This is a genomic window from Pseudomonas sp. C32, from assembly GCF_030417915.1.
Taxonomy (GTDB): domain Bacteria; phylum Pseudomonadota; class Gammaproteobacteria; order Pseudomonadales; family Pseudomonadaceae; genus Aquipseudomonas.
The window spans coordinates 57,672-115,342 of sequence record NZ_JAUHUK010000015.1 but is presented as its reverse complement, the minus strand read 5'-3'; the positions used below and the strand labels follow the sequence as shown (position 1 = coordinate 115,342).

The following is a 57,671-nucleotide window of genomic DNA, read 5'->3' as shown; positions in this document are numbered from 1 at the left end:
CTGGAGATTGCGCCAATGGTGACGCTGATCAAGTGGCGGATGGCTTTGGCGCGGGGAGAGGCTATCGATAAGAATCGTGTGGGACTGTTCGCACGGATCAGTCATATCGAAGCGCTATTGGTGCTGCTGATGGTGGTGGCCGCTACCGGGATGGCGCGTGGCGTGATGCTCGGTTAGGTCTGCTTGGGGTAAACAGGAAACGTCTGACAGTCAGGGCCGGCGCTTGCCGGTAGTATCAGGCGTGCAACGTGCTTGTAGGGAGGTGCAAGGCGGGTACAGCGCTTGAATCTTTAGCCAGCCGTGATTCCGGAATGAACGGGCTGGCTACTGACTGCAACAGGATTCAGGGCTGTGGCTTTTCCGGGGCGGTGAGGCCGGCCTGAATGCGTTGATAAATTTCTTCGCGGTGAACCGCAACGTCTTTCGGGGCGTTGATGCCGATTCTGACTTGCTGGCCGCTTACGCCCAGGATGGTGATCGTAATGTCATCACCGATGTTTATGCTTTCACCGACTTTGCGGGTGAGTATCAGCATGGTCTTCTCCTTGATTGCTTTATGGGGCACCTGATTCGGACAGTGCAGAGGTCGGTGGTATGTATAGATTAGTGCGAAGTCTCACAATTTGGGTGCCTCTTTCTGACGTGCAGATGCAGCATTAATTCCCAAGGCGTAACTATACAGAGGCCGCAACCATCATTCTCGCTGTTTTGTGCCCATTTTGTGGCACTCGCGAAGGAATCATGGGTGTTAAAATCACTGCTTTAAGCATTTTGAGGGAAACGCTGTGCGCAAAATGGTCGGGATGTTCGTTGTATTGGCGCTGGCGGGATGCGGAGAAGGCAAAAGTGTCGATGCGCAAAAGCCGCAGCCAGCCGTGGCGGCCACGCCGGCGCAGGTGTCGGGGCCACAGTGGGATCTTGAAGTGCGAGGGGAAACACCTCAGGCGGTCAGCGATCTCAGTGGCTGGCTGATCGAGCACAGTTTCATGTCCAGCGTGGTCAAGGAAAACGGCAAAACCCGAATTCTGCTGGGGCCGTTCACCTCGAAAGCCGAAGCCGAGGCCAAGCAGGACGAAGTCCGTGCAGCACTGACCCGGGCGAAAAAACAGAACATTGAAGTACTGCTGCTTGAGCGTCCTGCCGCTCAGTAACAATCAGTTTGTTGCGGGCATCGAAAAAAGGCCTCGGGGTGCAAACCTCGAGGCCTTTGTATATTCGGTGTCGTTTCAGATTCAGCCGCAGGCTTTCAGGTCGACTGCCCCGACAAACTCGTTGCCGCGGCCCATGACGCACGCCACGCTCTGATTGCGTTGACGCTCCCATGCCTGGACCGGGTATGTCTTGTTCCAGGCCTCATAGAGTTGTCGATCCTGCTTCGACAAGCGCAAACCATACTGCTTGCTCATGTAGAAATAAGTCCGGGCGATCATCCCGCGAATGGAAGGCCGGGGCATGACTTTCTTGGCCTTGAAGTCAACCTGGGTCAGGCATGAGCCGTATTGACCCGGCTGCTCCGGCAACCAGCCAAAACTGAAGTTGCTGCGATCTCCATTCACCTCTCCGATGCTGGGCACCAGGTTATGCAGATCGGCCTCGGCTCTCTGATAAATCGGATCGTGACTTGAGCAGTTCTTGCGCCCACCCTCTTGCCAGCATTGGCGCTGATGACCGATTTGCCAGGCTGGAACAATGTGCTCCCACTCAATGCGGGAGGCACGTTTGGCGTTTTTGCGTGGTACATACCCGCAGGCCTCAAGATTCACCCGATTGCCGGTGTACTTGCAGCCACAGTAGAACTCGGTGGATTGCGGGGCATAAAGTTTCCAGGCGACTTTCTTCGCTTCGTTGAAAGTGCGCGGGGCATCGGCTTGAGCCTCCACGGCGAAAAACAAAAACAGCAAAGCTAAACAACGGACACTCATTGACTCAATCTTCCTTCGGCACAACCCAGAAAATCTGCACGCCACCATCGTCGCGATAGGCGAGGGTGACGTTGTCGTTCTCATCGATTTCTTCGAGCAAGCGCTCCCATTCATCCACGGGCTCGTCCGGAAGGCGGAAGATCAGCGCTGCTTTGGCTTTTTGTGCAGTGGGGGAGTTGATGATTTTCTGAACGCGAACGCCCATGCGTACATAGGTGTCGGGGGAGGCAGAGGTAGTGTCCACAGGATTATCCTTATTAAGCTGTACGTGCATACAGTATTTAACTGTAGGGCTTTTCGCAACTGCTTAAAATTCAAGAAAATCCTCTGACAGCGGTTTGTCCCGTTTGGTGTAAGACAACTGCAGATTTTTTGTCAGACTTGAGCAAGCCACTCGCCGAAGCTGGCGAGTGGTGCTGGAGGCGCCCGATCGGAACCGATCGGGCGAAGTGAATCAGTATTCCCAGAACATCCGTTGCAGCTCTTTGCTGTCGTTGGTTTTGGTCAGTGCGACCATCGCCAGGATGCGTGCCTTCTGCGGGTTCAGGTCATGAGCCACAACCCAGTCGTACTTGTCGTCCGGCTGTTCGGCGTTGCGCAGCACGAAGCCACCGGCGTTGACGTGGGAAGAACGGATGATTTGCACGCCATCTTTACGCAGGGCTTGCAGGGACGGAACGACACGTGAAGAGACCGAACCATTGCCGGTGCCAGCGTGGATGATGGCTTTGGCGCCCGATTGAGCCAGGGCTTTGTAGGCGGTGTCGCTTACGTTGCCATAGGAGTAGGCGATTTCAACATCCGGCAGGCTCTTGATGGTTTTGATGTCGAATTCCGAGTCCATGGTGTGGCGCTTGGCTGGAAGACGGAACCAGTACGATTTGCCTTCAACCACCATGCCGAGAGGACCCCAGGCGCTTTTAAACGCTTCGGTCTTGATGTTGATCATTTTGCTCACATCACGACCCGACTGAATTTCGTCGTTCATGGTGACCAGGACGCCTTTGCCGCGAGCTTCTTTGCTGCTGGCGACGGCCACGGCGTTGTACAGGTTCAGCATGCCGTCGGCGGACATTGCAGTGCCCGGGCGCATGGAGCCGACTACGATGATCGGTTTGTCGGTTTTTTCCACCAGGTTCAGGAAGTACGCGGTTTCTTCCAGGGTGTCGGTGCCATGGGTAATGACGATGCCATCGACGTCGTCGCTGTCGGCCAGCTCCGCCACGCGGCGACCCAACTGCAGAAGGTTTTCGTTGGTGATGCTCTCAGAGGCGATTTGCATGACCTGTTCGCCGCGAACGTTGGCCACTTGGCTCAGTTCCGGTACGCCGGCGATCAATTTATCGATGCCGACTTTCGCCGCTTGATACGTAGCGCTGTTGGCGGCGCTGGCGCCAGCGCCGGCAATGGTGCCGCCGGTAGCGAGGATCACCACGTTCGCCAGTTTCTGTTGGGTTTCGGCTTCTTTTGCCTGAAGGGCGGTAGGCAGGAGCAGCAGAAGGGCTAAAGCGCCCGGAACAAAGGTCTTGAGTGCAAGTGTCATTATTCTTCTCTTCTAGTTGTGAGACGGTGCTGATGCAAGATCATCTAGATTCGACCCAAGCGCATCTGAGCGCTCGGGGTGCAGGAGAAGAGCAGGATATGTACCAGTTACACGGAGCGTTTAAATAAAACACGTAACATTATGATTTTAAACATTATTGTGTGTTTTTTGTTGGGTCGATGTTGTCTGCCTCTGTCCGGGTTTCCGAATGTTTTTGGCTTCTCCGTTCGGCTCACCGAAACAGAAACAGCGCTTGGGCGCTAAAGAAATTCCCGCACTGGCCGATGTTGTTTCATAGGACTTTTTCAAGGTGTTCACATGTCGCCATTCAAGGGCAGATAGCCGATACCAGCGGCACCATCCTTCAGGTGAGCGTCAGTCTGATCAAGGAGCTGGCCAAGGGTTCCAGCACCGGATCGGTCGTTAACACGACGGTATGAAGTGAATGCCGTGTTCCCCATTCTGCGTTGAATACGTTTTTTCGGTCGTTGACAAGTTTCGGGAAGATTCGCATAGTTCGGTTCACGCAAACGTTTGCGCGACTCCGGCGACGGCGCTTGTCGAAGCCGTGTTGCTGACGCCAGTGCAAGCGTTGCTCACAATAATCATAAGATCGGAGTGAACCCATGAAGCTGCCATTCGCTGGACACCTTCTTGCTGTCGCTATGCTGGTTGCCGCATCCGCTTCTCTGCCTGTCTCTTCGGCTTTCGCCGAAACACCTGAAAAACCCAAAGTCGCGCTGGTCATGAAATCCCTGGCCAACGAATTCTTCCTGACCATGGAAGATGGCGCAAAGGCCTATCAGAAAGACCATTCCGGCGAATTCGACCTGATCTCCAACGGTATCAAGGACGAGACTGATACCGCGGGCCAGACACGTATCGTCGAGCAGATGATCCTGGCCAAGGTCAATGCGCTGGTCATTGCGCCGGCGGACTCCAAAGCCATGGTTCCAGTGATCAAGAAAGCCATCGATGCCGGGATCACCGTGATCAACATCGACAACCAACTGGATCCGGCCGTCGTCAAAAGCAAAAACATCAGCGTGCCATTCGTGGGCCCGGATAACCGCAAGGGCGCGCGTCTGGTGGGTGACTACCTGGCCAGGCAACTGAAGGCAGGTGATGAGGTCGGCATCATTGAAGGCGTGTCCACCACCACCAACGCCCAGCAGCGCACTGCCGGTTTCAAGGATGCGATGGAGGCGGCGCAGATCAAAGTGGTGTCCTTGCAGTCTGGTGACTGGGAGATCGATAAGGGCAATAAGGTCGCCGCGTCGATTCTCAGCGAATACCCGCAAACCAAAGCCCTGCTGGCCGGTAACGACAGCATGGCGGTGGGGGCGGTTTCTGCCGTGCGTGCGGCGGGCAAGACCGGCAAAGTACAAGTGGTGGGCTACGACAACATCAATGCCATCAAACCCATGCTCAAGGATGGTCGAGTGCTCGCCACCGCTGACCAGTTCGCGGCCAGGCAAGCAGTATTCGGCATCGAGACTGCGCTCAAGATTCTCAAGGGCGAGAAGGTCGACAGCGGCGCCAACGGCGTGATTGAAACGCCTGTAGAGCTGGTTACCCAGTAATCCTCTGACGACACAAAAGCGCTCGTCCTTCCGGGCGGGCGCGTGGAGAGTTTTATGTCAGTTTCCACTCCGGACGTTGTCCTCACGGTCAGTGGCATCGGCAAGACTTACGCGCAACCGGTCCTGACCGGGATCGACCTGACGCTCAGGCGCGGTGAAGTACTGGCGCTGACCGGTGAGAATGGTGCCGGCAAAAGCACGCTGTCGAAGATCATTGGCGGTTTGGCTACGCCGACGACCGGCCAGATGCAGTTTCTTGGGCAGGACTACCGTCCGGGCAGCAGGGCACAGGCGGAAGGCATGGGCATCCGCATGGTCATGCAGGAGCTCAATTTGTTGCCGACCTTGTCGGTGGCGGAAAACCTGTTTCTCGACAACCTGCCCGGCATTGGTGGGTGGATCAGCCGCAAGCAACTGCGCAAGGCAGCCATCGTAGCCATGGCCCAGGTAGGGCTTGACTCGATCGACCCCGACACGTTGGTCGGCGAGTTGGGTATCGGTCATCAGCAAATGGTCGAGATTGCCCGCAACCTGATCGGCGATTGCCATGTGCTGATTCTCGATGAGCCGACCGCGATGCTTACGACGCGCGAGGTCGAGATGCTGTTCGAGCAGATCACTCGGCTGCAGGTGCGCGGCGTGTCCATCATCTATATCTCCCACCGCCTCGAAGAGCTCGCCCGCGTTGCTCAACGCATCGCAGTGCTGCGCGATGGCCATCTGGTTCGCGTCGAGCCGATGGCCAACTACAACAGCGAACAACTGGTCACGTTGATGGTCGGTCGTGAGCTCGGCGAACACATCGATATGGGCGCGCGCGAAATCGGCGCTCCAGCCTTGACGGTCAAGGGACTGAGCCGTTCCGACAAGGTTCGCGACGTGTCTTTCGAAGTTCGCACCGGTGAGATTTTCGGCATTTCAGGGTTGATCGGAGCAGGGCGCACCGAGTTGCTGCGCCTGATTTTCGGGGCGGATCTGGCAGACAGCGGCACGGTGGCACTGGGCTCGCCTGCGCAGGTTGTCAGCATTCGCTCACCGGTCGATGCAGTTGGTCACGGTATCGCGTTGATCACTGAAGATCGCAAGGGCGAGGGCTTGCTCTTGACCCAATCGATCAGCGCCAACATCGCATTGGGCAACATGCCGGTTATCTCCAGTGGCGGCATCGTCGACAACAACGATGAACATGCGCTGGCTCAGCGCCAGATCGATGCCATGCGCATCCGAAGTTCCGGTCCGGGGCAATTGGTGTCCGAGTTGTCTGGCGGCAATCAGCAGAAAGTGGTGATTGGCCGTTGGCTGGAACGTGATTGTTCGGTGCTGCTGTTCGATGAGCCGACGCGGGGCATTGATGTCGGCGCCAAGTTCGACATTTACAACCTGCTGGGTGAACTGACCCGCCAGGGTAAGGCGCTGGTGGTGGTGTCCAGTGACCTGCGTGAGTTGATGCTGATTTGTGACCGGATCGGTGTGTTGTCGGCGGGGCGTCTGATCGAGACGTTCGAACGCGACAGCTGGACTCAGGATGATTTGCTTGCCGCTGCATTCGCCGGCTACCAAAAACACGATGCGCTGCTCAACGAAGCTGCGCCTAGGGATCTTCCATGAAAACCGCTTCTTCCGCCGGCAACCGCAGCGGCAACTTCTACGGCCTCGGCACCTACATGGGGCTGGCCGGGGCCTTGCTGGCGATGGTGGTGCTGTTCTCGACCCTGAGCAGTCATTTCCTCTCCTACGACACGTTCAGCACGTTGGCCAATCAGATTCCCGACTTGATGGTCCTGGCGGTCGGCATGACCTTCGTGCTGATCATCGGCGGTATCGATCTGTCGGTAGGGTCAGTGCTGGCGCTCGCGGCTTCGACGGTCAGCGTGGCCATTCTCGGCTGGGGCTGGAGCGTCCTGCCCGCAGCGTTGCTCGGCATGGCCGCGGCGGCGTTGGCCGGGACCGTCACCGGTTCGATCACTGTGGCGTGGCGCATTCCGTCGTTCATTGTGTCCCTCGGTGTGCTGGAGATGGCCCGGGGTGTGGCGTATCAAATGACCGGTTCGCGCACGGCCTACATCGGCGACGCGTTTGCCTGGTTATCCAACCCGATCGCCTTCGGCATTTCCCCGTCGTTCATCATCGCTTTGCTGATCATATTCATCGCCCAGGCGGTGTTGACCCGTACCGTGTTCGGTCGTTATCTCATTGGCATCGGTACCAACGAAGAGGCGGTGCGTCTGGCTGGGATCAATCCCAAGCCCTACAAGATTCTGGTGTTCAGCCTCATGGGGCTGTTGGCCGGTGTTGCTGCACTGTTCCAGATTTCGCGCCTGGAGGCGGCGGACCCCAATGCCGGTTCCGGTCTGGAGCTGCAAGTGATCGCAGCGGTCGTGATCGGCGGGACCAGCCTGATGGGTGGACGCGGCTCGGTCATCAGCACATTCTTTGGTGTATTGATCATTTCCGTATTGGCGGCCGGCCTGGCGCAGATTGGCGCCACTGAACCGACCAAGCGCATCATCACCGGTGCGGTAATCGTAGTGGCGGTGGTGCTCGATACTTATCGCAGTCAGCGCGCAAGCCGGCGGTCCTGAGTCATGGCAACGATCAAAGATGTGGCTGCGCTCGCGGGAATTTCCTACACCACGGTTTCCCATGTGGTGAACAACACCCGGCCAGTCAGCAAGGACGTACGGATCAAGGTCGAAGAGGCGATCAAGACCCTCGACTACGTACCCAGTGCCGTGGCCCGCTCACTCAAGGCCAAAACTACGGCGACCATTGGTTTGCTGGTGCCCAACAGTCTCAACCCGTATTTCGCCGAACTGGCGCGGGGCATCGAGGATTACTGTGAGCGCAATGGTTACTGCGTGATCCTCTGCAACTCTGACGACAACCCGCAAAAGCAGCGCAGCTACCTGCGCGTATTGCTGGAAAAACGCATCGACGGCCTGATCGTCGCCTCGGCCGGTGGAGACAGTAGCCTGGCGCAAGGTTTGGCGGGTGTGCGCACGCCGATGGTGATCGTCGACCGAGGCTTGGAAGGCGTCGATGCCGATCTGGTGCGAATCGATCATGAATATGGTGCTTATCTGGCGACCCGGCACTTGCTGGAGTTGGGGCATCGAGATATCGCAACGATCAGCGGCCCGGCAACCACCAGTGTGGCGCAAATGCGTCTGTCCGGTTTTTGCCGGGCCCTTAAAGACGCAGGCGTGGAAGTGCCCCGCGAACGCATGCTGGAAAGCGACTTCACCAGCACCGGCGGTTACAACGCCGCGGCAATCCTGTTGGCCCAGAACCCGCCCAGCGCCATTTTTGCGGGCAACGACATGATCGGTATCGGCGTGTTACGAGCCGCCGCCGAGCGCAACATCCGTGTGCCGACGCAGCTGTCAGTGATTGGCTTTGACGATATTCAGATGAGTCGCTACGTCTATCCGGCGTTGACCACTGTGGGACAGTCGATCCTGCAGCTGGGCGAGATGGCCGCAGAAGTGCTTTTGCGGCGCATTGCCACGCCGGATCTGGTCACTGAGCAACGGATCGTGACGCCGAGCATTGTTGTGCGCGAATCGACGGCTCCGTTGCCCGGCGTGTTCGACGAATACCGCTGAAACTGAATGAATGAGTACTGTATGCCAGCAAACGTAGTGGTAATAGGCAGCCTGAACATGGACCTGGTCACTCGGGCGCCACGGCTGCCGCGTGGTGGTGAAACTTTGATCGGCGAATCGTTTGCTACGGTTTCCGGTGGAAAGGGCGCAAACCAGGCCGTGGCCGCGGCAAGACTGGGGGCTCAAGTCTCGATGGTCGGTTGCGTGGGGAGCGATGCCTACGGCGAAGCGTTGCGTGGAGCCTTGCTGGCTGAACAGATCGATTGTCAGGCGGTCAGCACGGTTGATGGCTCCAGTGGCGTGGCGTTGATCGTGGTCGACGATAACAGCCAGAACGCGATCGTTATTGTCGCTGGCGCCAATGGTGCGCTGACACCCGCGTTGATCGGTTGTTTTGATGCCGTACTGCAAGCTGCCGATGTGATCATTTGTCAGCTTGAAGTGCCGGACGCCACGGTCGGCCACGCGCTCAAGCGCGGTCGTGAGTTAGGCAAAACCGTGATCCTGAACCCGGCGCCGGCCAGTCAGCCGCTGCCGGCTGATTGGTATGCCTCGATCGATTACCTGATTCCCAACGAAAGCGAAGCGTCGGCCTTGAGTGGTTTGCCGGTGGATTCTCTGCAAAGCGCTGAAGCCGCCGCGACCAGACTGATAGCAATGGGAGCTGGCAAGGTGATCATCACGCTTGGTGCCCAAGGATCATTGTTCGCGAGTGGTGATGGTTTCGAACACTTCCTGGCGCCTGTCGTGAAAGCGGTTGATACAACGGCGGCTGGGGATACGTTTGTCGGCGGCTTTGCTGCAGCGTTGGCGGCTGGCAAAGGCGAAGCCGAAGCGATTCGCTTCGGACAGGTCGCCGCAGCGCTGTCGGTCACCCGTGCTGGTGCACAACCCTCGATTCCCACCCTGTCCGAAGTCACGGTGTTCAAAACCTCATGAAAAAGACACCGCTGTTGAACGTTGCGCTGTCGCGGCTGATCGCGTCATTGGGGCATGGCGACATCGTGATAATCGCTGACGCCGGTTTGCCGGTGCCGCCGGGTGTGGAGCTGATCGACCTGGCCTTGACCCAGGGTATTCCGGATTTTGTCAGCACCTTGAAGGTTGTGCTCAGCGAAATGCAGGTCGAAAGGCATGTACTGGCGCAGGAGATTCTCGAGAAAAAACCGTCAGCGCTGGCTGTGCTTGATGAGCTGAGCGCTGAAGGGGCGCTGGGCCAGCGGGAGTGGCTCAGTCATGAGCAGTTCAAAGCCCTCAGTCGCCAGGCGAGGGCGATTGTTCGGACCGGTGAATGTCAGCCGTACTGCAATATTGCTCTGATTGCCGGAGTAACGTTCTGAATCGCTTTTGATTTTCCAATGCACAAGGAGTGCGCCATGTACCGCTATGCTAAGAAACTGCACCATTTGTTCCGGAGTCTGCTGCTTTTGTCCGTTATTGCTGCAACAAACGCCCAGTCGGCGGAAAAAATCGACCTGATCATCGACACCGATCCGGGGGCCGATGACGTGGTCGCCTTGCTGTTTGCGCTGGCTTCGCCGGATGAACTGAATGTTCGTGCGTTGACCACTGTTGCAGGCAATGTTCGTCTGGATAAAACCTCGCGCAATGCACGGCTCGCCCGGGAGTGGGCCGGGCGGGAAGAGGTGCCTGTTTATGCGGGCGCGCCGAAACCGCTGATGCGCACACCGATCTACGCCGAGGACATCCATGGCAAGGAAGGTCTGTCGGGTGTCACCGTGCATGAGCCGAAAAAGGGCTTGGCCCAGGGCAGCGCGGTGGCTTATCTGATCGAGACCCTGAAGGCGGCCAAGCCCCATAGCATCACCATTGCCATGCTGGGCCCGCAGACCAACCTGGCCCTGGCGTTGATCCAGGAACCTGAAATCGTCCAGGGCATCAAGGAAGTGGTGATCATGGGTGGTGCACACTTCAATGGTGGCAATATCACGCCCGTGGCGGAGTTCAACCTGTTCGCCGACCCGCAGGCTGCCGAAGTGGTACTCAAAAGTGGCGTGAAACTGACCTACCTGCCGCTGGACGTGACCCACAAGATTCTCACCAGCGAATCGCGACTGCAGCAAATAGCCGTCCTGAACAATAAGGCCAGCAAGCTCGTGAGCGACATTCTCAATGAATACGTCAAGGGTGATATGGAGCATTACGGCATTCCGGGTGGTCCGGTGCACGATGCCACGGTCGTCGCCTACCTGCTCAAGCCCGAGTTGTTCAGCGGTCGCTCGGTCAATGTGGTGATCGATAGTCGCGAGGGGCCGACGTTCGGTCAAACCATCGTTGACTGGTATGACGGACTCAAGGCGCCGAAGAACGCTTTCTGGGTTGAAAGCGGAGACGCTCAAGGCTTCTTCGATCTGTTGAGCGAGCGCCTGGCGCGATTGAAATAGGTTTTAGCGCCCGCAGGTGCTGGCCCTGCGGGGTTTACCCCCGCCCGATATCCGTTGCGGCCCGTTGGTCTGCCAGATGCTTTTCGAAAACCTGTTCGATAAACGATTGGGCGGCGTCGGCTCCCAGGTCCCTGACCAACAGATCGATACCGATAATGGCCAGCTCTTCGGTGCTGCCGGGGCTGTATGAGCTGTGGCCGTCCTGCCACTTGGCCTTGATGTCGGCGTCGATGCTTACAGTGGTCATGATGGCGCTCGTGAAGTCTGGGGGATTGAGCGTCGAGTTAAGCATTTTGCGGGGCGTTTGGCACTCCGACTTAGGCATGATTGGAGCGCTATGCGACACTTGGTCTTTGACGAAAATTCAAGGAACGTGCCGTGCAGATCGATTTGAACTCCCCAGATGGCCTGACCCTTGACGCTGTGCGTCAGATGCTGGCAGGTGCCAGTGACGATGAACATACCCAATTGCGGGTCACCAAGGGAGGGGTTGCCTATATTTCCTCGGGTGTCGTGGGCGGCACCGATATCGACGGGTTGTTGTTTCGTCTCGAAACGTGGGCCAAGGGTTCAGGCTACGTCGGGCTGGTTGCAGCTAGCGATGAAGTCTGGGTCATGCAAATCTTCAATGCGTTGAAAGATAACTGGCCAAATCCTGCGTACGACTACATTGACGTTTATTGACCGTCGTTCATATTCAGTCACGATTGAATGGTTAAGGGGAGGGCGGCACTCAGGCAGAATCGCGGCTCGTCCGGATCAGGGGCGCGGTGTCAGTGCTCCTTGTGAAACCAAACGCCAGCCTGGTTGTCGCACGATCTCAGCTTAATCATTGAATAAGGAGGCTTCATGCCTTGGAAGCTCGCGTCATTGGGTGCTTTGTTGGCCGCTGCCACACTGGCCGGTTGCAACACTACCTCCACGGAGTCGACAGCAGGCACTGCTACGACAACTGACACGGGTCACAGCCGTTGTGAGGCAAAGGCTGCCGAATTCACCATTGGCAAAAAGGCATCGCCAGAACTTTTGGAGCAGGCGCGTACTCGCGCCGGGGCACAAAATGCACGGTTCCTCTTGCCAACCGATATGGTGACGCTGGAATACCGTTCCGATCGACTGAATCTGAACACCGATGCCAATCGGGTCGTCACCCGCGTCAACTGCGGCTGACCACTCACGCTTTTGTTTCATCCATAAAAAACCCCGTCACATGGACGGGGTTTTTTTAGTGCGCCTGGAAATTACTCTGGGCGAACTTGAGCAGCTTGCATACCCTTTTGGCCTTTCTCAGCCACGAAGGAAACAGTCTGGCCTTCTTTCAGGCTTTTGAAACCGTCGCTTTCGATAGCTTTGAAGTGTACGAACAGGTCGTCACCGCCACCTTGAGGAGTGATGAAGCCGAAGCCTTTTTCATCGTTGAACCATTTAACGGTGCCGGTTTGGCGATTAGACATGGTGTATCTCCAAGAAACATATATTTTCAGTAGTACTGTGCTGCTCAGGCCAACTGGGCACACCCGAGTATCATAGTCGAAATGTTCGCTTTGGGAGCCCCCCGGACGCACTGTTTGCCAACCAGTCGTGTTTTCTTTGTGTCCTTTGGCGGCTGAAAGCCCCGATCTATAAGGCTTTCAGTCGAAAGTTAAGGCGATAAAAAAAGCTGAAAAACCTGAATAAATTGTACGAAAGGGCCTGTTTCAGCAGCTTTTTAACAGTATTTCAGGGGTTGAAAGCGCGAGGGCGAGCTTATTTTTGCTCTTTGTTGGTGGCCTTGCAGGCTGCAATTTTGCTCAGTGCCTGCTGCTTCAAAGTGTCGCTGGCCGTGTTGTTCATCAGGGACTGAATATCGGCGGCAGGGTACGACTTGATCGCATCGGCACCGCAGGCGCAGTGGGATTTCGCTGCGGGTGTACCAATCTTCTCGGCAGCGGCAGGAACACACTGAGCCATGTATTTCTCCCGTTCGCCTTTCGGCCATTCTGCATGGGCGGCCAGTGGCAGCAGGAGAATGACGGGGGCGACGACTGCGAATAAACGATTCAGACGCATGCTGAGATACTCCTTGTGGGTCAAATGTCTTGTTATCTGAGAGCGATAGTGCACTTCAAGTTCAGCACTCTGGCATAAAAACAGCCATTTTACCCAGCTACAAAACCTGCACGCCGTGGCAACCGTTCATCTGTGCTAGCATGCGTCGCTCGGGCGTTTGCAGGCTCCGGTTGACCTTCAGTCCCGGCAGCGGCTAAAGCACGATTAACCCTGATTTGAACCCCAGTCACTCTGGTTCGGTTTCCGGTTGGCCGCAAGGCTCCTGCCGCTGTAAGGCAGGCGTTCGTCATTGAATGGCCTGGATCGGATCTTGTACTGGCTCATCCCAACCCACGTGACCTTTGGTAGGGGTCACCACTAGGAGAGGAGGCGCCATGCCAACTATTACTCTTCCCGACGGCAGTCAACGTTCATTCGATCATCCGGTTTCCGTAGCCGAGGTCGCCGCATCCATTGGTGCCGGCCTGGCCAAGGCCACTGTAGCAGGCAAGGTCGATGGCAAACTGGTCGATGCCAGCGACATCATCAACAGCGACGCCACGCTGCAAATCATCACGCCCAAGGATGAAGAGGGGTTGGAGATCATCCGCCACTCTTGCGCCCACCTGGTCGGTCACGCAGTCAAACAACTGTATCCGACGGCCAAGATGGTTATTGGTCCGGTCATTGATGAAGGCTTCTATTACGACATCGCCTTTGAGCGTCCTTTCACTCCGGACGACCTGGCCGCTATCGAACAGCGCATGCAGCAGCTGATCGAGAAAGATTACGACGTGATCAAAAAAGTCACTCCGCGTGCCGAAGTGATTGAAGTGTTCAAGGCCCGAGGCGAAGACTACAAGTTGCGCCTGGTCGAAGACATGCCGAACGAGCAGGCTATGGGCCTGTATTATCACGAAGAATACGTCGACATGTGCCGCGGTCCGCACGTGCCGAACACCCGCTTCCTGAAATCCTTCAAGTTGACCAAGTTGTCCGGCGCCTACTGGCGTGGCGATGCCAAGAACGAGCAATTGCAGCGCGTTTACGGCACCGCATGGGCCGACAAGAAACAACTGGCTGCGTACATTCAGCGTATCGAAGAAGCTGAAAAGCGCGATCACCGCAAGATCGGCAAGCGCCTGGGCCTGTTCCACACCCAGGAAGAGTCGCCGGGCATGGTGTTCTGGCACCCGAATGGCTGGACTCTGTACCAAGTACTTGAGCAGTACATGCGCAAGGTTCAGCGCGACAACGGTTACCTTGAGATCAAGACACCTCAGGTCGTTGACCGCAGCCTGTGGGAGAAATCCGGGCACTGGGCCAACTACGCCGACAACATGTTCACCACCCAGTCGGAAAACCGCGACTACGCCATCAAGCCAATGAACTGCCCTTGCCACGTGCAGGTGTTCAATCAAGGTCTGAAAAGCTACCGCGAGTTGCCGATGCGTCTGGCCGAATTCGGCGCATGCCACCGTAACGAGCCGTCGGGTGCATTGCACGGCATCATGCGCGTCCGTGCATTCACTCAGGATGACGCTCACATCTTCTGCACTGAAGAGCAGATGCAGGCTGAATCCGCTGCGTTTATCAAGCTGACCATGGACGTCTACGCCGATTTCGGCTTTAAAGATGTCGAGATGAAGCTGTCCACTCGTCCGGAAAAACGCGTCGGTTCCGACGAGCTGTGGGATCGCGCCGAAGCTGCATTGGCCGCAGCCCTTGATAGTGCGGGCCTGCCGTACGATCTGCAGCCAGGTGAAGGTGCATTCTACGGTCCGAAAATCGAGTTCTCGCTGAAAGATTGCCTTGGCCGTGTCTGGCAGTGTGGTACTCTGCAGCTCGATTTTAACCTGCCTGTCCGTTTGGGAGCCGAATACGTCTCCGAAGACAACAGTCGCAAGCACCCGGTAATGTTGCACCGGGCGATCCTGGGCTCCTTCGAACGTTTCGTCGGAATCCTGATCGAGCACTACGAAGGGGCATTCCCCGCGTGGCTGGCTCCGACCCAGGCAGTGATCATGAACATCACTGATAAACAGGCAGATTTTGCCGCCGAAGTTGAAAAAACTCTCAACGAAAGCGGATTTCGTGCCAAGTCTGACTTGAGAAATGAAAAGATCGGCTTTAAAATCCGCGAGCATACTTTGCTCAAGGTTCCTTATCTCTTGGTTATCGGAGATCGGGAAGTCGAGATGCAGACTGTCGCTGTGCGTACTCGTGAAGGTGCTGACCTGGGCTCGATGCCCGTCGCCCAGTTCGCTGAGTTTCTCGCGCAAGCGGTTTCCCGGCGTGGTCGCCCAGATTCGGAGTAATTATTATTAAGCGTGAAATGAGACAAGATAAACGAGCTGCACCGAAAGCCCCGATCAACGAGAATATCTCGGCACGCGAGGTTCGGTTAATTGGGGCTGAAGGTGAACAGCTTGGGATTGTGTCAATTGAAGACGCGCTTCTTAAGGCTGAAGAGGCCAAGCTGGATCTGGTGGAAATTTCCGCCGATGCAGTACCCCCTGTTTGCAAACTGATGGACTACGGCAAATCGATCTTCGAAAAGAAGAAGCAGATTGCTGCGGCCAAGAAAAACCAGAAGCAGATTCAGGTTAAAGAAATCAAGTTTCGTCCAGGGACGGAGGAAGGGGATTACCAGGTAAAACTGCGCAACCTGGTACGTTTCCTGAGTGATGGGGACAGGGCCAAGGTATCCTTGCGATTCCGCGGCCGTGAGATGGCCCACCAGGAGCTGGGGATGGAACTCCTCAAGCGAGTTGAAGGTGACTTGCTCGAGTACGGTTCGGTCGAACAGCATCCTAAGATGGAAGGACGCCAACTGATTATGGTCATCGCCCCGAAAAAGAAGAAGTAATCAACAGGGCACGGCAGGCCTTCTGATTATGTTTATCAACTGAATGCGGAGTATCCGAACATGCCAAAAATGAAGACCAAAAGTGGTGCTGCTAAGCGGTTTCTGAAAACTGCTAACGGTATCAAGCACAAGCACGCTTTCAAGAGCCACATCCTGACCAAAATGTCGACCAAGCGTAAGCGTCAACTGCGCGGTAGCAGCTTGCTGCATCCGTCTGACGTGGCAAAAGTCGAGCGCATGCTGCGCCTTCGTTAATTTTAGTCAAGAATAGAGGAAGTAACTCATGGCTCGTGTAAAGCGTGGCGTCATTGCCCGTAAGCGTCACAAAAAAATTCTGAAACTTGCTAAAGGCTACTACGGCGCACGCTCCCGCGTATTCCGTGTTGCCAAGCAAGCGGTAATCAAGGCAGGCCAATACGCCTACCGTGACCGTCGTCAGAAAAAACGTCAGTTCCGCGCTCTGTGGATCGCTCGTATCAACGCTGGTGCTCGTATCAACGGTCTGTCCTACAGCCGTTTCATCGCCGGCCTGAAAAAAGCGTCCATCGAGATCGACCGTAAGGTTCTGGCTGATCTGGCAGTGAACGAAAAAGCGGCGTTTGCTGCGATTGTCGAGAAAGCTAAAGCCACCTTGGCTTAAGTACCCCCGACAGTCACCCGGCCTCGCATCTGTGGGGTCAGGTGTTAAACGTCATAAATAGGGGAAGAGCCTTCAAGCTCTTCCCCTATTTTGTATCTGGAGTCTGTACATGGAAAACCTGGATGCGCTCGTCTCTCAAGCACTAGAGGCTGTGCAAAGCGCTGAAGATATCAATGCCCTGGAGCAAATCCGGGTTCACTACCTTGGCAAGAAGGGTGAGTTGACTCAGGTGATGAAGACCCTGGGGAATTTGCCGGCAGAAGAGCGTCCGCAAGTCGGCGCGCTGATCAACGTTGCCAAGGAGCGTGTCACAGAGGTTCTCAATGCACGCAAGGCACTGTTTGAGGAAGCCGACCTGGCTGCCAAACTGTCTGCGGAGTCCATTGACGTAACCCTGCCTGGCCGTGGTCAGACCTCCGGTGGTCTGCACCCGGTTACTCGTACTCTGGAACGTATTGAACAATTCTTCACCCATATCGGCTACGGCATCGCCGAAGGCCCTGAGGTCGAAGACGATTACCACAACTTCGAAGCGCTCAACATCCCAGGCCACCACCCGGCCCGGTCGATGCACGATACCTTCTATTTCAATGCCAACATGTTGCTGCGCACCCATACCTCGCCGGTACAGGTCCGCACCATGGAGTCAAAACAGCCGCCGATCCGCATCGTCTGCCCAGGCCGTGTGTACCGTAGCGACTCGGATATCACCCACTCGCCGATGTTCCACCAGGTCGAAGGTCTGTTGGTCGATCGCGACATCAATTTCGCCGACCTCAAAGGCACCATCGAAGAATTTCTGCGGGTGTTCTTCGAAAAAGAGTTGGCCGTGCGTTTCCGCCCTTCGTACTTCCCGTTCACTGAGCCATCCGCTGAAGTCGACATGGAATGCGTGATGTGCAGCGGTAAAGGCTGTCGTGTCTGCAAACAGACCGGTTGGCTGGAAGTCATGGGCTGCGGCATGGTTCACCCGAACGTGCTGCGTATGTCCGGGATTGACCCGGAAGAGTTTTCGGGCTTTGCCTTCGGCATGGGTGTTGAGCGTCTGGCCATGCTGCGTTACGGCGTGAACGACTTGCGTCTGTTCTTCGACAACGACTTGCGGTTCCTCGCGCAATTTCGCTAGTCGTAACGAATTCTTAGGAGAGCAGGATGAAATTCAGTGAACAATGGCTGCGTGGCTGGGTTAGCCCGCAGGTAAGTCGCGACGAGCTGGTTGCTCGTCTGTCGATGGCCGGTCTTGAGGTCGATAGCGTAACGCCGGCCGCCGGTGTTTTCAGTGGCGTGATCGTGGGCGAGGTGCTTAGTACCGAACAGCACCCGGACGCCGACAAGCTGCGCGTTTGCCAGGTCAGCAACGGTTCGGAGACCTTCCAGGTTGTATGCGGTGCACCCAACGTGCGCCCGGGCCTGAAGATCCCGTTCGCCACCATCGGCGCCGAATTGCCGGGCGACTTCAAGATCAAGAAAGCCAAGCTGCGGGGCGTTGAGTCCAACGGCATGCTGTGCTCGCAAGCCGAGCTGCAAGTGGGCGAAGGTAACGATGGTCTGATGGAGCTGCCGGCAGATGCGCCGGTGGGTCAGGACATTCGTGAATACCTGAACCTGGAAGACGCCAGCATCGAGGTCGACCTGACCCCGAACCGCGGTGACTGCCTGTCTCTGGCGGGTCTGGCCCGTGAAGTTGGCGCGCTGTATGCCGCTCAAGTCACTCGTCCGGTGGTTGCAAGCGTTCCAGCGGTCCATGACGAAGTGCGATCGGTTGAGGTGCTGGCGCCGGCGGCCTGCCCGCGTTACCTGGGTCGTGTGATCCGTAACGTCGACCTGTCAAAGCCTACACCGCTGTGGATGGTCGAGCGTCTGCGCCGTGCTGACGTGCGCAGCATCGACGCCGCCGTCGATATCACCAACTACGTGATGCTGGAGTTGGGTCAACCGCTGCACGCTTTCGATCTGGCCGAAATCAATGGCGGCATTCGTGTGCGCATGGCTGAAGAAGGCGAGAAGCTGGTACTGCTTGACGGTCAGGAAGTTAGCCTGCGTAGCGATACGCTGGTGATCGCCGACCACACCCGCGCACTGGCAATTGCCGGCGTCATGGGGGGCGAGCATAGCGGCGTCAACACCGCGACCACTCGCGATATCTTCCTGGAAAGCGCGTTCTTCGATCAGATCGCCGTCGCTGGCAAGGCCCGTTCCTATGGCCTGCACACCGATGCATCGCACCGCTACGAGCGTGGCGTGGACTGGCAGCTCGCCCGTGAAGCCATGGAGCGCGCCACTGGCCTGCTGCTGGAAATCACCGGTGGCGAAGCCGGCCCGATCATCGAAACCGTGAGTGAGCAGCACCTGCCGTCGATCGCCCCGATTACCCTGCGGGCTCAACGCATCACCCAGATGCTGGGCATGGAAATGGACTCGGCTGAAGTTGAGCGTCTGCTCAGCGCTTTGGGCCTGACCATTACCGCTGACGGGGCAGGGCAGTGGCGCGTAGAAGTGCCAAGCCATCGCTTCGATATCAGCCTGGAAGTCGACCTGATCGAAGAGTTGGCGCGTCTTTATGGTTATAACCGCTTGCCGGTTCGTTATCCGCAAGCGCGTCTGGCGCCGCAAGCCAAGGCGGAAGCCCGTAGCGACTTGCCGGAACTGCGTCGTCTGCTGGTTGCTCGTGGTTATCAGGAAGCGATCACCTACAGCTTCATCGATCCGAAACAGTTCGAATTGTTTAACCCGGGTGTTGAACCGCTGTTGTTGGCTAACCCGATTTCCAACGACATGGCTGCCATGCGTTCGTCGCTGTGGCCTGGTCTGGTCAAGGCGCTTCAGCACAACCTGAACCGTCAGCAGGATCGCGTTCGTCTGTTCGAGAGCGGTCTGCGCTTCGTCGGTCAGCTCGAGGGCTTGAAGCAAGAGCCGATGCTGGCCGGTGTCGTTTGCGGCAGCCGCCTGCCGGAAGGCTGGGCGCAAGGTCGCGATGTCGTCGACTTCTTCGACGTCAAGGCTGACGTGGAAGCGGTGCTGGGCTTCGCCGGTGCGCTGGGTGCATTCACTTTCGTGCCTGGTAAACACCCAGCGTTGCATCCGGGTCAAACCGCGCGCATCGAACGTGACGGGCGTCTGGTTGGCTTCATCGGCGCAATTCACCCTGAGTTGTCGAAAACCCTGGGTCTGGATCGTCCAGTGTTTGTTTTCGAGATGGTTCTGGCGGAAGTGGCCTCGGGCAAAATGCCTAAATTCCACGAGTTATCGCGCTTTCCTGAAGTTCGTCGTGACTTGGCACTGATCGCGCACAAAGACGTCGCAGCCTCGGCTGTATTGGACGTAATCCGTGAAAATGCAGGCGAATGGCTGACAGACCTAAGGCTATTTGACGTGTATCAGGGTAAAGGCATTGATCCTGATAGAAAAAGCCTTGCAGTTGGCTTGACCTGGCAGCATCCATCGCGCACTCTTAATGACGATGAGGTGAATACCACGACGCAAAACATCCTCACCTCGCTCGAAAAAAGGTTGGACGCCACGTTAAGGAAGTGACGTATGGGGGCTTTGACGAAAGCTGAGATGGCGGAACGTCTGTATGAAGAGTTGGGCCTGAACAAACGGGAAGCCAAGGAATTGGTTGAGCTGTTTTTCGAGGAAATCAGGCACGCTCTTGAAGACAACGAACAAGTCAAATTGTCCGGTTTCGGCAATTTCGACCTTCGGGACAAACGCCAGCGGCCTGGCCGCAATCCGAAAACGGGAGAAGAAATCCCGATCACGGCTCGCCGTGTGGTCACCTTTCGTCCAGGGCAGAAGTTGAAGGCCCGAGTTGAGGCTTATGCTGGAACCAAGTCATAACGACGAGCTACCCGTCATCCCAGGCAAACGCTACTTCACCATTGGTGAAGTCAGCGAGCTTTGTGCGGTCAAACCGCATGTGCTGCGCTATTGGGAGCAGGAGTTTCCTCAACTCAACCCCGTCAAACGCCGCGGCAATCGCCGGTATTATCAGCGCCAGGATGTGCTGATGATCCGGCAGATCCGCGCGCTTCTTTACGATCAAGGGTTCACCATCGGCGGCGCACGCTTGCGTTTGTCCGGCGATGAAGCCAAAGACGACACCACGCAATACAAGCAAATGATTCGCCAGATGATCGCTGAGTTGGAAGATGTTCTGGTGGTTCTCAAGAAATAATTTCCTGCTTTTAAATACTTCCAGTTTTCAAAAGCTTGCGATATATTCTTGAGCGTCCTTCGAGGTGAAGGACGGTTTCACGCCTAGTCGGGGCGTAGCGCAGTCCGGTAGCGCACTAGCATGGGGTGCTAGGGGTCGAGTGTTCGAATCACTCCGTCCCGACCATATTTTTCAATGAGTTAGGTCGGTAGCGAAAGCACCGGCCTTTTTCATTTGTGAATTTACCCCACCTTTTACCCCACTGAAAAATTGCCCCTCCAGCAGAATGTACAGCGGGTGGGTGTCTAATTAATTCCTTGCTAGTAATGAGCGGTCTCGTTCGCGTGCACGATAGCGTTTCCGGGTTGGCGATTAAACAACGCTTTTCCTATCGTTCGAGGGTTGTCGGTTCTGAGCTTTTTACCTACTCCTTCAGTCTTGGAGTAATCATTGGAGTGGGGCCGCCTCGTCCGCACGCGATGGATTCCCAATGCATCAGATCGGTGGCACTGAAGATGGGCACGGCTGGTGGCTTGATTTGGTTTGCGGCAGAACGCTGTAACTATGCGGCTAGCGGTTAGAATTTTAAGAAAGGATTGGGAGCGGCCTTTGGCGAAAAGCCTCAGACTTTTACTCCTCTCTCAGGGTGGCGCGACAGCCATTGAGGCCGTCAACTTTTTGCATAGACCAAAAATCTTGCATGGACAAAAATTCTACGAATTAATGCGAGATAGTTTTCCGGAGCGGTCTTTGAGGCGAAAGCTCCAGACTTTTCCCCTCCCCCCAAGTGATGCTGTCGAGCAACACTAGCGCCTAGGCTGCGCAGCCTAGTGAGTGGCTGCGGGTGTTCGCGCTGCCCAGCGGTCTGGCTGAGACGCGCGACAACAAGTAGATTCTCAAGGCGAACAGGGACTCTTGACCATGGGGTAGCCCGAATGAATATTGACTCGTTAGCTACGAGTGGCTATGCCATTGTGGTGAATGGCTTGCCAAGTGAGACCAACCAGCGTCTATTGGCTGCGCTTACAGAGAACATTGCTTGGATAAGTCAGGGTATCAACCTGAGAGGCGTTGAGGAGGTCGGTGCGCACATTCACTACGAGCAAGCCTTGCGAGGGCTGGATCGAGGTTTTGGGCGAGCGTCAAATCAGGACTCGTCAAGTAACACGTCCATCGAGAGTAATCAGGGATTCGGCGGTGGTCGGGCTATCCCCGTGCTACGTGATGGGCGGGTTAAGAGCCATATCATCCTGAATGTGCTGGACATGCTCCCGCTGCGGGATCAGTTGGCACGTGGCCATAATCAATCAGTGCACCTTCTGGCTCATGAGTGCGCGCACGCCGAGGTTATCGAGACGCTGGCGCAGAAGTTCACCAGCGAGTTATTTGTGCAAGATCCCGGGGGGCTCTATGCGTCGCTGCGTCGGTTGGTAATCAATCGCTGCTGGAATGAATACGGGGCCTGTTGGATTGCCGCGAATTATGGTGAAGACCCAACGCCCCGCTATGAGCTGAACTTCTTGCGGTACCTGGCGAGCGTCACGCAGCGCTCGCGGGATTTGGTGGCCGACTATCGTAACCACGCCGATCTTGAGCGTGTTTTGTTTGATGTGCACTTGGCCTACGCAAGGCTGATGGTGCTTGGTAGTTACCTGCTGGGTGCGCTGAATGGCACTGCGCGGACTTGGCGCGATCTCCCTGAAACCGCAAAGATGCTGAGCGGCAGTTGGTACGCGCCATATTTCGAGCGGCTGGACGTGGCGCTCGCTGATTTGGCCGCCGCCAACGGCACTTGGGCCAACCTCGCTGGTTTTCAGGTGATCGCCGATATTGCCGATGATCTGATGAGCCAGGGTGGCGTTTGTGTCGAGGACCAAGGCGCGGCGGGGTTATCGATTCGAGTGACCTGAGCGCGTTTCGTTGACTGATTCGCCGAACCGATGTACAGCGGCTCTGCGTGGCAAGGCTTTGCCCGTCTGACCTCTTACGCCGCTCTAGGAACTTTTAGTATTAGCCTTAATGTTAGAGATACCAGTTGTAGGCAAGTGAATCGCCCCTGTATTCATAGACGCTTCCTTGTGACCGCCCTTGGCACCGGCTACCAGTCACGCCGGCAAGTACGGGTCGTTTGCTGCTTGGGACAACAGGCAGCTAAGGGGCCAGAGTGTGTAAAAACGCCTTCGCGAACCCTTGCTATGATTTCTGAGGATTGCATCGCAGGGATCGCCTATTAAGCGCTTTATCCAAGGTGAACATCGAGGCCAAGGCACCTTACTTCCCGAGAGTCTCGACGACTACGTCAGCGATACCAATCCGGTGCGCGTAGTCGACGTCTTTGTCGACGAACTCGACCTGGTCAATCTGGGTTTTGAAGGTGCCATTCCAGCCGATACTGGCCGGCCTGCTTACCACCCCGCGATCTTGCTAAAGATCTACATCTACGGCTATCTCAACCGCATCCAGTCGAGCCGACGTTTGGAGCGAGAAGCCCAGCGCAACGTCGAGCTGATGTGGTTGACCGGGCGTTTGATGCCGGACTTCAAGACCATCGCCAACTTCCGAAAAGACAACAGCAAGGCCATCCGAGGCGTCTGTCGCCAGTTCGTTGTGCTGTGTCAGCAGTTGGGACTGTTTGGAGAAAATCTGGTCGCCATCGATGGCAGTAAATTCAAAGCAGTCAACAACCGCGACCGCAATTTCACCAGCGCCAAACTGAAGCGGCGCATGGAAGAAATTGAATCGAGTATCAACCGTTACCTGGCGGCACTCGATGCTGCCGATCGGCAAGAACCCACAGCTTCCGAGCCCAGTGCCGTGTGGCTGGAAGAGAAAATCGCCAAGCTCAAAACTCAAATGAAGGAGCTTCAAGCGATCGAAATCCAGCTCAATGAATCGCCGGATAAACAGGTCTCACTGACCGATCCAGACGCCCGTTCCATGATGACGCGCGGCACAGGAATCGTCGGCTACAACGTGCAGACAGCGGTCGATACTCAGCACCATTTGATCGTTGCCCATGAGGTGACCAACGTCGGTTCCGACCGCGATCAACTCAGTTCAATGGCCAAGCAGGCCCGCGAGGCGATAGCGTCAGAAACGTTGTCGGTGGTGGCGGACCGAGGTTATTTCAAAAGCGAACAAATCCTGGCTTGTCACGATGCAGGCATCACCGCCTATGTGCCCAAGCCGATGACCTCTGGAGCCAAGGCTGACGGGCGTTTCAATAACGATGCCTTCGTCTATGACGCGGCAAAAAACGAATACATTTGCCCGGCTGGAGAGGCGCTGATCTGGCACTATTCCTACGTTGAAAAAGGTCTGAAGCTGCATCGTTACTGGAGTTCGAAATGCCAGGGCTGCGCGTTGAAATTGCAGTGCACACCGAGCACGGAACGACGAGTTCGACGCTGGGAGCATGAAGATGTATTGGAGGAGATGCAGCTTCGGCTGAGCAAAGCACCGGAGATGATGCGAGTCCGAAAACGGACGGTTGAGCATCCCTTCGGGACGCTCAACCAATGGATGGGCGCGACGCACTTCCTGACGCGAAAGCTGGCCGGGGTGAGTGCGGAGATGAGTTTGAATGTGCTCGCCTACAACATGAAGCGGGTCATGAAAGTCATCGGTGCCAACGGTTTGATGAAAGCGCTAACGGCCTGAAAAAGGCTGATTTTGGCCCATCCCAAGAGCTGTAAAAACAGCGTTGGCGTGTTCCAGGTCGCGACTAATGCGATCCGCGGCATCGACTGCGCAATCGCTCAGTCAACGAGCGTCGATGATCGAAAGCGATGAGGTCATGAGCGTTTTTACACACTCTGGGCCGATTGCTGCCTGCCACCAAGAGCCGCTATCGCCAAGAATCGTCCACACGACGAATAAATAAGGGCAAGACTGAAGCCCTATAGCGCTTAACATCGTGATCACACACGTGGTCCGCAACGCTCCGGAAACAGTTCTACTTTTTCCCAGTACTCATTTGTTTTTAGACAGAACGTAGAGTCTTTACTAACGTGAAGGAAGTTAGCAATCACCTTGCTAGTACTATCCATTTGGTGTTCGCATCACTCTGATGCTCAGCATTTTTCAAGGAGGGATGATGGGAAGATTACTGGCAATCATAGTGTTAGCGTTCTCAGCAAACATTTATGCTGAGGACTGGGGGAAATTCTCTGGACCACTAAGAGTTGAGTTTCTGCACGCCAAACACGATATAAAACTGTTAAGCGACTTTGGGTACACAGGTCCTGGGCCTCAGAAACTGTTCTGGCTAGCGCCTAAAGGCACTGTTACAGATGGTGCTTCGATACCTCAGATAGCCTGGTCTGTCGTGGGTGGACCACTTGACGGACAATACCGCGACGCAGCAGTTATTCACGACGTAGCGTGTGTAAACAAAAAAAGAAGTTGGCAGCAGACTCATTTAGCTTTTTACACTGCCATGCGAGCGGCAGGTGTTGATGTCACAACCGCAAAAACAATGTACGCGGCGGTTTACCACTATGGGCCGCGGTGGGCGGAGCCGACCCACATCTTGCTACCACGGACAAAATCAGTGCTAGTTACCTCTGATATCGAGAAGATCAACGCAGATCTTCAACTAGGGAAAAAGGCAGTATTGATAAACGAGGGGCGGACTATTAGAAGAACCGTATCCACTGGTCTCTTGAAAAATGAACAATTAGAGGAAGTAGTTGGTGCAGTACTTGAGGTTCGTGAACAACAGCCCGAATCGTCAAAGGAGGCTTTCGAAAAAATGGCAAAGGAGATCAGAGACAAAAATCTTAGCCTCACCGAAATCGAGAATTTACCAGTTGTTGATAATTGATTGAATTGCCCTTGATATCGCAGACACAACAAGTACTGGCTTCTGGAAGTTATCTGCCTTTGGTGAAAGACAGGTAACGACCAAAAGCGGGATTTCACATCTTGGTCCCTGCCGCAGGACTGCGTAGTCTCCCTCGATTGTGTTTCCTGTGCGCCAAGCGCTAGACTATCAGCGACCGTCACCGCAAATACTGTGCAATGAAAAAATGCAGCTTAATACGGGACGAAATTTGGCAGGTTAAGGGTACCTATGGCGTATGAGTTCTTTCAAGACAAAGAAACAGAATACCAAAATTGGATAGCATCCAATCCGAATGGATTTGTCTTGACGACTACAAAAAACATTTCAATTAGCTATATGGTATTGCATCGTGCAACGTGCCGAACTATCAGCCAGTACATGAGCAACATGGCAAAAGGTGCCTTTACGGGAAAACGCTACATAAAAATATGCTCAAACAACCCCGGAGATCTGTCTGACTGGGTTGAAACGCAGGGCGGTGCTGGATTTACAACGCTATGTTCAAAATGTAGCCCTAATATATTTTTATCGGTAGCTTCCGAGCCAGTTCTGTGCATGAGTCCAGATGATCTCGAACGGGAAAGCGATCGTCTTTTTCATGAGAACTTTCATAGAGTTCCAGCTGGCCAAGACTCGCCAGCAAGACTGGCGCGCGCGACTGAGCAGTTTGTGCGCGACGCTCAGGTTGTTGCTTTCGTCCTCCGAAAAGCAAGTGGTAAGTGTGAATGTTGCCGCCAGCCAGCCCCGTTTGAAAAGCCAAATGGGTTGCCGTATCTCGAAGTTCATCACGTCAAACGGTTGGCATCAGGAGGCTCCGACAAAACTACCAATGCAGTGGCATTGTGCCCCAATTGCCACCGAGAGCTGCACCACGGGGCAAACGCAACGGAACTGGCCGAAAGGCTGTATTCACGTGTTGAACGGCTCGTGCGGGAATGAAGCACGAGTCACCCCTAGTTCTGTAGACGACTCTAGAGGTTTTCGAACCGTCGGCATACGGCCGAGGCTGTGTAAAAACGTTTTTGAGCGCGACAAGTACTCAAAATCGGACTGGAAATCGCGTTTCTACGCGAAATCCACATCTGCTGACGTGCCGATAAATTTCAGATTTAACGTAGATGCGCATACTTCAATTTTGGTGAAGCGTTTTTACACACTCTGGGCCAGAAGCAGTCAGTCGGCTACATCTAGGAATCCAAGGATGATTCAGATAGCTAGTCTTGTAGACTTTTATAAGCTTTTCCTATTCGTAGCAGGAGGGCCTGGACGTCATCACCAAACAGAACCGTAATGCCGTGTTGGTTTTCGGCGAGGTGACAATTCTGCTCCGCATGAGCCTTGGTCACTATCAATATCTTGTCAATCAAGCGAACCTTTGGATCGTTATTCCAGTAAGCATCTGCTTTGTTGAGTTGATTCAGCGGAGCTTCTGATACTTTTCCGATGTAGTCCTTTACTTGAATGGCGATCAAGTAGCTGTAATTAGTCAAACCAGGGATCGTGATGGAAATATCGGTGCCATGATGGAATTCTTCAGGGCCACCGCGACGCGCTACCTTGCAAGGGGCAGGGAACAGGCGTTTGAGCCCTTCAATCAGGGCAAACTCCCATTCCGCGTTGGAGAAACCGTTCTCTACTTTTTCGTATAGCGAAGCAGCGAATTTTTGTTCATCAAATGATTCTGAAAAGCTGTCTTGAACCGCCTCGGCAAAGCGATCACTGAAACTTTGACTCGAGCGCATGGCTTCGTCATCCAGAGTGATCAGAGCTTCAATTTCTTCGGCGCATGCATCCAGGGTCCAGAACCTTGAGAGAGAACCCAGCGCAGCACGAATCTTGCCCGACACATTGGTATTCTTGCGGGTAAACTGCTTGAGCCGCTTGACCGGAAAACTGTGCCCATAGTCCTTGAACACAGGATCGGGCGCATAGGTATAGCCAAGGTTGAAGTCGTCTGTTGCCTCCACGATGGCCACCTCATGGTAGTTAGGTAGCCTTGGGACCAATAGGATGTCGCCTTTTTTCACCTTGTTATAGATTGGCAGATTGCGTTTAGCACCACCGCTTAGGTCCGGATTAGTCAGTTCCTGTTCTGGGTATTTTCCCCATCCCTGGTGCAGGCGACCTTGCTCTAGTTTTTGCCGAAAAAACATAATATTGCGTTTGTCGATACGGTAACCCCAGTAGTTCCTCGACACAATTTTGCTCCAGATTAGTGAGTAGTGGGCTCTAGTTTGGCCATGATGCCAGAATGATTGCTCAGAACTAGTCCCCTCCCTTCACTTGCGCACTGAAACCCCTTAATTAGGTGGATGCGTTCGAATGTCCGTATATGGCCGATTCTGTTGAAAAAGTCGGTTCGCCCAAATGGCCGGAATATTGACTGGTGAAAATGCTTTTTTACACGCTGCTACGTGAAATCCGAGCTCGGAAGCCTCTGCCCAAAGTAAAGATTTCAATCTCAGGCGCGTATTTTTCTGCCGTGGAGACCATGGCCGACTGTTTTCAACAGAATCGGCCGAATTCTGCCTCTCGCCGAGGGCTACAACCGCGACTCGACGACCCTGAAGAGCACGTCTGAAGCTACAGGCTCACCATGACCCATGATGAGGAGAGCCGGCATGTTCATTCATCCCCACATGATTTCCAGCGACCTGGTACGCAACCTCGACGCACAATTGAACCGCCTCGACGCGGTGGCCCATGTCGCGGTGGGGCACACGGATACCTCCGCCCTGGTCGCAATTGGTCAGGGTTTCCCTGCCCCCTTTCCGCTTAGCCATCCAACCCTCAGTTCGTTTGTCGAGGCCGATTTGATCGCTGCCAGCCTCAATGCCTTGCAGGGGATAGGTGATCGCCAACGCATCGCGATCCTGCGGAGCATGACCGGTGCAGGAGGCCACTGATGCTGCTCACTTGGAAGGGAATGCTGAGTTAGTGGGGGGGCACGACTTTCGCCAAAGCCAGCCTTACAAGGGGGGAAGGCTCTCTGGAGCTAGAAAACCATTCGCTCGGCTACACTGCCCCTAACAAAAGGAGCCCGTCCCATGAACATTAAGCAGCCTGAACCCGCGCCCGTGCTAGCCGCTTGGCGCGCCCTCTATTTCGATCACGCTGAGAGGCGCCCGACCTTGCGTAGCCATGTGCTGCGCGCCAATGGCGAGCCCGCGTGCGGTCTGGGTGGGGGGGCGGGACGATCTTGGTAGCAGGCCACACCCCAGAGCCGGCCGGGGAGGTGGCCGAGTCGGCGCGCTGCCAGCGGCCAGGCTGATGGCCGGCGCCCGTGTACAAGTAATCTGCCCAAGGACTGCGCAGTGAGAATAACGATAGCGTTATAGTGAATCCAGCCTAGATAAGATTCAGTTCATTACGATAGAGTAATCGGTTTACTCATGTGCATAACACTCCGCTCCAGGTGCGGCCCGGCCAGAGCGGAGAGGCTGCGGAGTGCGATGGTTAGGTATTATCGCGCGCACAATTTTGCAAAAAAGAATTAGTAGCAGAAACGGCAAAGACGGCTAAAAATTGCGTCGATACTCCGAGCGAGCGGACGCGCAACGCCGAGCGACAAACGGGATCTGAGGCTCTATTCACTTCTTAGGCTTGCATGTGATGTTGCCGGTGGAGCCTGAGCACTCCAGCTGCACGCTATCTCCTTTTTCTTTGTAGTTGCGAAGAGTAATCCCCACAGTTGGCGCCTCCTCGCGTGGAGCGACTGTGGAGTATGGAGCGCTAGAGGCAGTGCTAGCGTTCTGCGTGGCCTTCTCATTCGCACTCGGCAGGAGAAAGACGATGAGCACAAAGGCTGCGGCGCCGCCGAGACCGGTCAGGACTTTATTTCGAACTCCCTCCACGACCGAGAAAACAATATACGTGACGAAGGGCACTAGACAGATCAATAAAAGGTTTACGATCACAATCATCAAAACTTCCTTTTAGCGCAATTGCGTGAGTGTAGGACGGTATCCCTGCAGATGGGATAGAACCCATTCAGTATATCTGTCTCAGAAGTCCTGGGTTATGTGACGACTCATTCGGGCCTAACGGTAACGGCTTTACGATTTCGCGTGAGTCTGTCGCAGGTACTCAATTATCTGCGACATGACATGCGACAGATGTGGCATTGAGAAGGAATGGGGCGCTCGGTACCCACTCAAGGCAAAGATCTGGAGTCGCAGCGAGGCACGCTGGCGGGTGTAGTCTGTCATAACTGACCGAAAATGGCCGCTTCTGGCCGATTTCTGTCTTCCACGACTGGCTAAAATCGACCCAAAGCAGACTATTGTTCGAAATAGTGTTCGCCTCTTGGATACAGCCTTGCTGCCTAACGGCTAGACGCTTTACATTTAGTATTGCCTGAGCAGATCCAGACCTATTATTGACAGATCTCTCCGATAATTTTCGAGTGAGCGCTTAGCAGATGTCGCCAATAGCACGCAATCTTTCTTAGGACTGCTTCGAAGAAAATGGCCGATGCAATTTCCTATCACTTAAGTGTGGTGCTTTATAGGAGTGGGCAGCGTGCAGAGCATACGAAACGAGTGATTGTTGAAGGTGTGGAATTACATCTAGGGAGAGGTATGTATGGGGAGCAACGTTGATGAGATCAAGGTTTTCGTTAGGCGACTTGATTGGAAAGGGCTAAAAAAGGTTTTGGATACTCAATCTGCAAGTTCTGAATTTTTTTCAGAAATCTTGCTGCTTGTATGGCAGGCGGACTCCATTGTTCGTCGCAGGCCTGGTGATGACGGAGTAAAGAGAGACCGTTTCCTTGAACAGTTGGGTGCCTACTACCTGTCTCGAGGTATCGCGACAGCGATTGATCAGGTCCAGCAGATGCGCCTCGAACTCGTAAAGATTGATCGAGGCTATGAAGAGATTCACTCAGTTGTCTCTAAAATTGATTCTGCGAGATTCTCTTCGGAACAGCGGGTTTCTGGAGCGCTTGCTGCGGTCGATGCTGCTATGCGTAATGTTTTGAAGGATCTAGAACGAAAAATCAACTCAAGTAATGGGGTCTTGGGTGTCGATCGCAATGTACAGGGGGCGGATCAGAAAAAATATGATCCTAATTCGAACATACATGGCCTTACAGTTGCTGTAGGCGATGTTGTCATGCTCGAGGCTTACAGCCAGGGGTGGTTCGATACTGAAGGTCGAGTATTGCTTCCATATCTTGCCCCCGCTGAAAAAGGGGTGGCAGAGGCGGTAGTTGCAAATCTCATGAATGCCAATATGTGGCGGCTGTGGAAGGGGATCGATGAAAGGGTTAGGTTTCTTGGTGGGAGTTTAACGCAGATCTCATATGAATTATCCATCTGGAAGGAACGCGTAGAGGCTGATGGCGGACCAAAATTAGAAAATGATTATGATGTTGCTTTTGAATTTGAGCCTGAGAAACGTTCGGAAGTATTAGATATACTGGCAACTGAGCGTTTCGACACGATTCTGGAACAGAACTTTAGGAAACTTTTACTAACAACGAATGTAGTTGAAAAGGTTAGTCAGTCAAGCGGATTTGTGGAACTATCGCCTAAAGGTTACGTGTCGGTAGATGAGGTGCATACCGTATTGATGTTTGGTCACCTTACAAAAATGGATGCTTGGAAAGCTAAATCAGACGTGCTTTCTATTGCGGAAATAATACGAGGGTATGCTGTTCTGAAAAAATTTGTTGAAACGTTGGATGAGGAGGAAAACACCTATACACCTCGAATCTCTTATGCTCGCTTGCATGCGGAACTGACACGCTGTGGGTTGACTCCGCTTGCAGCTGACTCATTCATTGAGCGCGCAACGTTCCAACGATCCAGTCGCGACCTGTATGATCAGCCTTTAGTGAAGACCACCGATGATAACTTTTTCATTTTCGGTCCTTCGCTGTTATTAGCTGATTTTATAAAAATTATTTTTTCAAGCTTGGCGAACGAAGGTGCAAATTTCGAAGAGAAAGGCGGGATGTATGAAGCGGCCACTATCGAAATGCTACTACGTTATGGCTTTGAGCCTCGTAAGTTAAAGGTGAGGCGAGGAGAAAATAAGGAGCATGAATTCGACTTCGATGTTGCCTTCACTTGGGGGGACCATGTTTTCTTTCTTGAGTGTAAGAATCGGGGCTTGCCTATGGGGAATCCTATCGCGATATATCGATTCAATAATGAACTACAGGGGCATATAAAACAGGTTGAACGGTTGAAACAGGGATTGGTTGACTACCCAGATATCCTAGAGAAAGATTTTCCTGAGGCTGTGGGCAAAAAGGCGATTTTTTGCTTAGTAAATGCTCTGCCCTTCGCGATAGGGGAGCTCGATGGTGTTTACATAGTGGATGATTCGATTGTGGCGAGATTTTTCGAGTCACCAACTTTTGGGGTGACTGCCGGTCGACTTGATGGGAAAGGAACTAAAAAACGGACTGAACTGAGAAGGATTTGGAAGGGATCAGAACCCACCGTGGAAGAGTTCATTTCTTATCTCGCTAACCCGCCGCAGTTGGTTATGGCCAAAGAGAACTATGAAATGACACCTAGTATTGAATGTTTGTCGGATAGAGCATGCGCAAAGGTTGTTGATTTTAAGCGCAAGGACTTAAATGCCGAGGATGTCGCTAGGTTTCTGAGGGCGGGAGGGCCTCAGTTATTACGAAAAATTGATCGATTTAAAGTAAAATCCGGGAAAAATGCGGCTAAATCCAAAAAGGCTACGATTAAAGCAGCCAGAAAAGCTAGAGCTGAAAATAGAAGTCGCTAGGTGCAATAAAGGAAACATGAGGGTGACCTTTGCTCAGCCGAGTTCTCGCCTTGTAATGCCCCGGTCCTAGAGTCTCATACGTAACCGCCACCCTTCGCCTGCATTGAAGGTGTGGCGCTCCGGCTCAGCATACCGAGTGAGCAATCTCGCCATCATGGACGATAGATCTGGGGGCACGTGTTAGTTCCGTGTCTTCCTAATGGCAAGCTGGTAGTAGCGATCCAAATCAAGCATTCCTGCGGGTCGGGGCACTCAGCCCCCGACCAAATACTGAATCAATGTCGAGATCATTCGTTCTGATTGAATGTAGACGAACTTGAAGCCGTCCTCATACCCATAAGGTCCACTAGCAACGCAATACCGTCCCGACTACGCTCAATACATCATGCATGCGTCCCAACGTCCACTTAGGGCTGTGGATTCAACCGGTCGACGGGCAGAAATCGACCCGTTGCTGTCGCTCATAGGAATTAACAACCCGGGCGACTCAGGAGTTTTCAAGGTGGTTGAACAAGGGCTTTACCTGCACCGACGTTTTCAGCAGAATCGGTTCAAGGTAGAGCTTGGATGCGAAGAATGAAGACGGAATGTGGGCACCTATCCTATCTTCTTTCCGCATATTTTCTGTAGCGTTTCTGAGGCAGCACAGCCAAACACGGGGTACGTATGAATAGGGAAGGTTGTCAGGCATATTCGACCGAAAGAAACTGTATCGTATTTCTCGGATACTTGTAGTTAGCTGAGCGGTCCGAAAATGAGCATATGTAGCCGATGCGGTAATGTCATTGAATTCCGATATGTCAACGGCAGGTGCACGCCCATACATACACAGGGGGCTTGCATCAGCTCAGGTAACTCAAGGGTTACTGATTACTCAGGGTTTGCTGTTAGTTTGGAAAGCACTTGTTTTTGTACGCACTGCCCTACTTGCAAAAGTGAGGTTTATTTTATTCGACATAATGGCGGTTCGGTCTGGATCGATCCACCATTAGGCCCTCCATGGTTTAAGCACGCATGTTTCGAGCCTGACGTTAGCGTAAAAAGCACTCTGTTGCCAATTAGTTGGAATGACTATTTATTTGCGCATGATGAAATCATAGGTGTTGTCAAGGCCTCCCATGTTGACACATTGAAAGCCTACACCAAACTAACAATTGAGACAGGTAAGTCGGACACTATAAACTTAAGAGTCAAAAATAATGCAGGCTTCCTCTTGGGAAAGCTATGCGTATACGAATCTGCTTCCGGTCGTATATGGCCGACAGAAGAACCATCGTACATATTTGGCACTGATAAATGGGTTAATAGAAAAAGGAAGGGGCTCGCAAAAAAGGATTTGGCTGTTTGTCCTAAATGTAGCAAAAGGATAAAAGAGCAAGATATGAAGAGGCATATGAGAAACATCCATGGATACATCTAATAGTGCGCTTAGTTTATTCGTATCGCTCACTGGGAGCTAGTTGAAGTCGCCCCTACCCTTAATGTGGTGAGGCATTGCTGGGTTTTTAGTTTGTTTGTGGCCGATTCTTGCCGGTCGCGGCTGGGTGTTAACGATACAAAACCATATGATTAAGAAAATACTTTCCAATTAACCTCACCCGGTGAGACATTTTCTATGACAAATACGAAATTACTTAAGCAAGCGTTGGAATATATGGGGCGCACTGTTGATGTATTCGCAACACTCGTTGCTGCGCCAAGGCAGGTTCCGTACAAGGGCTCCTTTGTTTATCGCTATGTAGAGAAAACGGTACATCAAGCATTGATTCAAAAACTCGCTCGATTGGTGAGCGGACTTCATGCTGCGAGGCTGCTCTTGGAGGAGGGTTTTCTCCAAGAACAGGCAGCCCTACAAAGAATTCTTGACGAGATCACCGAGGATGTCCTGTTTCTATCGTTCTCGGTACTATCGGGAGAGTCGACTCCCTTGCGAGAGAAATACTTAGAATATTTCTTTCAAGAAGAATTTGATCCTAATGACGATATTGTTTCTTCCAAAGATCGGGCGATGATTCCAAGGAGAAAAATTCGGGCGTACCTAGATCGATGCGTAAGCGGCCCTAAAGGCTCAAGTAAGAACTTAGACGCATTGAGAACGGTGAGCAAGGCCTATTCTGGGTACGTCCATGCCGCCTCACCGCAAATCATGGATATGTACGAAGGATCTCCGCCCCGGTTCAAAATGCGCGGAATGCATGGATCTGAAAGGCAAACGGAGCACAGGGCTGATCTTTGGAACAATTTTTGTCGAGGTATCATGGCTTTTTGTTTAGCAGCAAAGGCCTTTGGAACTGAGGAGTTGTTTCTGTCGATCCGCAATTTTGAAAGCGAATTTTTGCGGGCAACAAGTAACGACTATCAGTCAAACGAGTGGCCTTTGGAGTAATTGTCCACTATAGGACCATTTCTTACCGATTTTTGACTGTAGCGACTGTCGAAACCGACTCGAAGCAGTCGATCACGAATGTCCTCTATTGGCTGATAACTCCCTGTCGAAACTAGGAGCGACTCAGTATCGTCCTTTTAGGTTTTCCGTCACGGTGAACGGTTCGAAAATCGGAGCTGAGTGAACCTGATTCATTAGTTCCCAGTAACGGATTTTCGCGTAATGATGATCAAGATCAGTTGGGTATTGAAATCCGTAGAAAGGAGATTCGTCGATACTGGGGGTGAAACTCCTGGTGTACTCCGGCTGCAAGTAGTTATGAATTCCCCATGACAGCGCATTCAAGAACTCAGCGATAGTGCTGGCGTGATACGCGCAAATGTCATCATGGAATATGTCGTAAATTTCTTCCTGGACGAGCATCGCTTGGTACAACTCAACCTTATGGCCAGCCTTTCGGAGGAGACGTTGTAAATCCTGAGCAACTCCAACAGAGCGCAAAGAATTATGCTTGGAAAGATTTCCAGCGATTTTCAGCACCAGGTATCTGGTGACACGTATCTCTGTGTCCAGAATTATCGATGGCAACCAAAGCTTGACGGCAATTTCTGCCTGAAGCCACGTTGTGAAAGAGTCCACCGCTTTTTTCAGATCAAGCACGGAGCCATTTTTTTCGAAGTTTGGCGCTTCAGTTATTGTTCTTAACGCACCTAAATAGGGAGTCGATGGAACAAGTGCTTTCTCGTCAGTCTTGGATAAGAAATCCACAAGCGCGATGAAGAAAAATTGCTGATGCGTCACCGTTTTGAACTGGATGCTTTGACGCTCGCCCTCACCACCGAGTGTGATCAATTCATAGTTAACCATTGACCGCAGCAGCTCATTTACAGCTGATAGGTAAACAACCTCTTGTTCCATTTTGTTCAACTGGCTCATCTCAATTTCCCTAATTAGCGCGGCCTCGCGTTAAGAAAGGCCCAATGACCCTTTATAAAGCCTTTTCATCGTTTACAGCCTCTTCCAGATCGGCTGAGCGCTTCAAGAGGTATTGCAAGCGGGTTGCTTTACCAGGTGACTCAGCGCTAACTCCAGGATGGCGTCCTCGGTTTTTGCATTTGAAGTGTGGTCGGAATATCACAGTTGAATTTGGCGAGCCTGTGCTCGTGAAGGCGCCATCAGCGACTCTTGACATCCCGCAGGTCACCCTGAATCGTCCCTAGTTCTTCTGCCATTTTGAAGGGCTGCTGTTGGCCGTTTGTTGCCTCTGTCAGAAGGACTACAAACGCCCCTTAGCAGTTGCTCGGAATCGGCCGATTGCTCAAGGGACCATCTACGAGGCAGCCCAGTTATATCTCCGATGCAGGCTCAAACCCCGTGAGATAGATTTTTCTCACCTCGCGCCCCGTTCCCAGCATCTCAATCCGTTCTTCACAGCGAAATATGTAGCGGTCGCGCAGAATTATCCCAGCAAGATTGACTCCTGAACCGTCTCTGACTACGCCACTGTAAGCGATATCCTCGACGTAGATCTTCCATGCCCCGGCGGTAACGTCAGCTGAATCTACAATCCCTACGAGCTCTAAGGTTTCCACCCCAATATCCTGACGGGTGCGACAGCGATGGATAATGTTGTGAGCGCTCGCAACTCGAATTTTGCTTTGGCTAGACTTGCTCATTCCTGGAGTGGACCAGCGGTTAGTAAGTTGGCAGTCATTTTCAGCGATGAAATTTAATAAACCGAGTAATGAGGATGCAGCGTGCCCCCTGACACTCAGAAGGAATTCTACAGCGTTGTCTGCATTGTCTGCTGCATCGAGGAACTCATTCAGCCTTTGAAATGCAACGATTAATGCCTTATTTTCTCCTAGCATGTCACAGGGATCTGAACTGCGCACTTGAACTGTAAATGAGCCAAAACAAAATCCGAATACGTCCGACTCATACGGCTCTTCGTTTTTAGGTATGGGCTTACCCATCGACTTCGAAGAAGCTCTCGCCAAATTCTTGATCACAGACTGATATATATTCAAGAATGCGGAAAGTTTGCGAGTTCTGATGCGTGGTTCGTATTTAGACTCTGGCACAGATAGAGATGCAAACGCCACCGTTGCATTTAGCTCTTGAGCCTTTACAAGGACCTCGTCATTGAAAAAGAACTCAAGCCCTGGCTCCGGGAGTACATCGGCAGTGACTTGAAACGAAGGCAGGAATGAGATCTCAAACTGTGCCGTTAAATCATCTGGTATCGCCTTGTAGAACTCGGACACCTCTGGGTTTTCGTAGACACTTCTAAGATCAATCTTTCCTGTTAGAAGCTGTTCGCAACGCTCAATTGAAACCGGGACGCAGAGAAAAGAATGACCTCGCTCGGTTATGTCACAAACCATACAAATATAGCGACGTCCGATTGCGTCATTTGCCACGAAAACTTGTGGGAAGTCGTATTCAAGCAGCGTGTGCAAAAGCTTGATCGTCTTCATGCGCTTTCCTTGGTACCGCTGCTCATTTGAAAGCTTCGGGAACGCCACCATGAGTAGTGGCTATTTTGTCCGGTCTTTTTTGCGACCCCATCCTCTCTGCCGAGAACAATTCTTACTTTCGCTTTCTGCCTATGAATCGCCAGCTTCATTACGGGATTGAGGTCTTCCGGTTTTGTGAAGACAGAGATGGCCCGAGCTTGGCACTCTGGTGTCGAGAATTTTTTCGATGGAAAGAGCGCTCGATGGGAAAGGAAATCTTGCTCTTGGGGCGCCTCACTTGCACACAAACGATAGCAAACGAACTCTTGGAGCCCGAAGGCATCCGAAGGAGGGCACTGCTCAGGTAGCTCCTCGTGCCACTGGTGTTCAACATCCATCTTGACAGTCCATTGTGCCATCACCTTTGAAGACCACATCCTATCGACCGCCAAATGATGTGTCACGGATTACTACCGAAGGTAAGCTCAGAACCTGAAAAAATACACATAGGAAGCCCCCGCCCATGCGTGCCGCAGTCGCCCTGGCTCAAGTGTTCACACCATAAGCATGGTCGGCGCAGTATTTGACCTTACTCGTATTCGCGCTAAATCTAGACATTCGACTGACTGCTTATGGCTGATTCTGTTGAAAAAGTCGGCTCGCCTAAATGGCCTGATCATTGACTGGTTAAAACGCTTTTTTTGCACACTGCTACGTGAAATCTGAGTCCGGAAGCCTCTCCTGAAAGTAAAGATTTCAATCTCGGACGCATACTTTCTCTGCTACGGAAACCATGGTCGACTTTTTCAACAGAATCGGCTGTTTTCTGCCAGTCAAAGGACTCAACACGATTAGAGGGGTAGGCGCCTCGCGCGATCGTAATGCTGGCCTGCCTATAAGTCAGGGCGCGCAGCTCTAAAGCGCGGTGCTCCTGCTTGACCACGGCCTGCGCTGTGAATGACAGGAACTGGCACAGCTTGCCGGTATATAGGCGTGTTCCGCGGCCGTCGTTGTGAATGCTGTCCATTGTCCGGCAGATATTGCGCAGGGTAGGACGGGCAATGGTCAGGTTGTTACGTTTGGCGGTACCTAGCGGCCAGGATGATTACGATGTTCTGGGTCATGGTCCTGGCTCCATTAACGTCTGGTTATACCGCTGGTGCAGTTCGGCACCTGCTACACAGTAACGGCCTGCCGGCGCATAGCAGGCGGGGCAGGCGAACAAGTGGCGATGGTACTGATCGCGGGTCTCGCGCCACTTAGGCGATGCCGTGGTGGCGCTGTGGCAAATCTGCTTCGGCTCCCCGGTGTCGTGCTGCTCCATTGTTGGGTCAGCCACTGGCGCTGGTGGCGACCATGCCGGATGACTACGGATCAGTCGGGCGGCAAATCGTGGGTGTGTGCTGCACAGCTCGGTCAGGTCATCAGCAGTCAGAAACCCCCCGCTCCAGTAGATATGTCGGCAAGCATCCCAGCAGGCGAGCAACATGAACAAGCCATCGACTGGTCTCTAATTTGGATGGCCCCTGCGCTGGACGGTCGTTCGCGACGGGTTGCGCTGGCTTCTCGACTTTATGTTTTTCTGGGGGGGCGAGGGAACCGGGGGAACCTCCAGTACTGGAGCGGGTTGAAGCGGTTCACTCTGAAATTTCAGAGAGGGAACCGGGGGAACTGCTGCCCCGGCCAGGCGGTTGGCTAAGTCCAAGAGCCGACCCATTTCACACCTCCAGTGGGACGAGGTGATACAGCGATGGATTGCGCCCATCCACCTTTACCCGTTTGGCACGCTTGCCGGTGTTGTGCTCGGTGATCCACCCGGCAGCGTCCACGGCGTCCAGGATGCGCATCACGTCGAAGCCAGGCACCGCTCGGCGCAGCCCTTCGGGGGTAAACAGCCAGACGCGGCGCTCTCCCTCATTTTTCCACCAGCCGGCGCGATCTCTGACTATGGCGTCCCCGCCCAGCTCAGAGAACAGCGCATCGCCGTGGCGAGAGATGAAGTCGCACAAGCTGGCTCGGATTGTCGCGTCCTCGCCCTGGCCTTGCCCCCGGCTGTTTCGCCAAGCATCAAACAGCACCAGCATGGCGTCGCGGGCAGCGCCAGCCGGGGCTGGCAGCAATCCCCACTCAATGGCCAGTTCTCCCGCCAAAGCAACAATGGCGAACCGCTCAGCCGCGCGGCTTTCCTGGCCGCTGCTGCTGGGGTATGACTCGCACAACTTGGCGAGCACTGCCGGTAGATCGTCAGCCTCGCCGCACTCCAGCAGCTTGCGGATAAAGTTCGGGCCGATGTGCCCGTAATGGGTCACGCTGGCGCGCTGAATGGCGTCGGAAAATTCCCGTCCACCCGGCAGTCCGTGCAGCTCATCCCAGGCGCCAAAAGTACGACGAGCCGGTATGTCCAGCAGGCGGATTTCCTGCCCGGCCCGACTGCGCTTTCCGCCCTCGGCCATGTGCGCGGACAGTCCCAACTCGCCGGACGACAACAGCATTACCCGCCAACGCCGTGTCGCCCGTGCGGCTCCGGTACGCCCGGCTCTGGCCTTGCCGGTGCCGTTGGCCAGGGAGTAAATCACGGCGCCAATTTCACGCGGGTCGGCCTCGCCTATCTCGTCCAGGGCCAGCAATGTGTCATTGCGCTGGGCAGCAATCCCCTCCAGGCCGTTGCCGGTGGCGCGCCAGGTACGCTTGAACTGTTCGCCATGACCCCAGACCGAGGCGGCGGCCTGAATGGCGCTGCTCTTGCCGGTGGAGCTGTCCCCGACGATATGGAAGCCGCCACCCTGGCGCTGCAAGTGATACAGCAACGTCCCGGCCAAGGCCGCGCAGACAGCCAACATCAGCAGCGGATTACCGGCGCAGCGTGTGCCGATCTCGGTTTGCCAGCCCCCTAGGGTGCCGGCCTGGCGGAAGTCGTCGAAGTTCGCCGCCTCGCTCTGATAGATGGCCTCGCCCTTGCCGATGTTCTGCCGGGGCATTATGAACAGGGCTGGCGAATGCCAGCCGGTGGCGGTGGCTGCAATGACTTGGCGCTTGGGGTGTTGGCCCTGAATGTAATGGTTCAGCAGCTTGAAAGCGTCGGGGCCGATTTCCACACCCATGTTCAGCAACTCGCCGCGCATATCCTCGCCACTGCCCTTGAGCAATTGCATGGGCATGGCCCATTCGCCCCAGTCGCCCAGGGTGTTGCGAAAACGCAGCAGGCGCCCAAAGTCGCCCCCGTCGCTTGAGGTGACAGCCTCGACATGCAGCGGCGAACAGACGCGTTTGTCATAGTTTACCGGCTTGCCCTTTTCCTCCTTGACGCCATGCCACCACACGCCTGCCGAGTAGGTGCCGCACAGGGTCTTGGCTGGACGGTCATAGACGCGAAAGGTGGGGCGCTCGATCTCCGGGTGCTTGGCCTCGGGTACCAGTGCGGTTCCCTTGGCTCCCTCTGCCTTTTCACTGAGGGAACCGCTGGAAGCCCCGTCATTTCTGGCGGTTCCTTCGGTTCCCCCGGCTCCCTCGGAAAAATCGAAAGCCAGATCACTTTCATCCGTCAGGGTCATTGGTCGGCCTCCTGCCATTGGCGCAGGTCGTTGAAGTCAGAAAGGGTCAGCGGCTCACTGCCGCACCAGGGTGGAAAGACCATGCGACAGCCAAGCGCAGCAGCTGCCTTGATGGCGTAAGTGCGTCCGGGGTTGCCTTCGGTCATGCGGTCGTCGTCGCCGGCTACGATCAACACGGCGTCTGGGTGCTGGTGCTGGAGGTGCTGGCCGACTTCCAGCAGGTTGCCAGCATTCATGGCGCAGGCCACGGTGGCGCCGGTTTCGGCGTGGAGCGTTGCGCCGGTTGCCCAGCCTTCGCAGATGTAGAGCGGCTGACCAGGCTGAATCGTGCCGATAAGTGAGCAGCAACCCTTGACCATGCCTCCACGCAAGAAGCGCTTGGTGCCGTTCGGGTAGATGCGTTGCAGGTTCACCAGCCGGTCGTCACGATTCAGCGGCACCAGCAACACGTCACGGGCCTGACGCAGGGCATAAGAACGCACCCCTTTTGCCACTAGATAGGGGTGCTCGGGATCGGCGCTGCGGGCGTTGCTCCACAGCCGGTTGGCATATTCGGCGGCAACCTGCTGGCGCTGGTGCTGATCAGCTTCCCGCTGACGTCGGGCGTGCTCGATGCGCTGGGCGACTAACTGAGCCTCCAAATGATCGGCTGGCTTGCGGCTACTCCAGGTCTGCGAGCCGCCCGCTTTCCAACTCCCGAACACGCCGCAGGCGATGTCATCCAGAAACAGCACATACCAGCCGTTCAAGGTGCCTGGCTTGTCGCCTGGCACGTGGAAGCGGTGGATGTCGCCGTCTGGTATCGGCAGCCAATCAAGTGGCCCGAGCACGGATTGCATGCTGTCACGAAACAGGATCACGAAATCCATAAAGCCACCTCCAGGCAGATCAGCAACACTAGGTCAACACCAGTCGGTGACAGGCTGAACAAGTAGAGGCTGGCAAGGTTTGGGGTCTTGATTGGGGGGGCAATAGCGCGCGTATTGGAAGTACGGGCGCTTGGGCGGTAGATACCCAACTCCTGCATGGTGGTGAAAGTGTCTGTCGGCCCCAGCTTGATCCGAGCCATCAAACGGGTGAGTGGGGTGTGGCTGCTGGGGGAGTTTATGCGCGATTCATTCCCGAGCTGGCCCTTATTGGTGGGCTTCTTTTTGTCCATTATGCGCGGCCCTCCAGGCGATCAGTGATCCACTGTTCAACCTCCAGGCTGTCCCAGCCGACAGCGCGTGGGCCAATGCGGCGGCACTTGGGGAAGGTTCCAGCATCCATAAAGTTGTAAATGGAGCTGCGCCCGTAGCCGGTCATCGTGACGACTTCCGGTAGGCGCATGATGCGGCGGGGTGGGGTGGTTGATATTGCGGCCATTGTCATAACTCCTTCGCGCCAGCGGGCGCTCAGTGGATTTATGGCGGCATTCAACAGGTTGTGACGTGGCTTGTGCCCTAATGGGGGTTGGCAAAACCCCATTGGGGTAAAAAGGGGTTAGGCTTTGCCGGCTTGTGCGGCGGCGTCTTTAAGGAACTTCTTCACTGTTTCAGGGCTGCTGGGAAATTCAAGACCATTGGACGCGGCGGATTCTCTCAGGGTTAGGTCTGCTTTATAGGGGGTAGACAGATCAAGCTTGGCCATAGCGGCAAGCGCGGCGATTATTTGGCCAACGCTTTTTCGTTCGCTGGGGTGAAGTGGCTTTTCCGGTGGGTTGTCTTGGGCAAGAAATTTTTCCTCAAGCTCCCGCAAAGCGCCAATCCTCACAACGAAAACGCTGCCGTCTGGCAGGGCTTCGGCTGGGTAGTATTCGATCTTATAAGGCCGGTGCGGAGACTCCTTTTCTTCTTGCTCCGTAATGGTTGGGACGCCATTAATGACTTTTATCCGGGATGAGGGGCTGCACTCGTATCTATCGAGAATCTGGAAGACCTTGGTTCGGTCGGCGCTTGTAACCAAGGGGCCACCAAAACATAAGAGCCTAACTTCTGGCCCGTCGATCATGGCCTGGAATAGTTGTTCAACATCCAGCTTTTCCGCCCCAATCATCGGTAAATCCCACACCCCTTTGAGCGTCTGCGGATTGTCCATTTCAGCTTCATAAATAATTACGTCCTTCTGGTTCGGGAGCACTATTTCCTCGATGGTTCCGTACCTGGGAGGACCATATTCGGAAGGTGAGGGCGCATTACTGACATGCTGCAAGCCGATAGGCTCGATTCTGGCTGGCCTACCGTTTGCGTGATTCACGAAGTACACAGAAAGGGTTAGATGGCCGTCGAGCGCCAGGCGTAGAACGTCGGCTTCATTTATCGTCTCCCCAGTGCTTATCGAAAGGCGCTTTGCTGTGTCCTTAACGGTTAGCCATTCTTTAAGCGTTAGTAGTTTGCTCATGTTCGCGCCTCCCCGGGCGTCCCATCCTGAATAGATTGTCTGGCCCCACAGGTGGGGGCACCTGCTTTTCGGGAACTACCGTAAATCAGCCGGTAAATCGTATCCATGCTTTTGGTTGATTGGCACGACGTTGTCAGCAGCCAATATTGCGTCGATGCGTTCGCCCAGCAGTCGCCATGCTTCGGTTTTTTCCTTGGCGTAGTCATGGTGAAGATAGTGTCGGCGAACCTTGGAGCCACCCAGCAGGTGATTCTGGCAGCGGTCGATAATTTCCAAGGTGACGCCCAGCTCCTGCATCGTCGTTGCGCCAGTGCGGCGCAGGTCGTGCGGTGTCCAGTCGCCATTGGTGCCCTTGCTCAGTACCAGCGTATTGTCATTGCGCCGGCCGGATAAAGGTTTACTGCGTTTCTTGAACTGTTCTTGCCGGTCGCCTACGCGCTTGGAAATGCTCTTTAGGTCTACGTGGCCGATATGGTTGGTGGCGGGGAACAGGTATGGCGTGTTGCCCGTCAGGGTGTGCAGTTCTTTGAACTGGCGCAGGGCGAAGGTAGACAGAAAAACATGGTGATCCTGGCGCGCTCCTCGGCGACCTTTGGTGTTCATGGCAGGCAAAAACCATGTTCCCTTGCTTAGATCGATGTGGCGCCATTCGGCCTTGAGTAGTTCGCCGATGCGGCAGAGGGTGCCCAAGCATATCCACAGTGCAAGCTGTGCTTTCCTTTCCAGCGGACGGACGCCGGAATATTTCTGGCCGGGGGGGAGGGCGGCATAATCACGCTCCATGCTCTCAAATATATCGCGCAGCTCCCTGATTTCATCGACAGTCAGAATGCGGTCGCGTTCTTCTTGATAGTCGTGGTCTAGAAGTTTTTTGACTTCCACCAGGTTGGCAGGGTTGCCGTCGATCATCAGGCCGCGCCAAGGTTTGCGCTTTTCGCCCCATGCGAGCATCTGATTCAGATCGGCAAACAGACTGACTACATACCGATTGACGCCACGTTCGCGTACGGTTCGCAGCATGGCGAGAATATCTTTCTCGGTAAGAGCGCGCAGAGACTTTTTGCCGATGCTGGGTAGCACGTCCTTGGTGAAGCTGCGGATTAGTTCTGCATTGTCATCTTGGCGGGCTACGCCGTCTTTTAGCCACTCGACGAACAGGTCGGCCACTGTCAGGTTCTCGGCAGCCAGGCGCTTGGCCCCGGCAATGGTCGCCTCGATAGCGGCCTGTTTTTCGATCTTGGCGGCTTTCTTCGCGGCGGTGGGGTTGATTCCTTCGCCTACCGTAACGCGCAGGCGGTCGCGCTCGGCACGGATGTTGGCAAGGCTTTTCTTGGGCCAAGAACCGAGTGCATGGTCGCGCTTGGCGCCATTCAACTTGAATTCATAACGAAACAGAACAGTGATGCCCCGTTGCCCGACGCGAACGCGCCCGACAATTCCGCCATCTTCTCGCAGTGTCAGGCCGCCATCATCAGCGGTAAGCGCTTCCAGTTGCTTGACTTGGATTTTTGCCATGCCCCTTCTGCCTTTTTATTTTTACCCCACTGTTACCCCACCGAAAGCGCTGGCTTGTATTGCTGCGTTTTGGGCGGTGTTGGACGGTAGATTAGCCTGAAGGTGTTGTATTTACTAGGCTAATCTGGATTTATTTGATTTTATTAACGTCCAGTGGAATCCGATCTATAATGGCATTTGGTACTAGGGGTCGAGTGTTTGAATCACTCCGTCTCGACCATATTTTTCAATGACTTAGCCGGGTTCGGAAACGATCTGGCTTTGTTGTTTCTGGCGTTTGATCATTTTGATCATCGTTGGGTCGCTGTTAGCAAAAAGCTCGTAGAGTTCGCCACGCAGGGCTTCGTCGCGTTGAAATCTGTCAAAGCTCCAGTCCTAGCTGTATTGTCTGCGGTCTCTTCCTTGTCGCGATCTTTCTCTTGACGGGCACTGGCTGATATCGGCACAGCGAGTTGCACTCTGATCTTTTTTCTGATCGCCATCTGAAGGGTATGGCAAATCAGGGTGTAGTGGTCGAGATTCCCCAAAACCCGTCCTATTTCCTGAATGTTGGTCGGATGGATCAACAGTGCTTTCTTTCACGGAGCGAGTTATCTCTGTAAGGCAGCTACAAAGATCTTCGGGGGTGGCAGTCATGCGTATGGGGCCCGCAGGCTCTGAAGGCAGGCCAAAGAATTCTGCCCAAAATGATGGCATCCGCCGTATCATTTGACCTTTTATCATTGTGCAATGAGATATTTCACGATTGGGAGTGGCGCAACCATTGCCAAGTGGAATTTCTCATCGGTTAGCTTGGTGAGCAGCAGTCGGCTAAGTGGCAGAGCTTGTGTTTGGCCTTTTAGCTTCTTTCATAGGCTGGTGTTCGCTCGCTCAGTCAAACGATAGGATGCGAAATAATGCTTGGACTGACGCTACGAGAAGAATTTCGGGGTAAACGCCTCAAAGGGACAGCTATTGAGCTCTCCAACGACACGAACACCGGTGCAACCCAGGTCGCAGCCAAGGAGTTCCTGGAAATTACCTATCCTACGCACGACCTGCTGAAGGGAGTCGAGGCTGTTGGCCCGAACCAAGGTAGGCCAGTGGTAGTTATCGGCGAACGCGGCCTCGGTAAGTCGCACTTAATGGCCGCGCTCTACCATGCGGTGAATGACCCTGCGTCTACAGACGCGTGGCTAAAATCCTGGGCGACGACCTTGGGTGATCCGCAGATCGGTAAGATCGCCCTGCGTAGCGAGATGCTCGTGCTCGGCGAAAGCCTGCACCGCCAGCGCTACAAGTTCCTGTGGGATTTGCTATTCGAGCGCCATCCCCACGGCACCTACATCAAGGGTAAGTGGGAAGGCATGGGCGCGGCCAAGACCGACATTCCGTCCGACAAACTAATCCTTGAACTGTTGCAGCACACTCCCACGATGTTGCTGCTGGACGAGTTCCAGACGTGGTACGACGGTCTGACCAACACCAAGCAGTATCCTTGGAAGAACTGGGCGTTCAACTTCATCCAGATTTTGTCGGAAATCGCCAAGGAGCACCCCGAGCTGCTGGTGTTGGTCATCTCTGTACGCAATGGCGGCAGCGACGCCTACCAACAGGTACACCGTGTTAACCCGGTTGCCATTGATTTCAAGGCGGGCGGCAACGCTGAGCGCATCCAGCAGGATCGTCGGCGGATGCTGCTGCACCGCCTGTTCGATAACCGCTTGCAGATTCCAACGGCCAATATCGAAACCTTGGTGGTCAAGCACATCGCTGAGTATTTCCGCTTACTGGACGTGCCGTCATCTGAGCAGGATCGCAAACGCAAAGAGTTCAACGAATCCTGGCCCTACGCCCCCCACCTGCTGCGCCTGCTCGAAGAGCAAGTGTTGATTGCGACTGACGCACAGGAAACGCGCGACATGATTCGCATTCTAGCCAACCTTTACAAGAGCCGCGGCGAGGCTAAGCCTGTTCTTACTGCTGCCGATTTCCGACTGGATGACGATACGTCAGGCATCGGTGCGCTGCTGGATTCGGTATCAAACGAACACCACCGCACGCTGCGCGCCAAGGCGCAGCAGAACATCATCTCGGTCACAGAAGCCGTACCGACGCACGCTAGTATCGCCCCTCACCTGCAGGAAATTGTGGGGGCGCTGTGGCTGCGCTCGATTGCTGTAGGCAATCTAGCCGGTGCCGAGCCTGTGACACTACAGGCTGACATCACCCGCGATAAGCCCATCGACGACAACGCCTTCCAAGTGGAACTGGCCACTGTCGTAGAGAACAGCTTCAACATCCATCAGGATGGCCTTCGCCTTGTCTTCCGCGAAGAAGAAAACCCGCAGGCCAAGTTAATGGCTTGTGCACGCAACGACAAACTGTTCTCTGATGGCTCCGATCTTGCCCAGCTTGCCAAGGAAGTTCGCTACGTCATCGGCGGCACCGAAGAAGTCGCCAAAACCTTCCGCGTGATCGCACTGCCGAAGTCCTGGCAGTCCGACCCTTGGTCGTCGCTCGATGAGTCGGAACAGCCTGAGCGCTGGGACGACCGTCTGCCAATCCTCGTGTTGCCTGAAGAGCCGGACAACATTGATCAGCGCCTTGGCCGCTGGATCAAAGATCATCTGCAAAAACGCCGAAACACCATTCGCTTCCTGCTGCCACGCTCCGGCTCATCGAGTGCATTTCAGGATCGTGATCTGCTGATTCTCGCTCGCGCTGTAATGAAAGCGTTGGAGTGGAGTGGTCAGAACCCTGAGTACAAGAAGCTGCACACTAAGTACCAAGGCGAGCTGCGCGACATTCTGAAAAAACGTTTTGATCGCTTTGCCGTGCTCCATCGCTGGAATTTCGCCGATCCAAGCCAGTGCATGTTCTGCATCGAGAGTTTGAAGAAACAGGGTGCGCAGATTCCCGAGGGCATCGAGGAGGCTCTGATCAATGATCTCTTCGTGCCTGAAGACTTCGAAGGCCTTGTGCAAGAAGCCGCTGGTGACAACTCAGCGGTTGGCAAGCTACTGCGCGAATTGCAGGAGCCGCGCCCTGCGGGCCAAGACTGCATTCCTTGGCTGGGCGAAACCTCAATGAAGGAGCGCCTTCTTCGTCTTTGTGCGCGGGGCAAGATCGCCATCAATGTGCGCGGCATGGAATTCCTGCAGGCGCAGCCGGGAGAAGATGAGGAAACGGCTTGGCGGCGGCTACGCCCCAAACTGTCCTATACCGGGCGACAACTCGACGAAGTATTCGTGATGGAGCCTTCGGCCGTGCCCACAACGGGCGGCGCAACCCCTACCGTGTTTCCGAATGCGGGCGACCCCGTTGGTGGCGGTCTCTTTGGTGGCACTAGCAACACGTCATCGCCTATGCCTCCCGGCGGCAATACCCCATCCGGTGGCTTCACGACGTCCCCGCCCAGTGGCGGCGGGATTTTCGGCGGCGAACCAGGCACCCCTGACTGTAAGCCTCGCATCGCATTGAACAACCCGGCGACCTCGGCCTTGAACCTTATCGGCAAGCTCGAAGGCTGGGGCATTGGCCCTGCCACGCCGGTCGCCGAAGTCTCGATCAAGATATCGGCCGCGACCGGTGCCCAGCTCAAGGAATTACTCAAAAAGCTGCCCGACGGCATGACCTTCGAGCTCAGTCTTGAGAAGGAAGATAACTGATGGCTCTCGACGCTGGGGTACTGCACAGTTTGACCAAGGGCACCACCGAGGATGCTTGGCGCGTCATCATCAACAAGGCGGTTGAGATCGCATCCAAGCCGCTGGCCGCTGGCAATGCGCCAAGCGAGGTCACCAAGCGCGATCGTGAAATCGGCGCGCTGGATCACTTCTTGTCTTCTGGCGGATGGGATCTGTGGCAAGCGTTCGGCAGTACGGTGGAGCGCACCTCGGACAGGCTTGCGCGCTGGTGGGTCGAGCCCGGCTATGGTGGCAGCAGCGCCAAAGCGGTGCTGATCCTCGATGGCTTGTCGCTGCGCGAGCTGCCCTGGCTGTTGCAGGGCGCGAAGGAGCGCGGCTTTATCTTGCACGAGGTCACGGCCAATGCATCCGAGCTGCCCAGCGAAACCAATGAATTTGCTCGCGCCCTGGGCTTTGGCAGCCGCAGTCAATTGCAGAACAACGGTGGCGGCATCGCTCACCGCCTGCAACCGGCCTACACCGAGAGTGTCGATATGCCGTGGCAAGACTGTGCCGGGCTGGTCGATACTTCGCCCAATTGGGTGTTCTGGCATCACTGGCCGGACAGCAAGCTGCACGATGGTGCGGGCGCAGGTCAGGGGCTCGATACGCTCACGCGCGATGCTGTCGAGCAGTTGAGCAGCGACGATTTCTGGGCCTTTGTTGAGCGCTTGGCGACCGGGCGGCGATTGGTTATCACCTCCGACCATGGTTACGCCGCGACGGGCTACTTCCCGGATGCGGATGGCGAAGTAGGTCAGTTCCTCAAAAAGACTTTTTCCAGTGGGCGCAACAAAGCGGGCGCCGGTCTTTCGCAAGAAGACTGCGGCCCCTTCGTGCCACCCGTGGCGATGCAAATTAACAGCCCCCATGGCGCTCACCTTCTGGCCCTTGGCCGCTGGAAGTGGAAGAGCCAAGGTGGTTACCCGACGTTGACGCACGGCGGCCTTTCGCTACTTGAGGTGCTGTCACCCTTCGTTGAACTCTCTCGAAATAACCCAGTTAGTTAAAGGCGGCACGGCATGGCAAGCAAAAAAGAACTCCTGGCGCTAGAAGTCGCTAAAGCCATTGGTGCAGGCAAAGCCGCTGCGATGGAGACGGTCGATTTCAACGACCCGAATCGCCCCCTGACTTGTTTAGAAGTCGACTTCCCAATCTTGCCTGTCAATCAGGTCGCGATCATCGAGGGCAACGCGGGCAAGCCGATCTACCAGATGTCGAAGTGGTGGGCGCGGCGGCGCTCCAGTGTGTTCCGCTCGATGCTTATCGCGGCCGCCACGAAAGCGCCAGAAGACAAATCGCATGCGGCGAAATTGGTGTGGGACAACTACTACTCCAACCACCAGAAGAAAGGTGCATTCAAGAACCTTAAGGTGGCCGACATCTTTATGGGCGGCGGCACCACACTGGTGGAAGGTTCGCGCCTTGGGATGCAGATGGTCGGCAACGATTTGAACCCGGTGGCGTGGTTCGTGGTCAAGCAAGAATTCGCCAATGTTGACCTGGACGAGGTGAAGCGCCTGCTTGCCGACATCGAGGCCGAGGTCAAGCCTCAGATTATGCCGTACTACTACTGCGACGGCCCGAATGGTGAAAAAGGCAATTGGACTCACCTGCCGACCAAGCGCGTGATGACAGCCGATTTCGACCCGCTCATTCTCACCCAAGAACAGCGGCGTGAGTACAACTACGAAGGCCCGGAAATTATCTACACCTTCTGGGCCAAACACGGTCCTTGTCAGGTGACGGGCTGTGGCCATCGCACACCGATCATGACCAGCCCGGTGATGGCGGTGAAAACCATCAGCGTCAAACATTGGGAGCATTCCTGCAGCAAGTGCGATGGTGATTTCCACGTTGAAGAAAATGCGGCACGCATGGCCTCCGATGTACCGCTGTATGTCGCGCCGGGCGAATATCCGTATTCAACGCTCGACCCTAAGCGCGGTGTGCTTTGCCCGCACTGTGGCCACATTGAGATGGTCAAACTCGGCAAGGGTAAGAACAAGAAGGTTGAACTCAGCTTGATTGTGCATCCGCAATGGCTTGCAGGGAGCGCACAGCAGGATGCCAACGGTCAATCCTTCGGTGGTTCTGCACAGGACGACGTGGCATCCTCTGCCCGTTGGACTCAAGAGCGTGCCGCCAAGATTCGCCTATTGGAGGTACGCGGCGAGTTGCCTGAAGAGGTGACATGCCCGGAAACCAAAATCACGTTTAAGACTGATGTCGGGACAGTGCCCAAGAAATCAAACTACGCATGCAGTGCCTGCGGCACCGTGCAGGATGTGCTGACCACGATTAAGGCAAGTGGGAAAATGGGGCCGATGGCTGCTTATGCCGTCCAAGGCTATGCTCCTAAAAGGCATGCCGCAGGCATGCCTTACAACGGCCGTTTCTTTGCACCGTTCGATACGGTGCACGCTCAGCAGCACGACGCAGCAGCTAAAGAATGGGACGCCCGTAAAGATTCTGACTTAGCTGAATACTGGCCTCGTAGTGAAGTCCCGTTTGGGTTCATGACGCACATGAACAATGGCGGAATACCGAACCACGGGTTTACTCACTGGTGGACTATGTTCAATCCCCGCCAGATGCTGGTGCATACGCAGTTGCTCAAATCAATCATAACCACAGGGTCTTATGATTGGCCTGTTCGCGAGTATGTCCTCGGTGCATTTCAGCAATATCTGAGAAATCAAAACTCGTTTTGCTTCTGGGACATTGGGTACGACAAGCTTGTCCCTCACATGAGTAACAACAACTATCATCCGAAGAACAATGTTGTTGAGAACTGCGTATTTGCTTCGCTAGGCCGTGGGAATTGGGCATCCTGTATTGAGGGGATTTTGGAGGGCCGGGAGTGGGCGATGCGCCCGTGGGAAGTCGTTAGCAATGAGAGCCTTCAAAGACGCGCTCCTCACTTGTCTGGTCAAGTTACCGGTAAGAGTGAAAAAGTACTCCTAGGTGACCCGGTAGGTGACGTCACAGTGCATCAAGGTTCGTCAACCGACCTTAGCCAGCTCACCGATAGCAGTTTGGACTTGGTCATCACCGATCCTCCGTTTGGTGGTCTCCTCCATTACTCGGAGCTGGCTGATTTCTTTTACGTCTGGCTGCGACTCGCGCTGAAAGACAAATACCCTGATTACTTCACAGCCGACTACACGCCAAAGTCTCTTGAGGCGGTTGCAAATCGAGCTCGCGAGCCTGAAGACCCTGATGGCTTCTACCAGAGGCTCCTAACACAGTGTTGGCGAGAGGCTCACCGCATTCTGAAACCAAGCGGTCTCCTTGCGTTTACCTTCCACCACAGTGAGGACAAGCCTTGGGTGGCCGTACTGGAGTCGCTCTTTGATGCTGGTTTTTATCTTGAAGCCACATACCCTATTCGATCAGACGAGACAAAGGGAGATGGTGCGAAGCCAGGAACGTTTGGTTCACAGACCATCGAATACGACATCATCCACGTCTGCCGCAAACGCACGGAAGAGCCCAAGCCTGTGAGCTGGGGCCGGATGCGCCGCGAGGTGATGGCGGATGTGCGGCAATTGCAGGCGATGCTGGAAAACCACGTCAAGGAAGGCTTGCCTGCAGCCGACATCCAGGTGATCCGGCGCGGCAAGGCGCTGGAATATTTTTCTCGCCATTACGGCAAGGTCTACATCGACGAGGGACGTGCAATTTCGGTGAAGGATGCGCTCATCGGTATCAATCAGCTCATCGATGAAGACGCCAACCAGGGTAAGGAACCGCCGCCGGTCAATGCGGAGCCGATGACGCGCCAGTTTCTGCGCACCTTTGATGGCAAGAACGAACTCGCCCGCGATCAGTTGCAGAAGTTCTTAAAGGGGTCGATCACGACGCCGGATGAATTTGTGCAGCGCGGCTGGTGCAACGAAAAGAAGAAGATTTTTACGCTAACCGACCCTCTTGACTTCGCGCGCGATTGGCAGGGCAAGCACAAGCGCAAACTTACTTCCGATTTGGATCAGGCGCTGGTGTTGATCGGAGCTTGCTATGACGGTAGCGGCATCAATGCCTCGGACACACTAAAGAACGAAAACTTCAAACCCCATGTGGCCTTGAAGCCTCTTCTTGAATGGCTGTCTCGCCGCGCCGCCAATCCACCTGCCCGTAATGCTTCATCGCGGGCCGTATCGATCTTCAATAACTGGGCCGCATCACAAAGTCCCAAGCCGCAACAGGGATCGCTGTTTGAGGAGTATGGAGAATGAAACAAATACGCGACACCGTGTGGCAACGGCGTGGGACAAGCTGGTTGTGGGATGCCGAGGCACTAGCGCAAGTCGGCGCCGCCAGCGAGGTGCGGAGCTTGCGCCAATTCGTGCAGGCAACTGGGAATTGGCCGGAAGACCTGCCAAGCAATGACAACAACACCATGGTGGTGGCGGGACTCGATGGCTGCCTGGATTTGCTCACCCCAGAGGATGCCGAGAGCTGGCTGGCTTCTGAGATGAAGGACGCCATTTTGTCCTTTCAGGAGTTTTACGACGGCCAAGCAGCATTGATTTTTTGGCTGCCGTCTGGCGCGGGCCGCATCACATCCAACTCTGCCACCGATGCGGTGAGCTGGCGCTGTGCTCACCCTAACGCCAACGAGCGCATCGACTTTGGCCGGGTCTTGTGGGGTGAGGCACACGAGTATCCCCAAGAGATTTTACTGCGTGAAGGCGCAAAGCCTTCGGGGCTCTTTCACTTGCGGATTACTTGAGGCTTCGATGACCGATCAGTCTCAATTCAATCCAGGAGAACGGATCAGCCATCACGAATACGGCCAAGGCGTTGTTCTTGACGCGGCACGTGATGGTTATCTGCGTGCGTTTTTCGGTGTCGGTGAGCGCCGAGTTCCGCTTGGCTCGATTCGCCGCGAAATCTCCCGCACCGAGCGTATCTTGCGCGCTGTGGACGGCAATGCTGACCGTGCGCGCAAGGCTTGGCTCTCCTACGAAGCGCACGCGCTACCGGTGATGGAGAGCGCATCGGCGCTGACTTCGGCCAAGATCGATCTCCTCCCGCATCAGGTGGTGCTGACCCACCGTATTGCTACTGCATCGCCACGTCGCTACCTGATTGCTGACGAGGTGGGTCTTGGGAAAACCATCGAAACTGCGCTGATCCTACGGGAGCTGGCAAGCCGGGGCGAACTGAGTCGAGCACTGATGGTGGTGCCTGCGGGGTTAGTGAACAACTGGCACCGAGAGTTGAACGAAGTCTTCAACCTCGACTTTGAGGTGTTCGGCTCCGAGGGCGACATCACCGACCGTAAGACCAATGCCTTTGCCAAGCACGACCGTCTGATCGCCAGTATCGACACCTTGAAACGCCCCGCGCGTATCAAGCGATTACTGGATGCTCCACGCTGGGATCTGGTGGTGTTCGACGAGGCACATCACCTGACTGCTTACCGCACCGGCGGCAAGGTCAGGAAGACCGAGAACTACAAGTTGGCAGAGGCGCTGAAAGACCATTCACGCGACCTTATGCTGTTGTCGGCCACACCGCACCAAGGTAACCATTTTCAGTTCTGGATGCTGGTTCAACTACTGAACCCAACGCTATTCGGCAGTCCGGAGGAAATGCTGGAACACCGGCACCGTCTCAATACAGTGATGTACCGTCGCACCAAGGCCGATGCCTGCCAGCCGGATGGTTCGCCACTGTTTGCGCGTCGCTGGGTGCATACCGAGTCTTTCTTGATGGGTGAGGAAGAGCGGAGGTTCTACGAAAAGTTGCGTGAGTACCTGGAGGATGGCTTTGACCTTGCCCGCCGCCAGGGCGGTCAGGGTCGAGCCCTCGGTTTCTTGATGGCAATCTTTCAGAAGATTGCCGCGTCGAGCTTCGCCGCCGTGCGGCGAACGCTGAAGCGCCGTCTCTTGATGCTGACGTTACACGAGGCCTTGCTGCGGGACAAAGACCTGGACATTGAGGGTCGTGAACGTCTAACCGATGAAGCGCGCGAACTGATCCATGAAGAATTCAACCTCGCGCGTGACAGCATCGGGCGCAGCGAGGTCGACCGTGTGCTGGCCGATCTGAAGTACCGGTTGGTCAAGAAGCTTGACGAAGAAGCACTCGAGCTTGCCTCCGACCCCTACGCCAGCGAGTATTCAGCCTTACACGCTGAGGAAGCTGCATCGGCTGTCGTGGAGCTACACCTGCCTGAGGAGCGACTGCGAATTGGCGATCTGCTCAAGGTATTCCCGCGGCAGCGCGAGACCAAGGCGCAGAAGCTGCTCGACGGCCTTGGCATCTTGTGGCGGCAGAACCCGCATGAAAAAATCGTGGTGTTCGCCACCTACCTTGGTACGGTGGATTTGATTGCTCGGGAAATTGATCAGACATTCCCCGGACAGGGGGTGGCGGTACTTCGAGGTGGCGATCATGGAGCCAAGATTGCGGCTGAGCGCCGTTTCCGGCAAAAAGATGGCCCTCGTGTACTGGTCTGTACGGCTGCTGGCCGTGAAGGTATCAACCTGCAGTTTGCGCGCATCCTGTTCAATTTCGATCTTCCGTGGAACCCGATGGACGTGGAACAGCGCATCGGCCGCATACACCGCTATGGGCAGAACCACACGGCGCAGGTTTACAACCTAGTCCTGTCGGACACCATCGAGGGGCGGATTTTTCTGCTACTGGATGAGAAGCTGACGGAAATCGCCAAAACTGTCGGCAAGGTCGATGACCAAGGCAACGTCGCCGAAGATCTGCGTGCACAGATTCTTGGTCAATTGTCCGAGCGGCTCAACTACGACCGCCTGTACCAAGAGGCGCTTTCAGATCCTGAGTTGAAGCGCACACAGGTGGAGCTTGAAGCCGCTCTTTCCAATTCACGCGAAGCACGACAGGTAGTGTTCGATCTGTTTCAAGACCTCGAAGGCTTCAGTCTTGACGACTACAAGCCTTTCTCCGATGTATCGTCGAGTTTGGATCGACTGGTACGCTTCATGTCGGCGGCCGTAGCTGATCGCCAGCAGCGGCTCGTCAAGGTTGACGACGAAAATTACGACCTAGTAACCATTGATGGTGCTCGCCGCGCTCAGTTCACCTTGAACCGCGACACAGCCACAAGTCGCGACGATGTCGAGCTGATGGGGCTGGATCATCCGCTGGTACAAGAAGAGCTGGGCCGCTGGCGCGGTGCTCCGCCGGAAGACATTGGTATTGCAGTTACCGGGGATGTTGAAGCTTCGGTGCTGTTGTCGTTCTGGATGATCGAAACGTCAGCCGGAAATGGTGAGCGCCGTGTGGTGGTGCAGCCTATTGCAGTCACGCAGAGTGGTACGCGAGTGCCTGCATTGGAGCGTCAGTGTGAACGCTATTTGCACGCGCCAACCACTACACCGAAGTTTTCGTCGGAACAGAGGCTTAGCCTTTTTTCACGGGTGGTAGAGCCAACGTTACAACGAGAGCTCAAGCACAAAGGTGCTGTGAATAGTAACGGCAGTTACGCTGCCGAGCTCATTGGCTATGTGGAGATCTTGGCCCCAGAGACGTAATGCTGAAAGTCCTGTTGATATGGATCGACAGAGGTGGAGTCATTCAGATAGGACTTGGTCCGGATCTCATCCCTAAGCCGCGCTGTCTGTCGTCCAAGGTCGATATCTTCAAAACGAAGGCTTGAGGCTGAGCATACCTATACTTGCTTGAACTAGGGCTCCTTGGCTGGAGCTCTACAGCCAGTGTCCTGGTAACTCGACCCCATAGTTCTTTGCCACGGTCTTCAAAGTTGCAATGATCTCTGCATGCCTGGCTTGCTCGGTGGACTGCCAGCTGGCACGGCGATCAAGCAGAGTCCTCAGCTCACCCAGATTGTACATACCTAGGCGATGGAAGTTACCCCAGCTGGGGATGCCAAATAGATTGTAGATAACCACAGTAGAGTCACGTTCGCTGGCCAGGCGCTTGTCGCCGGTCAGCTTCTCGGCGGCTTCTTCAGCTTCATCACGGTCGTCGTAGGTGTTGAGGAGTTTCATGGGCTCTTGGATGCAAAAGGCGCGGGGCAGAGATTGTGCACGAGCCGGAGCAGTTCTGAACAGTGAATGGAGTCGATGGATAGGAATAAAAAATCTGACGTCCGAGCATTGGCTTTCACGCTGACTGGTGGTTCGTAGACAGGGCGCTATAAATGGCCAGTAGGGTGATGCATGGTTGTCAGCGAACACCTGTTCGCTGATGTTAACGGCTATGACTTGAACATCTCTTTTCCGAACTATAAAGAGCTGCTTTCGAAGCCAGGCTAGGTTTTAATTTGCTGATTATGTCACCAGTGGAGGCAGGGGTAGGCCTGACTGTTGTCGGCGTCAACCATGTCGTTCATTTGGAGCGCCACTGGAGCCCTGCCAAGGAAGCTCAGGTTTCGGATCGCGTTTACCGAATCGGCCAGAAGAAAGATGTCATATCCATCTGCCGGCAGTATCGCATCCGCAGTTCGACTCGTTCGACGTGCACCTTGATCGACTGTTGCGTGGCAAGCTAATGCTGAAAGATGCAGTTGTGACGCCGGAGCAGGTGAGCGAGGGCGAGATAATTCAGGCCATGGGGTTGTAATTTTATGCTCAATGCGTTCGAAAAAGTTATTTCGCCGTTGCGAGTTCCGATGTTTGCAAATTACCAACAAGCCAGAACTTTCGCCCAAGCCTGCGACATCTTACTGTCCCGTCTTATCTCCAGCCAGTTGCACCTGCCGCATGTAGAAGCACTGACCAAGGAGGTTATTGCATGGACGAACTCTTAAAGGAGCGTAAGGCACTATGACCCCATTTCCTGCAGCGCTGGCCATTAGAGTCGTTGCCTCATTTGATTATCAGCCAATATATCAAGGCTGGCGATCAGGATTGTATTGTATATTGTCTGGATCACCGAGAGGTTGGGTTTTCTGTCGTTTTGTAGCTAACGATTTTGCTGTGGCGCAATCTGATTGATTCATCTACATCATAACAATTAGAGAGGTAGGAATGCAGGTTCTATCGAAGGAACAGGGGGTATTCGAGCTGACCTTGTTGAACGCCGAGCTTTCTCGCGATCAATTTGATGATTTCGTGGTTATGGGTGTATCTCGGGGTATCCCGGTTGAAATCATGACCCGTCTGCAAGGCCTGTGGAATTTGACCAAGGAGATCGCAGGTGAGGTTGTGGCGATCGGCAAGATCGTTGTGCGGAAGATTTTCGAGTTTCTCAAGGCGAACCCTAATCTATCCATCGGTATTGCTCTTGGGGCTGCTGTCGGAGCTTTGATTTCAGGTATTCCGTTCATCGGGCCATTATTGGCTCCGCTTTCGGCTGGTCTTTCTGTGCTCTATGGCGCGGCTGTGGGTTCAACAGTCGATCAAGGACACCCATCCA

At 54.6% G+C, this 57,671-nt stretch carries 52 protein-coding genes, 1 tRNA gene and 1 pseudogene (2 of these 54 cut by a window edge); 34 read left to right on the top strand and 20 right to left on the bottom strand.

The features are described 5' to 3' along the window. A protein-coding gene (locus tag QYH43_RS18260) for a DUF2214 family protein (RefSeq protein ID WP_095058005.1) crosses the window boundary here: on the top strand, positions 1-177 show its 3' portion. 279 nt of this gene lie to the left of the window's left edge; only the last 177 of its 456 coding nucleotides appear in the window; its start codon lies beyond the left edge, outside the window; the stop codon is at positions 175-177. A 166-nt stretch (positions 178-343) separates the two neighbouring features. Here QYH43_RS18260 and csrA read toward each other — a convergent pair whose 3' ends face one another. Then, a complete protein-coding gene (gene csrA, locus QYH43_RS18255) occupies positions 344-535 on the bottom strand; it encodes a carbon storage regulator CsrA (protein WP_053161267.1) in 192 nt (63 codons plus the stop codon). 250 nt (positions 536-785) lie between these two features. Between csrA and QYH43_RS18250 the strand changes: the two genes are divergently transcribed. After that, a complete protein-coding gene (locus QYH43_RS18250; protein ID WP_095058004.1) occupies positions 786-1,151 on the top strand; it encodes a penicillin-binding protein activator LpoB in 366 nt (121 codons plus the stop codon). 81 nt (positions 1,152-1,232) lie between these two features. Here QYH43_RS18250 and QYH43_RS18245 read toward each other — a convergent pair whose 3' ends face one another. The 3 genes from QYH43_RS18245 to QYH43_RS18235 all read right to left on the bottom strand — a co-directional run bounded on the left by QYH43_RS18245 (position 1,233) and on the right by QYH43_RS18235 (position 3,465). Further along, complete coding sequence (locus tag QYH43_RS18245) at positions 1,233-1,922, bottom strand: endonuclease (protein WP_095058003.1); 690 nt, start codon at positions 1,920-1,922, stop codon at positions 1,233-1,235. Positions 1,923-1,926: 4 nt separating this feature from the next. Continuing rightward, entirely contained in the window at positions 1,927-2,196 is a 270-nt protein-coding gene (locus QYH43_RS18240) for a DUF1654 domain-containing protein (protein ID WP_095058002.1), read from the bottom strand. A gap of 180 nt (positions 2,197-2,376) precedes the next feature. Next, positions 2,377-3,465: an asparaginase gene (locus QYH43_RS18235; protein ID WP_095058001.1), complete on the bottom strand. Its 1,089-nt coding sequence runs from the start codon at positions 3,463-3,465 to the stop codon at positions 2,377-2,379. 626 nt (positions 3,466-4,091) lie between these two features. On the opposite strand from QYH43_RS18235, the gene QYH43_RS18230 reads away from it, so the two are divergent. The 7 genes from QYH43_RS18230 to QYH43_RS18200 are packed head-to-tail and all read left to right on the top strand — an operon-like array spanning position 4,092 to position 11,058. After that, complete coding sequence (locus QYH43_RS18230) at positions 4,092-5,048, top strand: sugar ABC transporter substrate-binding protein (RefSeq protein ID WP_095058000.1); 957 nt, start codon at positions 4,092-4,094, stop codon at positions 5,046-5,048. Positions 5,049-5,102: 54 nt separating this feature from the next. Continuing rightward, positions 5,103-6,656: a sugar ABC transporter ATP-binding protein gene (locus QYH43_RS18225; protein WP_095151916.1), complete on the top strand. Its 1,554-nt coding sequence runs from the start codon at positions 5,103-5,105 to the stop codon at positions 6,654-6,656. Then, complete coding sequence (locus QYH43_RS18220) at positions 6,653-7,630, top strand: ABC transporter permease (RefSeq protein WP_095057998.1); 978 nt, start codon at positions 6,653-6,655, stop codon at positions 7,628-7,630. Before QYH43_RS18225 ends, QYH43_RS18220 begins: the two co-directional genes overlap by 4 nt. A gap of 3 nt (positions 7,631-7,633) precedes the next feature. Next, on the top strand, positions 7,634-8,653 hold the full coding sequence (locus QYH43_RS18215) for a LacI family DNA-binding transcriptional regulator (RefSeq protein WP_095057997.1): 1,020 nt from the start codon (positions 7,634-7,636) through the stop codon (positions 8,651-8,653). A gap of 21 nt (positions 8,654-8,674) precedes the next feature. Then, on the top strand, positions 8,675-9,592 hold the full coding sequence (rbsK, locus tag QYH43_RS18210) for a ribokinase (protein ID WP_095057996.1): 918 nt from the start codon (positions 8,675-8,677) through the stop codon (positions 9,590-9,592). Continuing rightward, positions 9,589-9,993, top strand: a complete 405-nt coding sequence (gene rbsD / locus QYH43_RS18205; protein ID WP_095057995.1) for a D-ribose pyranase — start codon at positions 9,589-9,591, stop codon at positions 9,991-9,993. The genes rbsK and rbsD overlap by 4 nt, the downstream gene beginning before the upstream one ends. A gap of 36 nt (positions 9,994-10,029) precedes the next feature. Beyond that, entirely contained in the window at positions 10,030-11,058 is a 1,029-nt protein-coding gene (locus QYH43_RS18200; protein ID WP_095057994.1) for a nucleoside hydrolase, read from the top strand. Between the two features lie 34 nt (positions 11,059-11,092). Here QYH43_RS18200 and QYH43_RS18195 read toward each other — a convergent pair whose 3' ends face one another. Further along, on the bottom strand, positions 11,093-11,305 hold the full coding sequence (locus QYH43_RS18195) for a hypothetical protein (RefSeq protein WP_095057993.1): 213 nt from the start codon (positions 11,303-11,305) through the stop codon (positions 11,093-11,095). A gap of 131 nt (positions 11,306-11,436) precedes the next feature. Here QYH43_RS18195 and QYH43_RS18190 point away from each other — a divergent pair, with 131 nt between their 5' ends. Together QYH43_RS18190 and QYH43_RS18185 are read left to right on the top strand one after the other, a co-directional pair. Next, positions 11,437-11,742, top strand: coding sequence for a hypothetical protein (locus QYH43_RS18190; RefSeq protein WP_095057992.1), 306 nt, complete (start codon positions 11,437-11,439; stop codon positions 11,740-11,742). Positions 11,743-11,907: 165 nt separating this feature from the next. Then, entirely contained in the window at positions 11,908-12,228 is a 321-nt protein-coding gene (locus tag QYH43_RS18185) for an I78 family peptidase inhibitor (RefSeq protein WP_095057991.1), read from the top strand. A gap of 71 nt (positions 12,229-12,299) precedes the next feature. Here QYH43_RS18185 and QYH43_RS18180 read toward each other — a convergent pair whose 3' ends face one another. After that, complete coding sequence (locus QYH43_RS18180; RefSeq protein WP_003179963.1) at positions 12,300-12,512, bottom strand: cold-shock protein; 213 nt, start codon at positions 12,510-12,512, stop codon at positions 12,300-12,302. 292 nt (positions 12,513-12,804) lie between these two features. Continuing rightward, entirely contained in the window at positions 12,805-13,107 is a 303-nt protein-coding gene (locus QYH43_RS18175; RefSeq protein ID WP_095057990.1) for a hypothetical protein, read from the bottom strand. Between the two features lie 374 nt (positions 13,108-13,481). Here QYH43_RS18175 and thrS point away from each other — a divergent pair, with 374 nt between their 5' ends. From thrS to QYH43_RS18110, 13 genes are all read left to right on the top strand, one after another. Then, positions 13,482-15,404 (top strand): threonine--tRNA ligase, encoded by a 1,923-nt coding sequence (gene thrS / locus QYH43_RS18170; RefSeq protein ID WP_095057989.1) that lies wholly within the window; start codon positions 13,482-13,484, stop codon positions 15,402-15,404. After that, positions 15,404-15,955, top strand: a complete 552-nt coding sequence (gene infC / locus QYH43_RS18165) for a translation initiation factor IF-3 (protein ID WP_172435341.1) — start codon at positions 15,404-15,406, stop codon at positions 15,953-15,955. Before thrS ends, infC begins: the two co-directional genes overlap by 1 nt. 60 nt (positions 15,956-16,015) lie before the next feature. Further along, complete coding sequence (gene rpmI, locus QYH43_RS18160; RefSeq protein WP_002553160.1) at positions 16,016-16,210, top strand: 50S ribosomal protein L35; 195 nt, start codon at positions 16,016-16,018, stop codon at positions 16,208-16,210. 28 nt (positions 16,211-16,238) lie between these two features. Beyond that, positions 16,239-16,595, top strand: coding sequence for a 50S ribosomal protein L20 (rplT, locus tag QYH43_RS18155; protein WP_007905879.1), 357 nt, complete (start codon positions 16,239-16,241; stop codon positions 16,593-16,595). A gap of 109 nt (positions 16,596-16,704) precedes the next feature. Beyond that, positions 16,705-17,721: a phenylalanine--tRNA ligase subunit alpha gene (gene pheS / locus QYH43_RS18150; RefSeq protein ID WP_007905876.1), complete on the top strand. Its 1,017-nt coding sequence runs from the start codon at positions 16,705-16,707 to the stop codon at positions 17,719-17,721. Positions 17,722-17,747: 26 nt separating this feature from the next. Continuing rightward, positions 17,748-20,129: a phenylalanine--tRNA ligase subunit beta gene (gene pheT / locus QYH43_RS18145; protein WP_095151920.1), complete on the top strand. Its 2,382-nt coding sequence runs from the start codon at positions 17,748-17,750 to the stop codon at positions 20,127-20,129. A 3-nt stretch (positions 20,130-20,132) separates the two neighbouring features. Beyond that, positions 20,133-20,435, top strand: a complete 303-nt coding sequence (ihfA, locus tag QYH43_RS18140) for an integration host factor subunit alpha (protein ID WP_002553164.1) — start codon at positions 20,133-20,135, stop codon at positions 20,433-20,435. Then, positions 20,416-20,772, top strand: a complete 357-nt coding sequence (locus tag QYH43_RS18135; protein ID WP_003179985.1) for a MerR family transcriptional regulator — start codon at positions 20,416-20,418, stop codon at positions 20,770-20,772. Before ihfA ends, QYH43_RS18135 begins: the two co-directional genes overlap by 20 nt. A gap of 88 nt (positions 20,773-20,860) precedes the next feature. Then, positions 20,861-20,937 (top strand) — tRNA-Pro (locus tag QYH43_RS18130). A 749-nt stretch (positions 20,938-21,686) separates the two neighbouring features. Then, positions 21,687-22,661, top strand: coding sequence for a hypothetical protein (locus tag QYH43_RS18125; RefSeq protein WP_301157743.1), 975 nt, complete (start codon positions 21,687-21,689; stop codon positions 22,659-22,661). 319 nt (positions 22,662-22,980) lie between these two features. Beyond that, positions 22,981-24,411 carry an IS1182 family transposase gene (locus QYH43_RS18120; RefSeq protein ID WP_301157756.1) on the top strand — a complete coding sequence of 477 codons (1,431 nt, stop codon included), beginning with the start codon at positions 22,981-22,983 and terminating at the stop codon, positions 24,409-24,411. Positions 24,412-24,847: 436 nt separating this feature from the next. Further along, the gene (locus QYH43_RS18115) at positions 24,848-25,576 is read left to right on the top strand and encodes a DUF1353 domain-containing protein (protein WP_301157742.1); all 729 of its coding nucleotides are present in this window, start codon (positions 24,848-24,850) and stop codon (positions 25,574-25,576) included. Positions 25,577-25,825: 249 nt separating this feature from the next. After that, a complete protein-coding gene (locus QYH43_RS18110) occupies positions 25,826-26,536 on the top strand; it encodes an HNH endonuclease signature motif containing protein (protein WP_301157741.1) in 711 nt (236 codons plus the stop codon). 275 nt (positions 26,537-26,811) lie between these two features. On the opposite strand, the gene QYH43_RS18105 is transcribed toward QYH43_RS18110, so the two are convergent. Beyond that, on the bottom strand, positions 26,812-27,795 hold the full coding sequence (locus QYH43_RS18105) for a hypothetical protein (protein WP_301157740.1): 984 nt from the start codon (positions 27,793-27,795) through the stop codon (positions 26,812-26,814). A gap of 423 nt (positions 27,796-28,218) precedes the next feature. Here QYH43_RS18105 and QYH43_RS18100 point away from each other — a divergent pair, with 423 nt between their 5' ends. Then, a complete protein-coding gene (locus QYH43_RS18100; RefSeq protein WP_301157739.1) occupies positions 28,219-28,503 on the top strand; it encodes a hypothetical protein in 285 nt (94 codons plus the stop codon). A gap of 684 nt (positions 28,504-29,187) precedes the next feature. Here the strand turns inward: QYH43_RS18100 and QYH43_RS18095 are convergent. Continuing rightward, positions 29,188-29,520, bottom strand: coding sequence for a hypothetical protein (locus QYH43_RS18095; RefSeq protein ID WP_301157738.1), 333 nt, complete (start codon positions 29,518-29,520; stop codon positions 29,188-29,190). 661 nt (positions 29,521-30,181) lie between these two features. On the opposite strand from QYH43_RS18095, the gene QYH43_RS18090 reads away from it, so the two are divergent. Continuing rightward, entirely contained in the window at positions 30,182-32,347 is a 2,166-nt protein-coding gene (locus tag QYH43_RS18090) for a hypothetical protein (protein ID WP_301157737.1), read from the top strand. Between the two features lie 1,615 nt (positions 32,348-33,962). Continuing rightward, positions 33,963-34,733: a hypothetical protein gene (locus tag QYH43_RS18085; protein WP_301157736.1), complete on the top strand. Its 771-nt coding sequence runs from the start codon at positions 33,963-33,965 to the stop codon at positions 34,731-34,733. 123 nt (positions 34,734-34,856) lie between these two features. Here the strand turns inward: QYH43_RS18085 and QYH43_RS18080 are convergent, their stop codons facing one another. The 10 genes from QYH43_RS18080 to QYH43_RS18035 form a co-directional block, all read right to left on the bottom strand. Continuing rightward, a complete protein-coding gene (locus tag QYH43_RS18080) occupies positions 34,857-35,669 on the bottom strand; it encodes a hypothetical protein (RefSeq protein ID WP_301157735.1) in 813 nt (270 codons plus the stop codon). A 410-nt stretch (positions 35,670-36,079) separates the two neighbouring features. Further along, positions 36,080-37,213 (bottom strand): DUF6575 domain-containing protein, encoded by a 1,134-nt coding sequence (locus QYH43_RS18075; protein WP_301157734.1) that lies wholly within the window; start codon positions 37,211-37,213, stop codon positions 36,080-36,082. After that, a complete protein-coding gene (locus QYH43_RS18070; RefSeq protein WP_301157733.1) occupies positions 37,210-37,590 on the bottom strand; it encodes a hypothetical protein in 381 nt (126 codons plus the stop codon). Before QYH43_RS18070 ends, QYH43_RS18075 begins: the two co-directional genes overlap by 4 nt. 278 nt (positions 37,591-37,868) lie before the next feature. Further along, positions 37,869-38,219 (bottom strand): hypothetical protein, encoded by a 351-nt coding sequence (locus tag QYH43_RS18065; RefSeq protein ID WP_301157732.1) that lies wholly within the window; start codon positions 38,217-38,219, stop codon positions 37,869-37,871. Between the two features lie 691 nt (positions 38,220-38,910). Beyond that, positions 38,911-40,743 (bottom strand): DUF927 domain-containing protein, encoded by a 1,833-nt coding sequence (locus QYH43_RS18060; RefSeq protein ID WP_301157731.1) that lies wholly within the window; start codon positions 40,741-40,743, stop codon positions 38,911-38,913. Next, positions 40,740-41,612 (bottom strand): toprim domain-containing protein, encoded by an 873-nt coding sequence (locus QYH43_RS18055; protein ID WP_301157730.1) that lies wholly within the window; start codon positions 41,610-41,612, stop codon positions 40,740-40,742. The genes QYH43_RS18060 and QYH43_RS18055 overlap by 4 nt, the downstream gene beginning before the upstream one ends. Beyond that, positions 41,600-41,902, bottom strand: coding sequence for a hypothetical protein (locus QYH43_RS18050; protein WP_301157729.1), 303 nt, complete (start codon positions 41,900-41,902; stop codon positions 41,600-41,602). The genes QYH43_RS18055 and QYH43_RS18050 overlap by 13 nt, the downstream gene beginning before the upstream one ends. Next, positions 41,902-42,108, bottom strand: a complete 207-nt coding sequence (locus QYH43_RS18045; RefSeq protein WP_301157728.1) for an AlpA family transcriptional regulator — start codon at positions 42,106-42,108, stop codon at positions 41,902-41,904. Before QYH43_RS18045 ends, QYH43_RS18050 begins: the two co-directional genes overlap by 1 nt. A 117-nt stretch (positions 42,109-42,225) precedes the next feature. Continuing rightward, positions 42,226-43,122, bottom strand: a complete 897-nt coding sequence (locus QYH43_RS18040) for a hypothetical protein (protein ID WP_301157727.1) — start codon at positions 43,120-43,122, stop codon at positions 42,226-42,228. A 75-nt stretch (positions 43,123-43,197) separates the two neighbouring features. Continuing rightward, positions 43,198-44,637 (bottom strand): site-specific integrase, encoded by a 1,440-nt coding sequence (locus QYH43_RS18035; RefSeq protein ID WP_301157726.1) that lies wholly within the window; start codon positions 44,635-44,637, stop codon positions 43,198-43,200. An 896-nt stretch (positions 44,638-45,533) separates the two neighbouring features. On the opposite strand from QYH43_RS18035, the gene QYH43_RS18030 reads away from it, so the two are divergent. From QYH43_RS18030 to QYH43_RS18010, 5 genes are read left to right on the top strand one after another with little or no spacing between them, the layout of a single operon-like run. Continuing rightward, positions 45,534-48,287: a DUF499 domain-containing protein gene (locus tag QYH43_RS18030; RefSeq protein WP_301157725.1), complete on the top strand. Its 2,754-nt coding sequence runs from the start codon at positions 45,534-45,536 to the stop codon at positions 48,285-48,287. Then, positions 48,287-49,315 (top strand): hypothetical protein, encoded by a 1,029-nt coding sequence (locus tag QYH43_RS18025; RefSeq protein WP_301157724.1) that lies wholly within the window; start codon positions 48,287-48,289, stop codon positions 49,313-49,315. The genes QYH43_RS18030 and QYH43_RS18025 overlap by 1 nt, the downstream gene beginning before the upstream one ends. A 12-nt stretch (positions 49,316-49,327) precedes the next feature. Then, positions 49,328-52,543 (top strand): DUF1156 domain-containing protein, encoded by a 3,216-nt coding sequence (locus QYH43_RS18020; RefSeq protein WP_301157723.1) that lies wholly within the window; start codon positions 49,328-49,330, stop codon positions 52,541-52,543. Further along, the gene (locus tag QYH43_RS18015; protein ID WP_301157722.1) at positions 52,540-53,040 is read left to right on the top strand and encodes a hypothetical protein; all 501 of its coding nucleotides are present in this window, start codon (positions 52,540-52,542) and stop codon (positions 53,038-53,040) included. Before QYH43_RS18020 ends, QYH43_RS18015 begins: the two co-directional genes overlap by 4 nt. 7 nt (positions 53,041-53,047) lie before the next feature. Continuing rightward, positions 53,048-55,825 carry a DEAD/DEAH box helicase gene (locus QYH43_RS18010; RefSeq protein ID WP_301157721.1) on the top strand — a complete coding sequence of 926 codons (2,778 nt, stop codon included), beginning with the start codon at positions 53,048-53,050 and terminating at the stop codon, positions 55,823-55,825. 174 nt (positions 55,826-55,999) lie between these two features. Here QYH43_RS18010 and QYH43_RS18005 read toward each other — a convergent pair whose 3' ends face one another. Then, positions 56,000-56,302 (bottom strand): hypothetical protein, encoded by a 303-nt coding sequence (locus QYH43_RS18005; protein WP_301157720.1) that lies wholly within the window; start codon positions 56,300-56,302, stop codon positions 56,000-56,002. Between the two features lie 248 nt (positions 56,303-56,550). On the opposite strand from QYH43_RS18005, the pseudogene QYH43_RS26915 reads away from it, so the two are divergent. Next, positions 56,551-56,876, top strand: a pseudogene (locus tag QYH43_RS26915) (helicase-related protein); the annotation flags it as partial. A gap of 407 nt (positions 56,877-57,283) precedes the next feature. Beyond that, positions 57,284-57,671, top strand: partial view of a hypothetical protein gene (locus QYH43_RS18000; protein WP_301157719.1) — the 5' portion only. It continues 98 nt past the right edge of the window; 388 of the gene's 486 nt are visible here — the first part of the coding sequence; the start codon lies at positions 57,284-57,286; its stop codon lies off the right edge, out of view.

What these genes read in the sequence shown, in the direction of transcription:
- QYH43_RS18095 (WP_301157738.1), bottom strand. Translation starts at nt 29,520, where the DNA reads ATGATTGTGATCGTAAACCTTTTATTGATCTGTCTAGTGCCCTTCGTC.
- QYH43_RS18185 (WP_095057991.1), top strand. Translation starts at nt 11,908, where the DNA reads ATGCCTTGGAAGCTCGCGTCATTGGGTGCTTTGTTGGCCGCTGCCACA.
- QYH43_RS18175 (WP_095057990.1), bottom strand. Translation starts at nt 13,107, where the DNA reads ATGCGTCTGAATCGTTTATTCGCAGTCGTCGCCCCCGTCATTCTCCTG.
- QYH43_RS18015 (WP_301157722.1), top strand. Translation starts at nt 52,540, where the DNA reads ATGAAACAAATACGCGACACCGTGTGGCAACGGCGTGGGACAAGCTGG.
- QYH43_RS18055 (WP_301157730.1), bottom strand. Translation starts at nt 41,612, where the DNA reads ATGGATTTCGTGATCCTGTTTCGTGACAGCATGCAATCCGTGCTCGGG.
- QYH43_RS18240 (WP_095058002.1), bottom strand. Translation starts at nt 2,196, where the DNA reads ATGCACGTACAGCTTAATAAGGATAATCCTGTGGACACTACCTCTGCC.
- QYH43_RS18030 (WP_301157725.1), top strand. Translation starts at nt 45,534, where the DNA reads ATGCTTGGACTGACGCTACGAGAAGAATTTCGGGGTAAACGCCTCAAA.
- QYH43_RS18180 (WP_003179963.1), bottom strand. Translation starts at nt 12,512, where the DNA reads ATGTCTAATCGCCAAACCGGCACCGTTAAATGGTTCAACGATGAAAAA.
- QYH43_RS18220 (WP_095057998.1), top strand. Translation starts at nt 6,653, where the DNA reads ATGAAAACCGCTTCTTCCGCCGGCAACCGCAGCGGCAACTTCTACGGC.
- QYH43_RS18075 (WP_301157734.1), bottom strand. Translation starts at nt 37,213, where the DNA reads ATGAAGACGATCAAGCTTTTGCACACGCTGCTTGAATACGACTTCCCA.
- thrS (WP_095057989.1), top strand. Translation starts at nt 13,482, where the DNA reads ATGCCAACTATTACTCTTCCCGACGGCAGTCAACGTTCATTCGATCAT.
- ihfA (WP_002553164.1), top strand. Translation starts at nt 20,133, where the DNA reads ATGGGGGCTTTGACGAAAGCTGAGATGGCGGAACGTCTGTATGAAGAG.
- QYH43_RS18035 (WP_301157726.1), bottom strand. Translation starts at nt 44,637, where the DNA reads ATGGCAAAAATCCAAGTCAAGCAACTGGAAGCGCTTACCGCTGATGAT.
- rpmI (WP_002553160.1), top strand. Translation starts at nt 16,016, where the DNA reads ATGCCAAAAATGAAGACCAAAAGTGGTGCTGCTAAGCGGTTTCTGAAA.
- QYH43_RS18245 (WP_095058003.1), bottom strand. Translation starts at nt 1,922, where the DNA reads ATGAGTGTCCGTTGTTTAGCTTTGCTGTTTTTGTTTTTCGCCGTGGAG.
- QYH43_RS18045 (WP_301157728.1), bottom strand. Translation starts at nt 42,108, where the DNA reads ATGGCCGCAATATCAACCACCCCACCCCGCCGCATCATGCGCCTACCG.
- rplT (WP_007905879.1), top strand. Translation starts at nt 16,239, where the DNA reads ATGGCTCGTGTAAAGCGTGGCGTCATTGCCCGTAAGCGTCACAAAAAA.
- QYH43_RS18050 (WP_301157729.1), bottom strand. Translation starts at nt 41,902, where the DNA reads ATGGACAAAAAGAAGCCCACCAATAAGGGCCAGCTCGGGAATGAATCG.
- QYH43_RS18115 (WP_301157742.1), top strand. Translation starts at nt 24,848, where the DNA reads ATGGGAAGATTACTGGCAATCATAGTGTTAGCGTTCTCAGCAAACATT.
- QYH43_RS18040 (WP_301157727.1), bottom strand. Translation starts at nt 43,122, where the DNA reads ATGAGCAAACTACTAACGCTTAAAGAATGGCTAACCGTTAAGGACACA.
- QYH43_RS18200 (WP_095057994.1), top strand. Translation starts at nt 10,030, where the DNA reads ATGTACCGCTATGCTAAGAAACTGCACCATTTGTTCCGGAGTCTGCTG.
- QYH43_RS18070 (WP_301157733.1), bottom strand. Translation starts at nt 37,590, where the DNA reads ATGGATGTTGAACACCAGTGGCACGAGGAGCTACCTGAGCAGTGCCCT.
- QYH43_RS18215 (WP_095057997.1), top strand. Translation starts at nt 7,634, where the DNA reads ATGGCAACGATCAAAGATGTGGCTGCGCTCGCGGGAATTTCCTACACC.
- QYH43_RS18005 (WP_301157720.1), bottom strand. Translation starts at nt 56,302, where the DNA reads ATGAAACTCCTCAACACCTACGACGACCGTGATGAAGCTGAAGAAGCC.
- QYH43_RS18025 (WP_301157724.1), top strand. Translation starts at nt 48,287, where the DNA reads ATGGCTCTCGACGCTGGGGTACTGCACAGTTTGACCAAGGGCACCACC.
- QYH43_RS18085 (WP_301157736.1), top strand. Translation starts at nt 33,963, where the DNA reads ATGACAAATACGAAATTACTTAAGCAAGCGTTGGAATATATGGGGCGC.
- csrA (WP_053161267.1), bottom strand. Translation starts at nt 535, where the DNA reads ATGCTGATACTCACCCGCAAAGTCGGTGAAAGCATAAACATCGGTGAT.
- QYH43_RS18125 (WP_301157743.1), top strand. Translation starts at nt 21,687, where the DNA reads ATGAATATTGACTCGTTAGCTACGAGTGGCTATGCCATTGTGGTGAAT.
- rbsK (WP_095057996.1), top strand. Translation starts at nt 8,675, where the DNA reads ATGCCAGCAAACGTAGTGGTAATAGGCAGCCTGAACATGGACCTGGTC.
- QYH43_RS18065 (WP_301157732.1), bottom strand. Translation starts at nt 38,219, where the DNA reads ATGGACAGCATTCACAACGACGGCCGCGGAACACGCCTATATACCGGC.
- QYH43_RS18020 (WP_301157723.1), top strand. Translation starts at nt 49,328, where the DNA reads ATGGCAAGCAAAAAAGAACTCCTGGCGCTAGAAGTCGCTAAAGCCATT.
- QYH43_RS18100 (WP_301157739.1), top strand. Translation starts at nt 28,219, where the DNA reads ATGTTCATTCATCCCCACATGATTTCCAGCGACCTGGTACGCAACCTC.
- QYH43_RS18080 (WP_301157735.1), bottom strand. Translation starts at nt 35,669, where the DNA reads ATGAGCCAGTTGAACAAAATGGAACAAGAGGTTGTTTACCTATCAGCT.
- QYH43_RS18090 (WP_301157737.1), top strand. Translation starts at nt 30,182, where the DNA reads ATGGGGAGCAACGTTGATGAGATCAAGGTTTTCGTTAGGCGACTTGAT.
- QYH43_RS18010 (WP_301157721.1), top strand. Translation starts at nt 53,048, where the DNA reads ATGACCGATCAGTCTCAATTCAATCCAGGAGAACGGATCAGCCATCAC.
- QYH43_RS18225 (WP_095151916.1), top strand. Translation starts at nt 5,103, where the DNA reads ATGTCAGTTTCCACTCCGGACGTTGTCCTCACGGTCAGTGGCATCGGC.
- QYH43_RS18110 (WP_301157741.1), top strand. Translation starts at nt 25,826, where the DNA reads ATGGCGTATGAGTTCTTTCAAGACAAAGAAACAGAATACCAAAATTGG.
- pheS (WP_007905876.1), top strand. Translation starts at nt 16,705, where the DNA reads ATGGAAAACCTGGATGCGCTCGTCTCTCAAGCACTAGAGGCTGTGCAA.
- QYH43_RS18235 (WP_095058001.1), bottom strand. Translation starts at nt 3,465, where the DNA reads ATGACACTTGCACTCAAGACCTTTGTTCCGGGCGCTTTAGCCCTTCTG.
- QYH43_RS18230 (WP_095058000.1), top strand. Translation starts at nt 4,092, where the DNA reads ATGAAGCTGCCATTCGCTGGACACCTTCTTGCTGTCGCTATGCTGGTT.
- pheT (WP_095151920.1), top strand. Translation starts at nt 17,748, where the DNA reads ATGAAATTCAGTGAACAATGGCTGCGTGGCTGGGTTAGCCCGCAGGTA.
- QYH43_RS18060 (WP_301157731.1), bottom strand. Translation starts at nt 40,743, where the DNA reads ATGACCCTGACGGATGAAAGTGATCTGGCTTTCGATTTTTCCGAGGGA.
- rbsD (WP_095057995.1), top strand. Translation starts at nt 9,589, where the DNA reads ATGAAAAAGACACCGCTGTTGAACGTTGCGCTGTCGCGGCTGATCGCG.
- QYH43_RS18195 (WP_095057993.1), bottom strand. Translation starts at nt 11,305, where the DNA reads ATGACCACTGTAAGCATCGACGCCGACATCAAGGCCAAGTGGCAGGAC.
- QYH43_RS18135 (WP_003179985.1), top strand. Translation starts at nt 20,416, where the DNA reads ATGCTGGAACCAAGTCATAACGACGAGCTACCCGTCATCCCAGGCAAA.